The organism is Pseudoalteromonas sp. APAL1, from assembly GCF_021532475.1.
GTDB lineage: Bacteria > Pseudomonadota > Gammaproteobacteria > Enterobacterales > Alteromonadaceae > Pseudoalteromonas > Pseudoalteromonas lipolytica_C.
Genome location: NZ_JAKGAW010000033.1, coordinates 1 through 52,758, shown reverse-complemented (window position 1 = coordinate 52,758; position 52,758 = coordinate 1). Strand labels below are relative to the sequence as shown.

35 protein-coding genes are annotated in these 52,758 nt (G+C 40.6%); 24 read left to right on the top strand and 11 right to left on the bottom strand.

Features of this window, described 5'->3' with window-relative positions; all coding sequences use genetic code 11:
• Positions 1-291: 291 nt before the first annotated feature.
• The 3 genes from L1264_RS15365 to L1264_RS15355 all read left to right on the top strand — a co-directional run bounded on the left by L1264_RS15365 (position 292) and on the right by L1264_RS15355 (position 2,888).
• Positions 292-846 carry an isochorismatase family protein gene (locus L1264_RS15365; protein WP_199527795.1) on the top strand — a complete coding sequence of 185 codons (555 nt, stop codon included), beginning with the start codon at positions 292-294 and terminating at the stop codon, positions 844-846.
• Positions 847-922: 76 nt separating this feature from the next.
• On the top strand, positions 923-2,389 hold the full coding sequence (locus L1264_RS15360; protein ID WP_199527794.1) for a methyl-accepting chemotaxis protein: 1,467 nt from the start codon (positions 923-925) through the stop codon (positions 2,387-2,389).
• Between the two features lie 13 nt (positions 2,390-2,402).
• Positions 2,403-2,888: a DUF6436 domain-containing protein gene (locus L1264_RS15355; RefSeq protein WP_138557767.1), complete on the top strand. Its 486-nt coding sequence runs from the start codon at positions 2,403-2,405 to the stop codon at positions 2,886-2,888.
• A 121-nt stretch (positions 2,889-3,009) separates the two neighbouring features.
• On the opposite strand, the gene L1264_RS15350 is transcribed toward L1264_RS15355, so the two are convergent.
• Positions 3,010-5,283, bottom strand: coding sequence for a CHRD domain-containing protein (locus L1264_RS15350; protein WP_199527793.1), 2,274 nt, complete (start codon positions 5,281-5,283; stop codon positions 3,010-3,012).
• A 301-nt stretch (positions 5,284-5,584) separates the two neighbouring features.
• Between L1264_RS15350 and L1264_RS15345 the strand changes: the two genes are divergently transcribed.
• The 6 genes from L1264_RS15345 to L1264_RS15320 all read left to right on the top strand — a co-directional run bounded on the left by L1264_RS15345 (position 5,585) and on the right by L1264_RS15320 (position 12,850).
• Positions 5,585-5,995 (top strand): hypothetical protein, encoded by a 411-nt coding sequence (locus tag L1264_RS15345; protein WP_199527792.1) that lies wholly within the window; start codon positions 5,585-5,587, stop codon positions 5,993-5,995.
• A gap of 397 nt (positions 5,996-6,392) precedes the next feature.
• Positions 6,393-6,587 carry a (2Fe-2S)-binding protein gene (locus tag L1264_RS15340; protein ID WP_135926929.1) on the top strand — a complete coding sequence of 65 codons (195 nt, stop codon included), beginning with the start codon at positions 6,393-6,395 and terminating at the stop codon, positions 6,585-6,587.
• Positions 6,588-6,742: 155 nt separating this feature from the next.
• Positions 6,743-8,272, top strand: coding sequence for a phospholipase D family protein (locus tag L1264_RS15335; RefSeq protein ID WP_199527791.1), 1,530 nt, complete (start codon positions 6,743-6,745; stop codon positions 8,270-8,272).
• A 253-nt stretch (positions 8,273-8,525) separates the two neighbouring features.
• On the top strand, positions 8,526-10,781 hold the full coding sequence (locus L1264_RS15330; protein WP_135926931.1) for an acyl-CoA dehydrogenase: 2,256 nt from the start codon (positions 8,526-8,528) through the stop codon (positions 10,779-10,781).
• A 144-nt stretch (positions 10,782-10,925) separates the two neighbouring features.
• Positions 10,926-11,876, top strand: a complete 951-nt coding sequence (locus L1264_RS15325) for a phosphotransferase (protein WP_199527790.1) — start codon at positions 10,926-10,928, stop codon at positions 11,874-11,876.
• Positions 11,877-11,878: 2 nt separating this feature from the next.
• The gene (locus tag L1264_RS15320) at positions 11,879-12,850 is read left to right on the top strand and encodes a Gfo/Idh/MocA family protein (protein ID WP_199527789.1); all 972 of its coding nucleotides are present in this window, start codon (positions 11,879-11,881) and stop codon (positions 12,848-12,850) included.
• On the opposite strand, the gene L1264_RS15315 is transcribed toward L1264_RS15320, so the two are convergent.
• Positions 12,847-13,665, bottom strand: a complete 819-nt coding sequence (locus tag L1264_RS15315) for a hypothetical protein (protein ID WP_199527788.1) — start codon at positions 13,663-13,665, stop codon at positions 12,847-12,849. The two genes, L1264_RS15320 and L1264_RS15315, sit on opposite strands and share 4 nt — an antisense overlap.
• A gap of 194 nt (positions 13,666-13,859) precedes the next feature.
• Between L1264_RS15315 and upp the strand changes: the two genes are divergently transcribed.
• The 8 genes from upp (at position 13,860) to L1264_RS15275 (ending at position 25,118) form a co-directional block, all read left to right on the top strand.
• Positions 13,860-14,489: a uracil phosphoribosyltransferase gene (gene upp, locus L1264_RS15310; RefSeq protein ID WP_135926935.1), complete on the top strand. Its 630-nt coding sequence runs from the start codon at positions 13,860-13,862 to the stop codon at positions 14,487-14,489.
• Positions 14,490-14,498: 9 nt separating this feature from the next.
• A complete protein-coding gene (locus L1264_RS15305; RefSeq protein WP_135926936.1) occupies positions 14,499-15,737 on the top strand; it encodes a uracil-xanthine permease family protein in 1,239 nt (412 codons plus the stop codon).
• A 138-nt stretch (positions 15,738-15,875) separates the two neighbouring features.
• Positions 15,876-17,618, top strand: a complete 1,743-nt coding sequence (locus L1264_RS15300) for an HAD-IIB family hydrolase (protein ID WP_199527787.1) — start codon at positions 15,876-15,878, stop codon at positions 17,616-17,618.
• Complete coding sequence (locus tag L1264_RS15295) at positions 17,611-18,831, top strand: glycosyl transferase (protein WP_138557748.1); 1,221 nt, start codon at positions 17,611-17,613, stop codon at positions 18,829-18,831. The genes L1264_RS15300 and L1264_RS15295 overlap by 8 nt, the downstream gene beginning before the upstream one ends.
• Before the next feature lie 12 nt (positions 18,832-18,843).
• Complete coding sequence (locus L1264_RS15290; protein ID WP_235404196.1) at positions 18,844-20,613, top strand: sugar phosphorylase; 1,770 nt, start codon at positions 18,844-18,846, stop codon at positions 20,611-20,613.
• Positions 20,614-20,881: 268 nt separating this feature from the next.
• Complete coding sequence (locus tag L1264_RS15285) at positions 20,882-22,285, top strand: hypothetical protein (protein WP_199527785.1); 1,404 nt, start codon at positions 20,882-20,884, stop codon at positions 22,283-22,285.
• 12 nt (positions 22,286-22,297) lie between these two features.
• The gene (locus tag L1264_RS15280) at positions 22,298-23,449 is read left to right on the top strand and encodes an imelysin family protein (RefSeq protein WP_199527784.1); all 1,152 of its coding nucleotides are present in this window, start codon (positions 22,298-22,300) and stop codon (positions 23,447-23,449) included.
• A 43-nt stretch (positions 23,450-23,492) separates the two neighbouring features.
• A complete protein-coding gene (locus L1264_RS15275; protein ID WP_199527783.1) occupies positions 23,493-25,118 on the top strand; it encodes a di-heme oxidoredictase family protein in 1,626 nt (541 codons plus the stop codon).
• Positions 25,119-25,154: 36 nt separating this feature from the next.
• Here the strand turns inward: L1264_RS15275 and L1264_RS15270 are convergent, their stop codons facing one another.
• Together L1264_RS15270 and L1264_RS15265 are read right to left on the bottom strand one after the other, a co-directional pair.
• Positions 25,155-26,198 carry a substrate-binding domain-containing protein gene (locus L1264_RS15270; RefSeq protein WP_199527782.1) on the bottom strand — a complete coding sequence of 348 codons (1,044 nt, stop codon included), beginning with the start codon at positions 26,196-26,198 and terminating at the stop codon, positions 25,155-25,157.
• A gap of 150 nt (positions 26,199-26,348) precedes the next feature.
• Positions 26,349-29,192 (bottom strand): TonB-dependent receptor plug domain-containing protein, encoded by a 2,844-nt coding sequence (locus L1264_RS15265; RefSeq protein WP_235404194.1) that lies wholly within the window; start codon positions 29,190-29,192, stop codon positions 26,349-26,351.
• A 346-nt stretch (positions 29,193-29,538) separates the two neighbouring features.
• Between L1264_RS15265 and L1264_RS15260 the strand changes: the two genes are divergently transcribed.
• A complete protein-coding gene (locus L1264_RS15260; protein ID WP_199527780.1) occupies positions 29,539-29,925 on the top strand; it encodes a cytochrome b562 in 387 nt (128 codons plus the stop codon).
• A gap of 51 nt (positions 29,926-29,976) precedes the next feature.
• On the opposite strand, the gene ykgO is transcribed toward L1264_RS15260, so the two are convergent.
• Together ykgO and L1264_RS15250 are read right to left on the bottom strand one after the other, a co-directional pair.
• Positions 29,977-30,114, bottom strand: coding sequence for a type B 50S ribosomal protein L36 (ykgO, locus tag L1264_RS15255; RefSeq protein WP_138557741.1), 138 nt, complete (start codon positions 30,112-30,114; stop codon positions 29,977-29,979).
• Between the two features lie 19 nt (positions 30,115-30,133).
• On the bottom strand, positions 30,134-30,385 hold the full coding sequence (locus L1264_RS15250; RefSeq protein ID WP_199527779.1) for a type B 50S ribosomal protein L31: 252 nt from the start codon (positions 30,383-30,385) through the stop codon (positions 30,134-30,136).
• Positions 30,386-30,588: 203 nt separating this feature from the next.
• On the opposite strand from L1264_RS15250, the gene L1264_RS15245 reads away from it, so the two are divergent.
• Positions 30,589-30,861, top strand: coding sequence for a hypothetical protein (locus tag L1264_RS15245; RefSeq protein WP_135926332.1), 273 nt, complete (start codon positions 30,589-30,591; stop codon positions 30,859-30,861).
• A gap of 100 nt (positions 30,862-30,961) precedes the next feature.
• Here L1264_RS15245 and L1264_RS15240 read toward each other — a convergent pair whose 3' ends face one another.
• Together L1264_RS15240 and L1264_RS15235 are read right to left on the bottom strand one after the other, a co-directional pair.
• Positions 30,962-34,741, bottom strand: a complete 3,780-nt coding sequence (locus tag L1264_RS15240) for a S8 family serine peptidase (RefSeq protein ID WP_199527778.1) — start codon at positions 34,739-34,741, stop codon at positions 30,962-30,964.
• Between the two features lie 240 nt (positions 34,742-34,981).
• On the bottom strand, positions 34,982-35,635 hold the full coding sequence (locus L1264_RS15235; protein ID WP_135926334.1) for a DUF6058 family natural product biosynthesis protein: 654 nt from the start codon (positions 35,633-35,635) through the stop codon (positions 34,982-34,984).
• Positions 35,636-35,795: 160 nt separating this feature from the next.
• On the opposite strand from L1264_RS15235, the gene dapA reads away from it, so the two are divergent.
• From dapA to L1264_RS15220, 3 genes are all read left to right on the top strand, one after another.
• Positions 35,796-36,710 carry a 4-hydroxy-tetrahydrodipicolinate synthase gene (dapA, locus tag L1264_RS15230; protein WP_135926939.1) on the top strand — a complete coding sequence of 305 codons (915 nt, stop codon included), beginning with the start codon at positions 35,796-35,798 and terminating at the stop codon, positions 36,708-36,710.
• 109 nt (positions 36,711-36,819) lie between these two features.
• Positions 36,820-38,121 (top strand): DEAD/DEAH box helicase, encoded by a 1,302-nt coding sequence (locus L1264_RS15225; protein ID WP_199527777.1) that lies wholly within the window; start codon positions 36,820-36,822, stop codon positions 38,119-38,121.
• A gap of 199 nt (positions 38,122-38,320) precedes the next feature.
• Positions 38,321-40,567: a DUF5916 domain-containing protein gene (locus L1264_RS15220; RefSeq protein WP_425343210.1), complete on the top strand. Its 2,247-nt coding sequence runs from the start codon at positions 38,321-38,323 to the stop codon at positions 40,565-40,567.
• A gap of 20 nt (positions 40,568-40,587) precedes the next feature.
• On the opposite strand, the gene L1264_RS15215 is transcribed toward L1264_RS15220, so the two are convergent.
• The 3 genes from L1264_RS15215 to L1264_RS15205 all read right to left on the bottom strand — a co-directional run bounded on the left by L1264_RS15215 (position 40,588) and on the right by L1264_RS15205 (position 43,943).
• Positions 40,588-41,109, bottom strand: coding sequence for a fused DSP-PTPase phosphatase/NAD kinase-like protein (locus tag L1264_RS15215; protein ID WP_199527775.1), 522 nt, complete (start codon positions 41,107-41,109; stop codon positions 40,588-40,590).
• A gap of 12 nt (positions 41,110-41,121) precedes the next feature.
• Positions 41,122-42,858, bottom strand: coding sequence for an amidohydrolase (locus L1264_RS15210; protein ID WP_199527774.1), 1,737 nt, complete (start codon positions 42,856-42,858; stop codon positions 41,122-41,124).
• Positions 42,859-42,947: 89 nt separating this feature from the next.
• Positions 42,948-43,943 carry a Solitary outer membrane autotransporter beta-barrel domain gene (locus L1264_RS15205; RefSeq protein WP_168246758.1) on the bottom strand — a complete coding sequence of 332 codons (996 nt, stop codon included), beginning with the start codon at positions 43,941-43,943 and terminating at the stop codon, positions 42,948-42,950.
• A gap of 254 nt (positions 43,944-44,197) precedes the next feature.
• Between L1264_RS15205 and L1264_RS15200 the strand changes: the two genes are divergently transcribed.
• Positions 44,198-44,872 carry an outer membrane beta-barrel protein gene (locus L1264_RS15200; protein WP_199527773.1) on the top strand — a complete coding sequence of 225 codons (675 nt, stop codon included), beginning with the start codon at positions 44,198-44,200 and terminating at the stop codon, positions 44,870-44,872.
• Positions 44,873-44,994: 122 nt separating this feature from the next.
• Complete coding sequence (locus L1264_RS15195; protein ID WP_199527772.1) at positions 44,995-52,605, top strand: Ig-like domain-containing protein; 7,611 nt, start codon at positions 44,995-44,997, stop codon at positions 52,603-52,605.
• Positions 52,606-52,758: the final 153 nt, after the last annotated feature.

Genomic DNA, 52,758 nt, shown 5'->3' with positions numbered 1-52,758 from the left:
ACCTTGTGTTAGGCCTTCATCGGTAGAAATGCGTTGGATTTGCAGTGCATAGTTTTGTGCCAACGCAGTGGGAATGAGCGCGGAAAAGACAAATAAGAAAACAAAAAGAAAACGTTTAGGCACTGACTGATTAACCCTAAATTAGTGTTTGCGCATAATTTTTAACAAAATATAGCACAATTATGAACGTAATTTATGGTTCTGAAAAGATAATTTAGTAACAATGTCTGCTTAGTTCATATTTAGAAAGCTATGCTATAACTTTAGTAATTATCATAGTTTGAGGAAGTAATGCGCCATTCATATATATGCCAACAAAGCCAAGCAATGCTGCTGATCATTGATGAGCAAGCTGGATTAGCCCCTGTTATTGACGATTTTACTAATGTTGTACAACACACAGCTACCTTGTTAAATAGTGCTAAGTTACTGGCGGTCCCCTATTTATTTACAGAACAAAATCCTTCGAAATTAGGCCATACCAGTGAAGAACTCGTGCCGTTTATTACAGCAGAAAATTGTTACCATAAAATTCATTTTAGCGCCTGTTTAGAAAATGATTTTAACCACAAGTTAGCTGACTATAAACGAGCTCAGGTAGTAGTCACAGGAACTGAAGCACATGTGTGTGTGTTGCAAACATGTTTAGACTTGCTGGCTGCAGGTTTTCAAGTATTCGTTGTTGAAGATGCCATTGCTTCTCGAAATCAAAACCACAAAAAGCTAGCTATTAAGCAGCTATCTGCAGCGGGTGCTATTATTACTTGTACAGAGAGTGTGATATTTCAATGGCTAGAAAAAGCAGGGACCGATCAATTTAGAGCATTATTGCAATTAATAAAGTGAACCGTGATGCGCATCAAGCCGTATTGGCTCGATTAATTGTGTTTTTGTAAATTATTTAATAATTAAGGCTTTAACTATGACGAGTGTGCGCCGTCTTTTTACTTATTTGTTCCTGTTGTTGTTTATTGAATCTTTGGTGTTAGGTTTTGTTTATTCGACGCTAATAACGGGTGTGGTCACAGGCCTATTACTGCTGTCTTTACCACTTTGGATGCTCTATCAATATCCAACGAGCAAATTAACAGCTCATGTAGTCGCTGCCGGTTGCATGATGTTTTCGTTTTTACACATCCAACAAAGCTACGGCCTCATTGAAGTTCACTTTGAAATATTTATTTTAATGGCAGTATTGATCATGTTTGTTGAATGGCGCGTGTTTATTACAGCGCTTGTCTTTGTTGCCGTTCACCATTTGAGCTTTTACTTTTTACAGATAAACGAGTCTGGTTTTTATGTTTTCGATCCAGACAGGCTGTATTTTAGCACTGTACTTATTCATGCTGTATATGCCATCGTTGAAGCATTTGTGGCAGGTTATATTGCCAAAACTTTGCATCTGGAGAGAAGCTCAGGTCTTTCTTTAAGCGATACAACAGAACAAATTATGGCTGATGAAAACCGTATAAATATTAGCCTAAGAGCAGATGAGCGCCATAGTAAAGCTGTGGCGGGTTTTAATCGTTTACTTGGCTTTTTATCTCGGGTTGTGGGGGATGTGAAAAGTCAAACTAATGTTCTTAAAAATCAATCTAAACAATTGCTTGAGGTTCATGATGAGCTGCATGAGCAAGCCGTGTTACGTGAGCAGTTGTCTATAGATATTGCACAATCAGGCGAGCGTGTTGCTGAAGGCTTTGCCCATGTTGAACACGAAAGTAATGAATTACAAATGCAATTTGAGCAGTTGCATGTTAGTGCCGCAGACGCATTAAATGAAGTTGCAAATACCGATACCAAAGCAGCAGAGTTGGCAAACAACTTACAAGAAGCTGATCAGAATATTTCTCAGTTAGTGAATGCTTGTAGTCATATTTCTGAACTCCTTAATGAGATTTCATCAATTGCTGAGCAAACTAACTTACTTGCGCTAAATGCAGCTATTGAAGCTGCGCGTGCTGGTGAACAAGGCCGCGGCTTTGCTGTAGTGGCTGATGAAGTCAGAAACCTGGCAACGCGCAGTAAACATACCACCGATAAAATAACCAATACGCTCGAAAGCTTGATGCAAAACAGTGCTTCATCAACTAAATCAATGCAAGGCAGTGTGGCACTCATTGAGCAACTGTCAGCGATTAGCTCACAGATGAAACTACAAATTACTGAAATGACAGAGCAAGTTAACCTTGCTGCAAACAGCTCTCAATCGGTTGCGCATGTAGTACAGAGCCAAGCGGGAAATACACGTGCCATTGCCGAGAATTCACAAGCGTTAATTGCTAACCAAGCCAAAGATAACCTGATGATCGAAAAGCTTACCGAGCGCGTGCAACTCATTGATGAAAGTATTGATGTGATGGAGCAGGGTATTGCCAAATTCAAGTAGCAAGAGAGTGATTGTGGCAATCCTAGTTTGGATTGCCTTGGTTGTAGCTGCTTTATCGATTGCCTACTCTCAACAAATCACACTTTTTGACCCAGATAGAAAACTAGCAAAGCCAAATTGGCTGTCATTATTTCAAACCTCCATGGGGCTTAGCGCAAAGAACAGCAATACCTTATATATTATTGATGATAATAGCTGTGTCTGTTCAGCTCGCTCCCAAGCCCATATTGCTAGCCTTACAGATTATGCTACTGAACAAGATGTTAAAGTTATAAAGCTTAAACCAACCTCAGCAGTGGCGGCACTATTACCCGCTTACCCGGCTGCTGTACTAATTTCAGAAAATCAACAGCTTGTATACGCAGGTCCATTGTCAAAAGGACTAGCGTGTTCAAGCTTAGATGGCTTTGTCGAGTTAGTAATTGCAAACTTACGTGCTGGGTTTAACAGTCGGTTTATTAATTCAGATGCCGAGGGGTGTTATTGTGAGATTAGGTAGTAAGAAAATTACACATTCGCTATTTACAATAAAGTTGAAAGTATAATTTTAATTGTAGGGTCTTATTTTCGCTTAATTAGATAAAGAGGCCAATTAACTATTGGCCTCTGTAACACGGGAATTATTGAATTTGGCCTCTTATCTCTCCATTTGGATTAGCAGGAGTATGTACATTTATATAATGACCTCCTGAAGCGAGAACAGAGAAAATTTCAGCATTAATCATTAAGCCTGTAGTGCTCATCCAGCGATTCATATCATCACTGTCTTGCTCAAGAGGAGCTAGCACTGGGCCATTTTCACCTGCAAAACCGGTATGAATGTGCGCAGCGCTCGCATCGCTTACTCCTGATGTAAGTACTTGCAATTCAACGCTGTAATCATTGGTGTTTACTAATGCATAGCCATCGCCAGAGGCATCTGTTGTTACCGCAGAAACTTGTTGTTCACCACTTAGTGGGAAGGTCACGAATACATAGTTATCGGTAAGGATTTGGCCACGCAGTTCACCACTTGGGTTAGCAGGCGTATGCACATTAACGTAATGGCCACCTGATGCGAGTATTGCGAAAATGTCGGCATTGATCATGGTGTTTTCAGGTGTTTGCCACAGATTTGCATTCTCGCTTGACTGCTCTAGCGCAGCAAGTACATCACCATTCATACCGATACGGCCAGTGTGAATGTGTGCAGCAGTAGCATCACTAACACCTTCAGTTAATGCTCTTAATTCTAGATGGTAATTATCCATGTTCACTAATGCATAACCACTGCCTGATGCCATAGTGTCGACAGCAGGAACTTCTTGCATTCCACTGAGTGGGAAAGTAACAAGCTGATAGTTGTCTGTTAGGATCTGACCTCTAATTTCGCCACCTGGGTTAGCTGGCGTATGAACATTAATATAATGGCCACCTGAAGCAAGTACTGCGAAAATATCAGCATTAATTTGCGTGTTTTCCGGTGTCATCCACATTCCTGTATCAGTACTTGATTGCTCAAGCGCAACTAATACATCGCCATTTGTGCCAATCCGGCCTGTATGAATGTGAGCGCCTGTTGCATCATCAACGCCCATGGTGCTAACACGTAGTTCTAAGCCGTAATTATCCATGTTAATTAATGCATAAGCTTCGCCGCTAGCGTTACTCATAACGGCAGGTACCTCTTGCTTACCGCTAAGTTTAAAGGTTGTGAAGATATAATTGCTGGTAAGAATTTGTCCGCGAAGCTCGCCACCAGGGTTACCCGGGGTATGGACATTTACGTAATGGCCTCCAGAAGCTAGTACTGCAAAAATATCAGCATTGATTTGAGTATTACTTGGCGTCATCCACACGTTGCTGTCGTCCATTGATTGTTCAAGAGCGACTAATACATCGCCATTTGTACCAATACGACCTGTATGAATGTGCGCAGCGCTGGCATCGTCTAAGCCTGAGGTTACAACAGTAAGCTCGACACTGTAGTCGGTAGTATCAACTAATGCATAGCCATCACCACTTGCCATTGTGTTCACCATTGGTACTTCTTGATTGCCACTTAAAGCGAATGTAGCAACAGCGTAGTTATCCGTTAGGATCTGGCCGCGGATTTCACCACCGGCATACTCAGGCGTATGAACGTTGACATAATGACCACCATCTAAAAGGATTGCTAAAGTGTCACTATCGATTGTTGTACCTTCTGGGACTACCCAATCTGTCATTACTTCATCATCTTGCTCTAGAGCAACAAAAACATCACCATTTGAACCTAATTTTCCAGTGTGGATATGAGCCGCCGTTGCGTCATCAACACCCATAGTCACTGCACGAAGGCGCAATTCTGTTGTGGCACTGTCGTAAGACGCATAGCCATAACCCATTGCGTCGCTGTCGTTCATAGGCACTTGTTGATCGCCATTTAAAACAAAGGTGATGATACTGGTTGTATCAGGCACAATTTGCGCACGTAATTCACCATTAGCATACTGCTCAGTGTGTAGATTTATATACCAATCGCCATCCATTAAATCAGCGATTAAGCTCTCATCAAGGTCGGTAATTGCGACTTCATACATACCATCGGTGGTGGCTTCAAATGTGAATGCAACATCGCCATTAGCACCTAAGTCGCCGTCATGTATATGTGCTGCGCTAAAGCCCTCGACTGAGCTTGCGTCAAGTGTTGCGCGAAATTGCATTAAACTTTCGTCAAGCTCTACTGTTGCAGTTGCTGTTTGCATTGAGTTATTCATCGGCACTTCTTGCTTGCCGCTCAATGTAACGGAGTAGGTCATACTTGGGCTGAATTCTTGAACTGGGGGTGGAGTAACCACTTCGGTTTTATCGTCGTCATCATCGCTGCATGCTGTGATAAATAGCAAGCTTGTTGCCAAGAGTAAGTATTTCATCGTTCTTCCTTATATATTTGTATGTTCGGACGTTACGACGTGTCCATCACAACAAAGTGAACGAGGGAGATTTGAAAAGCGATCACAAAAGGTTATTAAAAAGTTATCAAATAGTAATTTATAACTAGTTTTTGCAATTAACTAAATTATGCTTTAGGGAAACAAGTACAAGGTGAGTGCTTGAGTATGCCTTAAGACTTTAAATAGAAAGATTTGGATGCTTAATGGGTACGTTTTGTGCATTAATTTCTTTTTAAACAGCACAGCTTAAAAGTGTCAAAAAAATAACCTTAGGAATATCATGCAAGTTACTCCATTTTCATCTTCTGTATTGTCAGACCCTGTGGGTCAGAAAAATAAAAATGATCTAAATCTAAACACCAATAATGCAACAAACGGCTATGCCAAAAATAATCAGCAAAATAACAATGTAGATTCTGAAACAGAGACAAAACCAGATACCCCACTCACTCAGCAAGAGTTAGTTGCTAAGATTAAAGAACTGCAAAATAAAATTAATATTGTAGAAACAAATGAAGAGTTAACGCCTGAGCAGCGTGAAGTGCAACTAAAAGAATTAAACGAGCAGTTAGACGATGAGGTTAATGCTGTTCAGCGAGCAGTGAAAAGCAATGTTTCTTCGATGATCAATTCACTATTTTCAATGCCTAGCAATAATCACTCCGGTATGCTTTTCAATAACAAAGCATAAAGTGTAATTAGAGGGACTCTTTTGCGATTCAAAGTTTGGGTAAGAAGTGCAAAATTGCCGCAGGCTTTAATAGCTAAATTATTAAGCCTGTTAATTTGGGGTTACTGAAAAATCATTAACTTTAGTTATGCTTTTGGTGCGGTCGTCTTAAGTAGCTACTTGCCCACATTACTGACAAACAACAACTAGCAAATTAGATCTTACAAAAAAATTTAAAAATTTTTCTTTCCCCGACTTTGACTAACCGTCCATAACATAAGGGGAAATTTTTATGCGTGTGCCATTTAGACAGTTCTGGTTCAAAAGTTATGCAAATATTGTCTATAACACTATTGCGAACTATTACCGTTTAGATTAATATGCATTCCATCAACAGAAATGAGAGTGGTTTGCATTCATGTATATTTGCCTTTGCCATGGTGTAACTGACAAAAAAATTGAACAAACAATTGATGATGGCGCGATGACTATGCGTGAATTATCAAAAGAGCTGCAGGTGGGTACCCAGTGCGGCAAGTGTTGTGGTTGTTGTAAAAAAATTCTCAATCGTAAACTAATCGAAATTGCTGATATTACTGAGCAAGTAGCTTAATCTATTTGCTCTTAAAGCCGTTAAAACCTTTTTATTACTACTTTTTACTTCTTTATCCCTCCATATTAGTTTTTATTTGCTTTTAATCCGTTCATTTATTAGGGTAATAGTATAACGATCACGTGTATCTCACGTTAAATCAATGGTAGGAAGCCATGATACTAGACTCTTCAAAACTCCTTTTTTGTGTATTATTTTTGTATATTTCTGGTTGCGCACAATTACCTTCAAGAGAGTCTATTCAACCAAGTTATGCCATTGCAGCAGATACACCCAGTACTATAGGAGATGCGGTGGGTAATAATCATCCTGGATTATCTGGTTTTTATCCTCTAGCAGATGGGGTCGATGCCTTTGTAGCTAGATTGGCACTTATTGATTCTGCAGAGCACACCATTGATGTGCAGTACTATTTATACCACAGACAGCAAACCACTATATTATTTACGGCTTTTTTATTAAAAGCTGCGGAGCGTGGGGTAAGAGTACGTTTACTACTCGATGATTTATCGCAAGCAGATAGTGAATTAGACCTCGCTGCACTGGCTGTTCATCCTAATATTGAAGTTCGTTTATTTAATCCCTTTCCTAACCGTCGTTTTAAAGCGCTTGGCTTTCTAAGTAATTACAGTCAACTGTCAAGACGAATGCATAATAAGAGTTTTATTGTTGATAATCGGATTTTTATCACTGGTGGCCGAAATATTGGCAATGCTTATTTTTCGGCAGAAGATCATTCTGAATTTATTGATTTAGATGTCATGAGTGCTGGAGAGATTGTTCCAGAGGCATCAAAAGCCTTTGATTTGTATTGGAATCACCAACTTTCTTACCCTGTTGAAGAGTTACATGGTTCACGAGATGAGCAATCTTTGGTTGATATTACAAACACACTTTCAAGTTATGTTGAGCAAAATCAGCAAAGTAATTATGTAGAACAATTACGTGAAAGTGAGTTTGTAAAACGGCTTCAAAATGATGATATTAAGTTTGATTGGCAAAAATCTGTGCTGTTTTACGACCATCCCGATAAAGTGATGAATGATGTCAATGAGCGCTCTGCAAACATGTCACCACTATTATTCAAAGAAATGGGTGAGCCCAAGCATAGAGCAATTATAATTTCACCCTATTTTATTCCTCGCGATTCAGGTGTGAAACTGTTAACAAACTGGGCTCAAAAAGGTATTGATGTCACTATTTTAACGAATTCTTTAGCTGCTACGGATGTATCCGCGGTGCATGCTGGTTATAAAAAATACCGAGAAGATCTCATTAAGGCTGGGGTAAAGCTTTGGGAATTAAAACCCAGTGATCTAATGGCTATTAAGCGCAAAGCAGGGCGTAAAGTTACAGGGTCATCGCAAGCAAGCTTACACGCAAAAACCATGACCTTTGATGATGAAAGGATTTTTGTGGGTACCATGAATCTAGACCCTCGCTCACTTGATTTAAATACCGAGATGGGAGTGTTAATCGAAAGCGAAAAGCTTAGTCGCTTTTTAGCCCATTGGGTTGATACGCAAATGCCCGAATATGCCTGGAAAGTTGCACTTAAAGATGATGACTTAGTTTGGCTCGACACAGTAAGTAATGAGCAGTTTGATGAAGAACCACAAACGTCATCTTGGCGGCGTTTTCAGGTTTGGTTTATTTCGCTATTCCCCATAGAAGATGAACTCTAAATCATTCACTCAGTATTTGTATCTAAGCCCAACTTTTTAGTTGGGCTTTTTGTTCTCAGTCTTTAGTTGTTAACTATTTCGGGATAAAAAATTGCAATTGAGCGTACACGTGTAAACCCATTGTATTCAAGTGCTTAGCATACAAAGAAAAAATAAATATAAAAAAATGTTAAAAAAACTGGTTGGACCAATTGATCTATTGCTCATTTTGTGACGTAATGTAGGTATTACTATCTGGTCGGATGAGTTTATTATGAGCTTACGTACAAAATTAAAAAAAGTATTACCTAGTATTTCAATTACAGAACAAGAAGCGTTAGATGCGGGTGATGTTTGGTTAGAAGGTTCAATCTACCAAGGTAAACCTGACTTCGATGCACTTCGTGACGTGCCAGCAGCTAAGCTGAGCGCTGAAGAACAAGCATTCTTAGATGGCCCAGTTAAAGAATTATTATCAATGATTGATGATTCTGAAATTCAAAATGGTGTACATCTTCCTGACTACATTCTTGATTTCTTGAAAAAAGAGCGCTTTTTCTCGCTTATCATCCCTAAATCATTCGGCGGTTTAGAGTTCAGCCCTTATGCAAACTCTACAATTGTTGCGACTATTGCGACTAAGAGTTCTGCGGTTGCGGTAACCGTGATGGTTCCTAACTCTCTAGGCCCAGGTGAGCTATTACTACACTTCGGTACTAAAGAGCAGCAAGATCACTACTTACCACGCCTTGCAAATGGTCGTGATATTCCATGTTTCGCGCTGACTAGCCCAGAAGCGGGTTCAGATGCTGGTGGTATTCCAGATATCGGTGTTGTTAAACGTGGTCAATTCAATGGCGAAGAAGTTTTAGGTTTAGAAATTACTTGGGACAAACGCTACATCACTCTAGCACCTATTGCGACAGTATTAGGTTTAGCATTTAAAGTGGTTGACCCTGATGGTTTACTAGGTGGTAAAGAAAACCTAGGTATTACCTGTGCGCTTATTCCTAAAGATCACCCAGGTGTTCAGCTTGGTAATCGTCATGACCCTATGGGTATCCGTTTTTACAACGGTACGACTCGCGGTGAAAAAGTATTTGTACCAATGGACTTCATCATTGGTGGTCAAAAGAACATCGGTCGTGGCTGGCAAATGCTGGTTAGCTGTTTAGGTGCTGGCCGTGGTATCTCGTTACCGGCACTAGGTGTTAGTTCATCACAAGTGGCATTTAAAGGTGCTTCTGAGTACGCAGCTGTGCGTGAGCAGTTTGGTCTGGCGATTGGTCAATTCGAAGGTATTCAAGAGAAGCTTGCTGATATCGCAGGTAAAACTTACCTTCAAGAAGCAATGCGTGTATTAACAACAGAAGGTTTAGGCATGGGCTTAAAACCATCTGTAGTCACTGCGATTGCTAAATACCACATGACAGAAATTGGCCGTAACGTGCTTGATTCAGCAATGGATATTCAAGCAGGTAAAGCGATTCAAAATGGGCCGCAAAATACATTAGCAAGTGGTTATGTTGCTCAACCTATCGCAATCACGGTTGAAGGTGCAAACATTCTTACTCGTAACCTAATGATTTTTGGTCAAGGTGTAATGCGTTGTCACCCTTACCTGCAATCTATGGTTGAGTCTATCCACAGCGAAGACAAAAATGCAGACAAAGAATTCAACAGCATCTTACGTAAAACAGTAGGCTACAGCGTAGCTAACAGCTTACGTGCTTTCCGTTTAGGTGTATTACCGTTTACTGCGGGTGCTAAATCGTCACTACCAGAAGTACGTGAATACGAAAAAGCAGCACACAAACTATCTGCAAAACTTGCAGTTTACGCTGACTTCTCGTTATTGGTACTGGGCGGCAAACTTAAACAAGCAGAAATGTTATCTGCACGTTTAGGTGACGTAATGAGCTTCTTGTATGCGGCGATGGCATCGATTAAATACTACGAGCAAAAAGTAGCAAGCAGTGAACGTGAGCAAGCTGCGCCTTACTTCCACTATGCGACTCGCTTTGCACTACAAAGCGCTGAAGAAGCACTGCATAAGTTCCTAGATAACTTCCCTGCAAGTGGTACTCGTAAGTTTATGCGTTTCATTACTATGAACTACTCAAAGAAAATGCCTAAGATCAGCGATGATTTAATCCGTGAACTTGCGACTCAAGCGCAAATGGATACGGCATTTAAAGCGCAAATCACTCACTTGGTTAATCCAATTGAAGGTGATGGTCATTACATCAATGAGCAAGCGTACAAAGCGAAAATGGCGTGTCTTGATTTACTTGCAAAAGTTAAAAAAGCACTGCGTGCTAAAACTATCAAGCCGGGCGTTCGTTTTGCAGAAACTCTTGATAATGCACTTGTTGCAAGTGTTATCAACGAAGAAGAGTATGCAAAACTGATTGACTACAACAAGAAACGTGAGAAAGCGATTCGTGTTGATGAGTTCGATTTTGATATGAACTTACTGGATGACAATGCAAAGCCAGTTAACCCACTTAAAAGTGTGGTAAACGAGTAATTCAACAATGCAAGTCCTTAGCAGTATTAGGACTTTATCTTCGAAAACCCGTGTTTAGCACGGGTTTTTTATTGCCTACGGGCCGTTGTGCCAATAGCTAATTTCACCTACCATTGCCATTCGTTTTTTAAATCATAGAGCGTTATGGATCTTAGGCAATTTGTTACTTCTCACTTTTCAAACATTACAAATTTACAGCAAGCCGCGTCAGTCTGGAGCGGGTGCGGTGAGATTATTCGTTGCCAAGTGAACGGTGCAGCGACTGTAATTAAAGCGATTGAAGTGCCTAGCCAGATTAATCATAGCCGTATAACGCAAAGTGATTTTGCTCTTGCCAGAAAGCGCCAATCGTACTTAGTCGAATTTAACTGGTATCGGCATTACGCTGAGCAATTACCCCATGAAGCTGCGGCTATTCACTGTATTGATGCAATACAAGAGGGCACTAAGCAAGCGTTATTATTTAGTGATTTCGTAGCACATGGCTACCAGCAAGCATATGCTACACACAGCCACATTCAAGCAATTATAAACTGGCTTGCACATTTTCATGCTTTTCATTTAGCAAGCTCATCCGAGGGGCTTTGGCCTCGAGGTAGTTATTGGCATTTAGCAACACGGCCAGATGAGTTACAGCGTATGAGCGATTTAAGCTTAAAAGCGCAAGCGCAACCTATTGATACTGCGCTGAGTGAGTCACCTTACCAAACGTTAATTCATGGTGATGCTAAGCTTGCCAACTTTGCTATTGCGCCACAAAACCAGCACGTTCTTGGTTATGACTTTCAATATGTTGGCAAGGGTGTAGGGGTGATTGATGTAATGTATTTTTTAGGCAGTTGTTTAGATGATACAGCATTAAAATCAGTTGCAGATGATTATTTAAATCGTTATTTTGACACTCTTACCCTAGCACTAAAACGCTATCAACCGAGTATAAATCCTGTGCATGTTGTTAGTAGTTGGCGAGCGCTATGGTGTTACGCATGGAGTGATTTTTATCGCTTTTTAGCAGGTTGGAGCCCAACTCATGCAAAAATAAATGGCTACATGCAGCAGCAATTTGCAACGTACTTAACAAATACAAAGGAATAACAATGAATAAGCCAATGCGATTTGCCATTATTGGCTGTGGTGCTGTAACCGAAGTGAAAAGCGGCCCAGCTTATCAACAAGCAGAAGGTATTGCGCTTATTGGGGTGACACGCCGCGACCTAGAAAAAGCCCATGATTATGCTAAACGCCATAATGTAGCAAAGGTGTACACATCGCCAAGTGAACTAATAAACGATAACAGTGTTGATGCAGTGTATATTGCCACGCCGCCAGATAGCCATAAAGCGTTTGCTCTTGAGGTGGCAGCGGCAGGTAAACCTTGTTGTATAGAAAAGCCACTTGCGCCAAGTTATCAAGATAGCCTTGACATTGTCGCAGCGTTTAAAGAAGCTAAACAGCCGCTGTTTGTGGCTTATTATCGTCGTTCGTTACCGCGCTTTAATCACGTTAAACAGTTACTTGAACAAGGTGCCATTGGTAAGCTGCGTCATGTAAGTTGGCATTTAAGTAAGTCGCCGAATCCCCTAGATTTATCGGGAGAGTATAATTGGCGTACCGATCAAACAGTAGCACGAGGCGGTTACTTTGACGATTTAGCCAGCCATGGCCTTGATTTACTTGCCTACCTTTTAGGTGATTTTAATAAGGTGCATGGTTTATGTGCCAATCAACAAGGCTTATATTCTGCATTCGATGCCATAACCGCGCACTGGCAGCATGAATCCGGCGTCACTGGCACCGGAAGCTGGAACTTTGCCTCAGCAAATCGTTTTGATGATGTAATGATTTATGGCAGTGAAGGCGAGCTTAGCTTTAGTGTATTTGATGAAAAGCCCATTGTGCTTAACAACGCAAAGGGAACAAAACAGTTTGTAATTGATAACCCAGCACACATTCAACAATATCATGTTGAAAACATGGCGAATTATTTTCATGCCCAGCAACCACACCCATCAACTGGTGAAACCGCACTACATACAAGCTGGGTTATGGAGCAGATTTTATCGGCTTAGTGCTCAAACGCTGCATTGAAGGCATTTACAATTTGTGTGTTTTCACCTTCGTGAAATAGCGCCATTAAACGCTGACTAATTAATGTGCGTACCTTTTCTGTTTTAAGTGCTTTGTCGAACAGTGCTACGGCTTGTTTGCCGACCTCTGTCGGTGAGCAGGCAATATAACCAAACAACGCGGCTTTTTCTGGCTTAAGGCTGATATAGCGAATGTGACTTAGACCCGGTGCTCGCTTATAGCGATTGTTAAATATAGTTTGGTATTCTAAAACTGCATCAATTTTATTTTGAAATAGCATCTGACCAAGCCGAGGTGCATTGGTTGCCCCTTCTAACATAAAAAAGTGCTCATCATCTAAGCGTATAAAGTTATCAATTTCTTCTGAATATGAGCGGTCCTTGATGATGCCTATTGTTAAATTGAAGTCATTAATAGCTTGTAGCAGGGTAATGGAATCAGGGATCTTTGGCTTGTTGAATACCACCAATTTGTTAGCAGGAAAAGCCATCAGAGGGTATTGACTAAATACGGCTTGGGCCTCACGGTCAGGGGTTTTTAATTTATTGTATAAGCAAACATTATTCATTTTACTTAACTGCTGCCATTCTCTTAGCCGACTTGCCGGTATAAAGTGCAGGCTGATTTCATCACCTAACTCAGCGGCAGCAGCAAGTAAAAACGTAGTGGCTTCATTTTCTGGATTGCCGCCATCTTGGGGGATAAAGTCAGCCATCATCTGAATATTGAGTGTTTCACTGTGGGTTGGTAAGGAAATGCAACAAAATAGTATTAAGGTAAATGTGAGTGTTTTCATTACAGCTTAACCCAAAAAATAATTAAATCTTAAATATTGACCGTACGTGTTGTTGCAAAAAAATTAAAATTTGCACACAGCTGTTTAATTTTAGACCAGTTGATCGAATTAATGCAGTAAGTATGCAATTTTTGCAGTCGAGTAGACTATTTTGCGCTAAAATAGGCGTAATTTATTTCATTTAGGTTCTACTTATGTCTATCCATGTTATTACTCATCCGTTAGTTCAACACAAACTTGGCCTTATGCGCGCACAAGGTATTAGCACAAAAAGTTTCCGTGAGCTGGCGTCTGAAGTAGGTACTTTGCTTACATACGAAGCAACAAAAAACCTACCATTAGAAAGCGTGCAGATCACTGGATGGGATGGTTCAAACCTCAATGTAGAGCACATTAAAGGTAAAAAAATTACTGTTGTGCCGATTCTACGTGCCGGCCTTGGTATGATGGATGGCGTTATGCAATTATTACCTGCTGCAAAAGTTAGTGTTGTAGGTTTGCAGCGTAACGAAGAAACATTGGAGCCTGTGCCATACTTTGAAAAACTGGTTGGTAAAATTGATGAGCGTTTAAGCCTTGTTATTGACCCAATGCTGGCAACGGGTGGTTCAATGATCGCCACAATCGATATGCTGAAAAAAGCAGGCTGTAAAGATATTAAAGTGATTGTACTAGTGGCAGCACCTGAAGGTGTAGAAAAAACCCTTGAGGCGCACCCAGATGTTGAAATCTTCACTGCATCACTAGATAGTCACTTAAACGAAAAAGGCTATATCATCCCAGGCTTAGGAGATGCCGGTGACAAGATCTTTGGTACAGTGTAAGGCGTGCACGTGGAAAATCATCAAACATTTTCGTTAAAAACAATTCTAACCGGCGCGCAAATGCTGTTTGTTGCATTTGGCGCACTGGTACTTGTGCCGTTACTGACAGGCCTTGATCCCAATGTGGCTTTATTTACCGCAGGCCTAGGAACCTTGCTGTTTCATGTGGTTACCAAAGGCCAAGTTCCTATCTTTTTAGCATCGTCTTTTGCTTTTATTGCACCTATTATCGCCTCAGTACAAATGTGGGGTATTCCTGCAACTATGGGCGGTTTAATGGTGGCAGGCTTTTGCTATTTTGCACTTAGCTTGATTGTAAAATTTAAAGGCGTGAATGCACTGCATAAAGTGTTACCTCCTGTGGTTGTTGGCCCAGTTATTATGGTGATTGGTTTAGCCTTAGCGCCCGTTGCTGTGAATATGGCAATGGGTAAAGCAGGGGATGGCAGCGCGCAACTAGTTCCTTATGAACAAGCTATTTGGGTGTCTGGTTTATCATTATTGGTTACGCTGATTTTTGCGGTATGGGGTAAAGGTGTATTTAAACTTATTCCTATTCTTGCTGGTGTTATCGCAGGTTATCTTGCTTCGTTATTTATAGGTATTGTGGAATTTAATGCGGTTACTGAAGCTCGCTGGTTTGCTGTACCTGCATTTACTTACCCTGAGTTTAAGTGGCAAGCTATTTTATTTATGGTGCCTGTGGCCATTGCGCCAGCTATAGAACATATTGGCGACATGATGGCAATTAGCCAAGTCACGGGTAAAGACTATTTAAAGAAACCGGGCTTACATCGCACTTTACTCGGTGATGGCTTAGCAACCTCTGCGGCATCGGTTTTTGGTGGTCCACCTAATACAACCTACTCTGAAGTAACGGGGGCGGTCATGCTTACGCGTAACTTCAACCCTCGAGTGATGCTTTGGACTGCTATCATCGCGATTGTGCTCGCATTTGTGGCAAAAATGGGGGCGGGTTTACAAACTATTCCGGTTCCTGTGATGGGCGGCATCATGATTTTACTATTTGGCTCAATTGCCGTTGTAGGTTTAAATACTTTAGTAAAATCAGGTGAAGACCTTACCGCGCCTCGAAACTTGACTATCATCGCACTGATTTTAGTGTTTGGTATTGGTGGCATGCACCTCGGCGGTGACGAGTTTAGTTTGCAAGGTGTGAGCTTATGCGCAATTTTAGGAATTATCTTAAATGCTGTCCTCCCCAAAGCAGTGCAACAAGTTGATTAGAACTTAAAAACTGCTTAAATATTGCACCAAAAAAGCGCGTTAAATACGCGCTTTTTTTGTAACTATATAAAAAATAACGAGTTATAAAACTGGTCTACTAACTGCATTTATCTCTATGTCATACTGGTAGGAGCGATTATGCAAGAGGCAAATGTTGTGGATATTACCCCGTTTTTAGCGAAGCATCAGTTACCACTCAAGTATCAATACTTAAGTGAGCAGTTTTTTATACCCCTCGCGCAAGATATCTTGAGCGCAAAAATGACCGGCCAATCTATGCTGGTGGCTATCAACGGCTGCCAAGGCTCAGGAAAAACAACCCTCGCTGATTTTTTAGTGACTTGGGTTAATAGCAATACTGAATTTAACAGTGTGTCATTATCAATCGATGACTTTTATTTAAGTCGTGATGCACGCACTGAGCTTGCTAAAGATGTTCATCCCTTGTTTGCCAGTCGTGGTGTACCAGGTACGCATGATACGCAATTAATGGAGCAAACCTTATCGGCCTTGTTGGCAGGTAAAGTGAATGTGCCATTACCTCAATTTGATAAGCTAACCGATGATCCAGTGCCACAAGCCCAGTGGCCGAGCAACCAAAAGCCCGTAGATATCGTGTTTTTTGAAGGTTGGTGTGTAGCCAGTACACCTCAGCAACCTTATCAACTGCAAACTCCAGTTAATGAATTAGAACGACTAGAAGATGCCGACGGCATTTGGCGTCGCTGCGTAAATAGCTGCTTAGCAAATGAATATCAAAATGTATTCGCAATGGCCGATTACACCATTATGTTAAAAGCGCCATCATTTGAGGATGTGTATGCTTGGCGCTTAGAGCAAGAGCACAAGTTAATTGCCAAAAAAGGCCAAGGGCAGGGCACGTTTGATGAAGTGAGTTTAAAGCGTTTCATCTCTCATTTTGAACGTATTACGCGTGAAAACTTAGCCACTCTTGCGCACAGTGTTGATGCGTTATTGTTGCTTGATACTGAGCGTGATATTACCAAAATGGAACTACTCGCTGACCAAATTGCTCAACCACTTATTTTTACTGATTTAGACGGCACATTGCTTGATCACGATAGTTACGAATGTGAGGTGATCAAACCATTTTTGGCTAAGTTGAATGATACCGGTGTCAATGTCATTTTTAATACCAGCAAAACATTTGCAGAAGTCACTGATATTCAAAAAGCTTTAAATCATCACCAACCCTTTATTGTGGAAAATGGTGCGGCCGTTTATATCCCGAAAGATTATTTTAAAGTAAAGCCGATTGGCTGTGATGAGTATCAAGGTTATTGGCGTTTTGCGATGACACAAAGCACCGATAAATTGCATGAAGATCTTAAACAATATGCCAGTCAATTTAGCCATTGTGTGCGCTTATTTAGTCAATTTAGTGCACAAGAAATAGCCGAACTAACAGGGCTACCCGTTGATAAAAGCGAACTGGCTTTAAAGCGTCAATATTCAGACCCAATTTGCTTTTCTGGCAGTGATGAAGAGAAACAAGGTCTGATAGAGGCAATGAGTCAAGCAGGATACGAAGTGCTTGTTGGTGGTCGCTTTATTCACCTTACTAAAGGTAACAACAAAGGTCTTGCACAAAAATGGTTGTTGAATCAGTTCAAAAAAGCTTATCGCAATCCATTCACTGTAATAGCGCTTGGCGACAGTCAAAACGATGTCGCCATGCTAAAAGCGGCCGACACCGCCATTTTAATCAATAACCCTGGCAGCCAAGTACAATCGCAAATATTACAAAAAGCTTGGCAGCTAAGCGAAAAACCAGCCCCAGCAGGTTGGGTTCAAGAAGTTTCTGCGTTAACTATCATCAAAGCGCATTTTGCAGCAAAACAGGAGCAATCTCATGGCTGATTTCTATCAAAATGGCATTATCACGACCTTACACAATATTGCTGACCGTCCAGTCGAAGAACTAGAAAAAGAGTTATTGGATTTTTCAAAACAGCGTCCTATGGGTTTGATTTTACCCTCACTTTACAGTGAGTTAGAAGGACCCGCTTTGCAAAATATTATAGCTGAGCTCAAACATGTGCCTTACTTATCACAAATTACCATTGGCCTAGATCGCGCCGACGAAAGCCAATATCGCCATGCGTTACAGTTTTTTGCTGAGCTTGACCAGCATCATAAGGTACTTTGGAATGATGGCCCGCGTTTACAAGCGCTTGATAAAGAACTACAAAAACTTGGCGTTGCGCCACGAGAGCTAGGTAAAGGTCGCAATGTTTGGTATTGCATGGGTTATAAGTTGGCAACCTCAAAAGTAGAGTCAATTGCACTACATGATTGCGATATTTTGACTTACGATAGAGCACTTTTAGCACGCTTAATTTATCCTGTTGCTCACCCTCGTTTTAACTATGAATTTTGTAAAGGCTTTTACCCGCGCACCGCTGAGGGCAAAATTAATGGCCGTGTGTCACGTTTGCTGGTAACGCCGTTATTGCGTTCATTTAAAACAATTTTAGGTAGCAACGATTATTTAGAATACATGGACTCGTTTCGTTATCCGCTAGCGGGTGAGTTCTCATTCCGTCGCGATGTACTTAATGATATTCGTATTCCAAGTGACTGGGGTCTCGAAATTGGCGTGTTATCAGAGATGTATCGTAACTACTCGCATAACCGGTTATGTCAGGTTGATATTGCTGATAACTATGATCATAAACACCAAGACCTATCGCTTGAAAACCAAGCAGCGGGCTTGTCGAAAATGTCGATTGATATTACCAAAGCTTTATTTAGAAAGCTGGCTACCCAAGGGGTGACCTTTACCAGCGAAACAATTCGTTCATTAAAAGCAACTTACTACCGTATTGCACTCGATTTTATCGAAACTTATCACAACGATGCGCTGATGAATGGTTTAACACTTGATATTCACCATGAAGAAAAAGCCGTTGAAATGTTTGCGCAAAACATTATGAATGCGGGTCAGCACTTCTTAGAAAACCCAATGGAGGCACCATTTGTGCCGAGTTGGAACCGAGTCGCTTCGGCAATGCCAGATGTATTTGCTCGCTTAGAAGAAGCCGTAGAGCTTGATAACAAAGAATTTATTTAACGGAGAAGACACGTGACTTTAGAGCTACTCCAACAACGGGTTATACAGCATTTAACCTGTATCTACGCCGAGGTTGAGCTATCAACCTCGCTTGAACAACTTGCAGACAGGCTTATCAATACCATGTTAGGTGATGATCCTGTACGTGACCCAACGCCGCATAAAAACCGTTGGGATGAGCAAGACATGATTTTAATTGCTTATGGTGATTCAATCATTCGCCATGCGAATACGGATGAAGCCGTGGCAAAGCCTGAAGAGCCACCTTTGCATACTTTACATCGGTTTGTAAAAAGCCAATGCTTGCCTGAGCTTAATGCACTGCACATTTTGCCATTTTACCCATATAGCTCAGATGAAGGCTTTGCGGTAATGAATTATGTGCAAGTGAATGAAGCGTTAGGCAGTTGGCAGCATATTCGTGATATTTCAGCAGATGTTAGGTTGATGGCTGATTTGGTGATCAACCATTGTTCAAGCCGAAGTGTCTGGTTTGAAAACTTTATTCAAGGCAAAGAGCCGGGTAAAGGGTATTTTAAAACGGCAAGCCCGAGTGACGACCTGGTGCAGGTTGTTCGTCCGCGTACATCGCCTCTTTTACAAGCGGTCGAAACAAAAGATGGTTTGCAACATGTGTGGTGTACGTTTAGTCATGACCAAGTCGATTTTGATTTTGCCAACCCAGATGTACTTAACGAGTTTGTGGGTATTATTCGTCATTATTTAGATAATGGTGTGCGTATATTCCGCCTTGATGCGGTGGCTTTTTTATGGAAAAAGCTCAATACCCGTTGCATTAATTTACCTGAAACTCACGAAGTGATCAGGCTACTTCGCACCCTTATTGAGCACTTTGAGCCTAATGTGATTATTATCACTGAAACCAATATTCCAAATCGCGAAAACCTATCGTACTTTGGTAATGCCAACGAAGCGCACTGTATTTACAACTTCTCATTGCCACCGTTGCTGTTACACACTTTACTCAGTGGTGACAGCACTGCATTAAAGCATTGGATGATGAGTATGCCACCTCCTCAAGAAGGGACCGCATACTTTAACTTTATAGCTTCACATGATGGTATTGGTTTAAGGCCTGTCGAAGGGTTATTGGAGCAAAGTGAAATTGCTGAAATGGTCAGTACGACTGCAAAGTATGGCGGTAAAGTCTCACTGCGTACCGCACCTGATGGAACTAACACCCCTTATGAGTTAAACATTGCTTTATTTGATGCATTGCAAGGTACTTATAAAGGCCCTGATAAGTGGGGACTTGCTCGCTTTTTATGTGCACATGCCATTATGTTTGCGCTTGAAGGCATTCCTGGTTTGTATATTCATAGCTTACTCGGTACTACCAACGATTATGAGCGCTTTGAAAATAGTCAACATAATCGGGCTATTAACCGTCACCGTTGGCAAGAATCAGATTTACTAGCAAAACTGAGTAATGAAAATGCCCATCACCGTACTGTGTTTAAAGCGATGAAAAACTTGATGTCTATTCGTAAGGCGCAAAGCGCATTTCACCCTAATGCGACGCAATATACGTTACATTTAAGTGAGGGGTTATTTGGTTTTTGGCGACAAAGTATTAACCGTTCACAAAGCATGTTTTGTGTTTATAACATTAGTGATGAGACGCAAACTCTCACTCTTGCAGACTTAAATTTGATTGGTACCGAGCAGTGGCGAGATTTAATAAGCGGGGAGCAAATTACTGAGCAAACACAAACATTGTCGCTGACTCCATATCAAGCAGTTTGGCTCAGCAATAAATAATCCTATCATCAAGATAATACAAGTCTTATCGTTAACAAGTATGCCCATCAGGTGGGTTTGCTTGTTAACAAGTAACTTACAGTTATCGTAAATTGCTTCCTTATTGCACACCAAATTATCATTCCAGCTTAATTTTCAATGAAATAGTCTTAGAAATTAAATCTTATTTAATCTAATTTACCGTTTTTAGTAAAAAGTAAAGTTAACAACATTTACAATATAAAAGATAACTATTATCATTTGGTTTTATTTTTAGGTGCACTTTACGATGAACAAAGCAGTACTCTCTCTCGCGGTGTCATTGGCTTTGACTCCACTATACAGTGTTGCAAATGATGACATGCAAGCTCAACTCGAAAAACTTCAACAACAACTCCTTGAACAACAAAAAGCGATTGATTACTTAAAAAGTCAATTAGAAGCAAAAAACACCCAGCAAGTTGCAGTGCAACAAAAAGCCCCAGTTGTTACTGAGCAGGCAGCACCCGTTGCTACAGTCGCAAGCAAAAAAGAATCAAAACTTACTTTTAAGAGCTACGGTACTTTGCTTTATAAAAGTGACGAAGTGTTTGCCAACGTTCAAGATACTTCTCCAGAGCGCCGCGCCACTACAGACTTAGAGCGAGTTGTCACTGAGTTTGAATATGAAATTGATGATAAGTGGAAAGTCGAATTTGAACTTGAGTATGAACACGGCGGTACAGGTACCACGCTTGAATATGACGGCTTTGAAGAATTTGGCGAATTTGAATCAGAAGTTGAAGCGGGTGGTGAAGTTATTGTCGAAAAGCTACAGCTAGAATATGAATATAACCCTAACTTTACAGTCAAGTTTGGTCATATATATGTTCCGGTAGGCTTAGGCACAGACTTAAACAAGCCAGATCAATACTTTACCACGACTCGCCATTGGGGTGAGGCAACTATGATCCCGCAAGTTTGGCATGAAACTGGGGTTAACTTAATTTCTCGTTGGTCTGACTTTACACTGCAAACATTGGTGACGACGGGTCTTAACTCTGAATACTTCCGTTCGACTAATTGGGTCGCGGGTGGTGCACAGCAACGCTTTGAAGAAAATACCGCAGATGATTTAGCGCTCACATTACGCCTTGATTATGGCAATGTTAAAGCCGGTAAAGGGTTTGGTGTTAGTTACTATACGGCAAATACATCTGATAACCGTCGCAATCAGGGCAAACTTGATGTGGATGGAAACGTGTCTATTCTCGGGTTACATGGTGCATGGACGTTAGATGATCTTGTGTTCCGTGGTCAGTACTTATTTGGCGAGTTAGAAGACTCAGTTGCTATCACTGCTGCTAATAAAACTACGCCGGGTCTTCGTCCGGGAAGCTTTGCACAGCTTGGTAGTAAAGCTGAATCTGCATTTGTAGAAGCCGCTTATAATATGCAGGGGCTGTTTGATTTATCTTCGCCGCTGTATGTATTTACCTCGTTTGATTATGCCAACCCAATGCTTGAAGTGGCCAGTGGTGCGGCTATCCATCGTTACGACATTCGTGAGCTTAACTTTGGTTTAAATTACCTTCCAAACAAAAACTTAATTCTAAAACTTCAGGGCGGTCAACGTTATTACGCACAAGACGATATCGATGACACGACTCACTTTAGCGCCTCTCTTGGCTATAAATTTTCAACAGAACTATAAAGGAACCTTGGGATGAAAACTGTATTAAACAGCATCACAGCTGTCATTTTAGCGTCAACACTTGTTGCATGTGGTTCGTCTTCTTCGGATGATTCTTCAGATACAAGCACACCCGTTACTGAAGTAACAGGCTTTAGCTACGATGCAACTGATTTAATTGAAAACGTAACTGAGCAAGTAATTGTTGATGGTTACGAAATGCTAAACAGCAAGGCAACGGTTCTACATAACGCGACACTCACATTATTAGAAAACAAAAACGCAGCTGCGCTGGCTGCTGCTCAACAAGCTTGGAAAGATGCACGTGTATTCTGGGAGCAAGGAGAGTCACATATCTTTGGTCCTGTTGATAGTTTATCAATTGATCCACATCTTGATACTTGGCCACTGAATACCGCTGATTTAGAAGCACTACTTGCAAGTAACACAACGTTCTCAGCTGATAATGTGAAGAACTTTGACGATGGTGTACAAGGTTTCCACACCATGGAGTTCTTATTATTCGGTAATGGCGTTGAAGATAACGATAAGTCAATTGACGAAATGACTGTGCGTGAAATGGAATACTTAATTGCATGTGCTGAAGTATTTAATATTCATACACAAAGCCTTGTTGATGCATGGGTTATCTCTGCAAATGCGGATGATGAACCTGCTTATAAAGATTATTTATTAACACCGGGCAATGATAAATACTCATCTGAGTTAGGTGTTATTGAAGAGTTAGTCAATGGTGTGATCGGTATTGTTGATGAGGTAGGTAACGGTAAAATTGCAGAACCATTCGGTACTAGCAAAGACACAGCTGATACATCATTGGTTGAATCACAATATAGCTGGAACTCATTAACTGACTTTAGCAACAACATTGTTGGTGTACAAAATGTGTTTTTAGGCACATTCAGCGATGAAAACGACAGCCCAGGTCTTAAAGCATTTATCAATGCCGGTGACGCTGAACTAGCAGCGAAAGTTGAAACTCAAATTTCAGCAGCGATTGCAGCGATTGATGCCATTGCAGGTGCAGATGATATGCCATTTAGACAAGCGATTAAGGATGATGCTGGTCGCGTTCGAATTCAAACAGCGATTGATGCGCTAGGTGAATTACAAGCGACCCTTGAAGAAGAAGTTGTGCCACTTATCAAAGAGTGGAATTTATAATCGCTGGGGAAGCATCTGCTTCCCCTCTTTACAAGATACCGTCATGAATGTAAAAGCAATTAAACCAATTCTATTTGCTTTCACAGCCATATCTTTAGTGGCATGTGGAAGTAAAACCAGCGATAAAAGCGCGACTGAAACGACAACACCACCACCAACAAGCAGCGAAACTGATCCAAATTATATTGATGTCGTTGCCTTGGCAGGTGATGCGACAGCCCTCGATACCAATAATTCAGGCCATGGTTTCTCTACACCTATGCCTAATTTAAGTGATTCAGAACTCGATATTCACTTAACTGGCGATGCTAATTTTGAAACATCCTTTACGACAGCCCCGAATGATGCACACCCGGAACTCGATGGTTTAGGGCCTGTTTTTAATAACAATAACTGTAATGCTTGTCACCAACGAGATGGTCGCCCAAGTACCATTGTTCCAACCGCTGAACAGCAAACTGTGAAGTTAGCGAATGATGCAGGGATCTTTTTACGCGTTAGCTTAGCTGATGGCGTGTGTGAAATGCCAAGTAGTGTCAATGATTTTTGTCAGGTTAAAGGCGTTGAAGGGTTTGGGGATCAACTCTTTCATCGGGGGATTTTACAAGCCCGTGAAGACTGGCAAACGCATAATTTTGGTGGCCAAGCTGATGTATATCTAAGCTATGATTACACAGAGTTTAGCTACCCGGATGGAAGTACTGTCACGTTGAAAAAGCCGGTATTTACTATCGACAATGCATGGGACTCACCTGAAAACTTCAGTTTAAGCGCCCTTGCCAATGAAGATGTACGTTTTAGTGCCCGTAATGGCATGCCTGTCTTTGGTCTTGGATTGCTTGAAGCGATTGAAGAGCAAGATATTCTAGCGCTTGAAGATGTTGATGATGCCGACAACGATGGAATTTCTGGTAAAGCAAACTGGGTATTTGATGCTGTTAAGGCTCAAGCGGGTGATGAAAACCCTGTGTCACTTGGACGATTTGGTTGGAAAGCCAGTACACCATCAGTCAGACAGCAATCACTAGGTGCACTACGTGGTGACATGGGGGTAACCAACTCATTGTTCCCTGAAGAAAGCATTGCCAATACAATAATGCACGAAAGTTATTTATCTCGTACTAACTATCAAGATACCGGTTCTGATGAGCAAGGATTGCCAGAAGCCAGTGATGAGTTTGCTGATACGGTCGTGTTTTACGCAGAAACGCTTGCTGTGCCAGCACGTCGTAATGTAGCAGACGAAGGTGTTAAAGCCGGTGCACGTTTATTCGATGATTTAAACTGTACTGGTTGCCATACGCCTCGTTTTGTAACCGCAAATGGTGCCGCTTTATTACTGGGCGGTGTTGCAGCGCCTGCGGCAGTAAAAGGGCAAGAAATTTGGCCATTTACCGACATGTTGTTGCATGACATGGGTGAAGAGCTCGCAGATAACCGCCGTGATTTTATGGCAACAGGCCGTGAGTGGAAAACGCGTCCGCTTTGGGGGATTGGTTTAACGAAAACAGTTAACCCAGCCGCAGGTTTCTTACATGATGGGCGCGCAGCCACACTTGAAGAAGCGATTTTATGGCATGGTGGTGAAGCTGAAAAAAGTAAGCGTGAATTTACAGAGCTTAGCAGTGAAAAAAGAGCTCAGTTAATTAGCTTTTTACAATCACTATAGCTGTAATCCCCTTTAAAAGCGCACTGTCAACGCCCTTTACAGTGCGCTTTTTGTTGCCTCTAAGATAAGAGATTCAACACTAAAGGGAAGAGGGTTTATATGTGCTTTACTGAAAACGCGAAAGTTAATTGCCACGTTATTACTGTGAATTTGTTCAACGAGCTTTAGCGTTTGTTCGTTATGTTGACTGAAAATAGCCACTTCTTGATGCATTGCTCCAGTTGAGTAATTATTGAGTAGATCATGAACATTTACTATAGCTAAAGCTCCGAGCGTAACATGACCACCGATTGTGACATCTATTTTTTCGGCCACCGCCCTAAGCGGCCAATTAATTGCTCCAACCACTACGTTTTTGCGTTTGTTTAACTCATCAAGCGCAGCAATTGCCCCTAACGCTATCGCATCATTTGCCGCCCAAACAATATTAATAGTTGGTTGATGCCTAAAAAAACCAAGGCTTTGACGGTAGGCTTGTTTGGTTGACCAATTGGCAACTGTATTAGCAGTAATGTTTGCACTAGTATTAGATGCCACACTTTGCTTTAAACCTTGCTCCCGATCAAGGGCTGCATGGGTTGTGTAGTCTCCATTAATTGCGAAAATGTTGGCAGCTTGCTGGCTCTTTTCAATTAGTTTGTTGGCTAATAATTGGCCTGCTTGCTTGTTATCGGGTACTACGCTACCAGCGACATTAATACCATGATCACTCATAAGTTTTAGCTCTTGCTTAGATGGGCTGTTGAGTAAAAAATAGATGGGTGTAGGTACAGGAGACAAGCTTAAAAGCTGTTGCGTAAGCACACTTTTCTCATCAACTAAAATGAGCATATCTGGCTTAGCTTTGATTGCTTTAGTCACTAAAGATTTCATTTCAATATGATTTCGATTGGCATAATGAATAGTTAAATCGAGATCAAAGTCTTTTGCAGCGTTTTGCATCAACTGTGACACTTCAAACCAAAACGGGCCTGTTACATTGGTATCTGCATGACCTGGATTAATAAAAATAATACTTTGCTTGGCAAAAACACCAGGCAGGTAAAATAGACAGATAGTGATAAATACTGTTTTAAGCATGGCTTTATTAGGTTAAAAGACCGGTAGGGTAGAGTATAGCGCGAATTGGTAGATTTTAAGTAAATGATTGGAATAGGGTATTTTTTTAATCTCTGATAGAAAAAGGGCTGCACAAATGTGCAGCCCTAAGAGAATCAAAGTTTTTAACGATTAGAAATCGTAAGATAGTCTTAAGTAGCCGAAACGACCGATGTTATCGTAACTTGCACTACCAGAACCTGTACCTCGAGTACCGAATGGAAGCTCTCGGTTAAAGATGTTATCAACACCTACTTTAACGCCAAAGCCGCTTTCGAAGTTATAACCAACTGTTGCGTCAGAAATAACATAGCTACCAAACTTCATTAAGCTATTTGGATTCGGGTTATCTTCTAACTCTTGGTCTGTGTAAAGGCTTACTTCATCTAGGTAACGTGTATCAAACGTTGCAAAGAAACCATCACGCTTATAAGAGATAGTTAAGTTAGCTTGCCATTTCGCTTCACCAGTTGTACCAGCATACTCGATGTAATCTTCAGGTTGATCTTGGAACGGGAAGTCTTTACGTTCAATTAGGTATGTACCAATTAAACGTGTAGAGAAGTTGCCTTCTAGTGCGTCAAAATCATAACCTAACTCAAAGTCAACACCCGATGCTTCTTGACCAGAAACGTTTAATACTGAGTTTTGAATCAGTGTAATTTCATGTGATGTGCTATCACGTGTAATTAGATTACAATATTGGTTATTGATACCGCCTTCAGCGTCAACACAGCGGTCAAGAATTTCTTGAGAGGCAATTGTTGAGATTGCGTCTTCTAATTCAATTTTCCAATAGTCGATTGTAATAACAGAGTTTTCTAGGAATGACGGTTGGTAAACTAAACCAATAGTTGTACTAGTTGACTCTTCACCTTTAACGTCTCTGTTACCACTTACTAAACCTTCAAGGGTTTGTGAGTCGTAATCTGATTCAAAGCCTGCAGGAACACCTAAAGCAGCACAGTTTGCACGACGAACCTCTGAATTTTGTAAATCATCTAGGTTATCAGCTAAACAAGGGTCATCAACGTTGTAGAATGTTTGGCTCGGTGCACCGAAGATCTCACCAATGTTAGGTGCGCGAAGTGCTTCAGATTGTGTTGCACGAACACGTAGTTGATCGTTTACTGTCCAATCTAAACCAACTTTCCAGCTTGTTGCATCGCCAATTGTGCTGTAGTCAGCGTAACGTACTGCTGTATCAAGTACTAGGTCTTGAACAAGTGGTAAGTCAGCTAGTAATGGGATAGATGCTTCGAAGTAAATCTCGTTTACATCAAAATCACCTTTATCTTCACCCAGTGCGTTGAAGAATGTACCTACTGCATTATCAGGCTCTTTAGTTTCACTTTCTTCTTTACGGTATTCTACACCAGCAGCAAAGCCAACATAACCCGCTGGTAATTCATAGATTGCTGAGTTTGCAAGTGATGCAGTTACTACTGTCTGAGTAATCTCAGAAGTACCTGTTGATACCGTATTAATGTAATTAATTGCTTCTTGGCTTGGTGCGCCAAAGCCCATGATGTTTACCGGTACACAGCCTTCAGCGCGTGCTTCTTCACTACGACAAACAATATTACCTTCGCCATCATCAATAGCGTCAAGAGCATTGTAGTAGTTTGCCATAATCATGTTAGCGCCATTAATACGCTCTAAGTCTGTTTGGCCATGAACAACTGATGCATCTAATTCCCAATCAGTGAATACTGTGCCTCTCAAACCAGCAACAAAACGGGTTGTTTCACGAGTGTTGTTTTCGATACGACGACCTAAATCTGTCATCATACGGTTAACCATGATTGAGCTAACACCTTCTTGTTCCATTAGATCTTTAACACTCGAGTCAAGATATGGGTTGTCAATCTTGATGCTGTTATTTGGGTTAAAGAAGAAAAATGCTGGCTGGCCAATGCTTTCGCCTTCGCTGTTTACATATTTTGCTTCGAAATAAGCATTCATGTCTTCAGCAACGTCATAGTTAACTTTAAAGTTTACGTTGTAGCGTTCAAATTCAGGCTGAATTTCATTGAATTGTGCAAGGTTGAATGAATCACAGTCAGCACATGCAAGACCATCTACTCGGTCACCTATATAAATGTCACGAAGGCTGCCATCTGGGTTGAATGAGTTAACATAGCCATTGCTTGATGCAAAAACACCTGCATTATTAATCGCATAATAGCCAGCGTTTGGTGTGTAAATTCTATCAGGGAAATTTGGATCGTCTTTGTTTTCTTCGTTTTGAGCTGGGTTACGCAAGCTAAAGAAAGAGCCATCAGTCCATTGGTGATCAAGCGCATTTAATGTATTTTGGCCAGAATATTCAACAGCAAAGGCTACGTTACCACGGTCATTATCGAAATTCGTGCCGTATGAAAACGTTGCTTTTTCGTTTTTGTAGTCACTTAGTTCAGAGGCGCCTTTAGTAACACTAACACTTAAGCCTTCGATGTTCTTTTTAAGAATGAAGTTAACTACACCTGTTACAGCGTCGGCACCGTATACAGCTGATGCACCACCTGTGATGATCTCAACACGCTCTACCCATGTGCTTGGAATTGTATTGGTATCAACAGATTGAGAACCTGCAGAGCTAGAAACATGGCGTTTACCATTAACAAGTACAAGTGTGCGGTCTGTACCCATATTGCGTAAATCAAGAATGTTTAGACCAGCAGTACCGATAAAACGACCTGAGTTTGCTAGTGAATAAGTGTTACCAAGGGCTGGTAATTTATTTAGTGCTTCACCAATATTTACAGCACCTGTGTTAACTAAGTCTTCACCACTGATAACAGTTACTGGAGCAGGGGCAATAGCACCTTCACGTAAAATACGTGAACCAGTTACTTCTATACGGTCGATTGATTTTACTTCTTCTTCAGCAGCTATAGATTGGCTAGAAATGGCAAGCGCCGATGAGCATAGAGCAAGCTTGATGCTAGCACCTAAAAGATTATTTTTTATCATTATTTCACCTGTTACTTTATTGTTCTATCCCTGGGTGGGGTGTTAACTATGTTTTCCAAATGTTAACGAGAACACTCTAGCATTGTCCCTATTGTTCCCAAATCAAAAGTTCGTAGCAAAATGTAGCCACTTAAAACTTTTTATAACAATGGTTTATTGTTGAGTTGGTTTTTTAGATTGATAATGTGGCTATTGATAGTTGGCTTTTATGCAATGAAAATGATTATCAATAGATGTGATTTTTGGTATCGTAATAATGCTTTATAAACTGATGCTAACTTTTTGAATTAGGCTGATGATGTGTTTCGACATATAATGCGGCCAAGTTTTTCCACATGAGTACTTTATGAAATTTATTCTAGTTACCTTATTGGTATTTTTCTCTGCAGTCTGTGTAGCAGAAGAGCTCGATCTTGAAGCAAATATGAAGAACATGGGGCTGGCTTATAAAAACTCGGTTCGTGCAACGAGTCTTGAAGTGTTTAATACATCAATTGATGAGTTTATTCACTTGTTAGAAAAAGCACGGACAGCCGACTTTAAACAGCATAAAACAGCATCTCTTGAAGGACTTGATAAAGTAATAAAACAGGCAAATCTGGCTAAAGAACTAGCCAGCAAGCAGGGACTTGATGCAGCGAAAGTACCTCTTAAATCAATAGATGATTTACGAAAAAAATACCATGAACTCCATGAGCCGCCAGGTTTTTGGCAGCTGTTATTTGGAAAATAATATTATTTAATTTTCGAAATTAGACTTAAAAAAGGTGCTGAAGCACCTTTTTTAACGCTTTTTCTTTTTACCTTGAACTGCTTTAAAGCGCGGATTGTCTTTATTAATTACATAAACGCGGCCTTTGCGCTTGACAATTTGGCAACCCGGACGGGATTTTGCACTTTTAAGAGAGCTTAATACTTTCATTTTAACTCCTAAACGCGGTTTACTTGCTCGCTAAGTTTTTAAAACGACGATTAAATGCAGCTACACGACCATCGCTTGCTACTGCTTTTTGCTTGCCGGTATAAAATGGGTGTGAATCACTCGATATATCAATTGGTACGTAAGGGTATGTTTTACTATCAAGCTCTATAGTACGCGATGTTTTAATCGTCGAACCGATAATAAAGTAGCTGTCGGCAGCAGTATCGTGAAACGCTACTTGATGGTATTCAGGGTGTATATTAGGCTTCATTATTTACCTTTTGTGTTATGTGATAATATATCAAATATAAAGCAAAAAGAGACAGGCTTCAAGATAAAAATAATTCTTATTTGTAGGTTGGCTGGCTTAAAATTAGTCATTATGAACAATCAGTGAGCAGTTGAATTTAAAAAACTGGCTATTGTTAATAAGGCTGTTATAACTAGGTATGCGTGCTTATTTAAGAGAGGGATATGGAAGTGAATGATATAGCTGGCCGCGAAGAACTAGATCAAAATGTAATGAACACGCTTCGCGATAAAGATCACTCTACATTAGCAAACCAAGTTGATACTTTGCTGTGTTCACATAACGACATAATAGAGCTTTTGGCTCAGTATCTAGCACTTAGTGAGCAGGATGATGATGAGCGTTTTGATCATTGGTTTGATAATCTGAGTAAAGAACAACATACCGTGGTTAAAACCTTTGAAGTCTATCGTGGACACTATGAGCATTTAGATTAGCTTATAGCTGAATTACCTAAACAAATTAACTGTTTTGTTGTTTTTTTTGAACTAAAAAAAAGCCACCCAAAGGCGGCTTTTAGTTTATAGCATTAACTTATTAGTCAAGCATGTATGCTCGCATAGTAATTTGTTCGGCAGAACTTGAACCATAGTCAGAAACGATAGTACGAATATGTACAAAGTCTCCTTTAACGCCGGTATTTGGAATAGTAGCAACCCATTCACCGTCTATTTGTTCTACTTTAGCATCAAGCCAATTTTCGGTTGAAAACTGAGTCGATACTGGACAATAAATATAAGCAGGGACTGTTTCGATACCGCATTCTTGACCGTAAGCGTATTGGAACTCTACGTTTGCAAGCGGTACTTCACCAACTCCATCGAGTAAACCTGTTAGTTTAATATGCGCCGCTTCACCCACTTGCATGCTGTTATTAATATCAACAGGTAAGTCGATCATAGGCACCAAGATAGGTTGTGCACCCTGCTGTTGTTCGTTAGCAGTAAAGGTGTAGAAGCCTTGATAGAGTGACCCTAAATGATCTTTAACAGGTGAACGCTCACCAACACCACGAGCATAAGAGCGCATTTCAAGGGTTACTTGGTGGTCGCCTGGCTCGAGTGTTAAGGTTCCTTGATATGGAAATACTGGCTCGCCATCTAAACGTAAGCCAAATGCAGAGCTGCCCATATAACCAAAAATACCGTCATGGTTTGACGCATCGCCAAACGAGGCAAGATTAAAGTAAAGTACATTAGTATCTCGACGAATAATCGGTGAACCACCGCTGCCCAAGCTACCTGCTCGAGGGCCTTTAAACCATGTTGTTGTTTCTTCGGCCCCTTCGGTCATAGCACGAGGACCGTCAAAATAAGCGCCCGCACTTTGAATTTGGTAATTAGGCATAACAACGTTAGTCCAGGCATTTTTAGCTGTCGCGGTGTAATACTCGTCTCGTACCTGAGGCAACATGATAAGTTGTGAGCTACCCGTCGAATAAAATTCACCGGTACTATTGGTCATTGCCATTACATCAGTCCAAGCTGGACGTTCATCATTTTGTGAATGGTACGAGGCAGTGATCTTATGCATTCTATGGTCAGCGATATTGATTTGCCCTGACTCAATCCTGCCATCAGTAATGTGATTAATTGAGTAAGCGTATGGCGAGCGTTCAGCGGCTATACCTGACCAACTAACAAGATTGTTGCCGGCTTCAATCTCGGCCATTAATCTTTCACCTTGTTCAGTGCTGATACCGATAACTGGTACCTTTGGTGTGCCTGTAATTGCACCTTTATAGCGACCACCACGGTCTGGACGATAGAAAATCACGCCTATGGCGCCATGTTTCATAGCATTACCAACCATGTAAGAGGTGAGATAATTTGGATTTGCAATAAGTGCAATTTTACCATCCAGATCAAACTGGCTCCAATCCGTGCTATAACCAGCATCACCGACAGGGAGAACTTCAGCAGACCCTTCACCATGGAATGATAATGCTAAACCTTGCTTGATGTAATCAAGCTTTTCGCCATTTTGCATCATGACCGTTGTCTCAGGCGCAACGGCACGAGTGGTAATGAATGAGCGAAAACGATCATCATGGCCCTGTGACCAAGCATACATCTCATTGACGTAATCTGGTGCCATCTCAATCGCTGCGAGTTTAGCTACTTTTTCATCGTCAATTGCATAGGTAAAACCAAAAGAATAGCCTTGTGGATCGAGTGGCTGATCGGCTTTAAAGGTAACTTTTTGAGCGCTGCGGGCATCAAAATCGATATGCGTTTGGCCATCAATTTTACGGTTTAAAACAGCCATCTGTGCTGCTGATTCAACTAAACCTGAGCTTGTTTGCGGGTTGTCGAATGTCATGATGTTTGCAATCAGTGTGTAGTAACCTGCAGGAACATCAATACTCGCTTTGCCGCCAGATAATCTGACCAAGCTACCCCAATCATCTTCTTCGTTGATTAGATAAAGCTTTGATGGTGAAGTGGCTGGATTGCCCCAGCGGTCGGTTAAGTTAACAGATAATTGCACGGTAGGTTGAGCAACCCAAAAAGAGACAGGAACTGTAACTTGATGATCGCTTGTTCCAACAGTCGTGCCTGTAACTCGACCTGTGATAGCACCATATGCACCGTTATTAAGTGCAACGCGTGGGTCAATCCACATAGGTACATTTGCTTCACCTTGAGCCGGTATGGTGATTGTTTTGGTATCTAAACCTGCCAGCGTAGCAGGTAATTGCGTTTTGCCATCCTCACCAATTAAATCTAGCTTCAGTTTAAGGGTAATATCTGAATCAGACGTATTAGTCAGTGTGATGTGAGTTTGTGTAAATTCATCGCTATTACTGTTTTCAAAAAAGCCTAGTTCACGGTTGGCAGGGGCAACTATAGCTTGGTTAATGGCACGGTCGATATTCATCGCACCAGCTCCTTGCTCAAGAACGTGAGAATCACCGCTAAATACTGACGAAGTTAGAACGTCTTTAATTTCTTGTGGACTAAGCTCTGCACGAGCCTGCATAACAAGCGCAGCACCACCAGCAACATGAGGCGCAGCCATTGAGGTACCCGAATAGACGCGGTATGCAGTATCGCCTAGACCACCTGAAGCAGCAGCTACAACAGACACACCTTGTGAGGCAATATCAGGCTTTGCTGAATGACCATCTGGCGATGGGCCTCGTGATGAAAATGAAGCTGTATTACCTTCTCTATCAATTGCACCAACAGTCAGTGCGCTTGGCGCGCAGCCTGGTAGACCAATTGTCTCGCGGGTAAAGCTATTACCTGCAGAAATAACAAACAGGGCTTTGTCGCTCAGCGCTTCCACCATCTCTACAAGTGGGCCACCACAGCTAGTGCCCGAGCCACCTAATGACATATTTACGATATCAGCTTGCTCGGAAAGCACAGCCCATTGCATACCATTTAATATACCGAAGGTTGAACCAGAGCCAGTATTACTCAGTACTTTACCAATGATGAGATCAGCTGCTGGGGCAACACCTACCCATTTCCCATCTGACTCATGACCATTACCTGCAACAGTTGAAGCTGTGTGCGTACCGTGTCCGTTTAAGTCATCTACACCATTGCTTGAATAGGTAAAGTCACGAGATGCAATAACACGACCTTGTAAGTCTGGGTGTTCAGTATCATAACCTGTATCAAGTACGGCTACTTTAATGCCTGCACCATTGAAGTTAATTGCAGATTCACCATAAGCACCTGTTAATGGCACAGTAGGTGTTAGGGCTGCTGATTGAGTTACTTTGTGTGCATGCACTACAGCATCCAGCCAAATACCTTCTACATCAGCTTGTGAAGCCAAAGTTTGCCAGGTTTGTGCCGCTTTTTCTTTGCTAATAGCAAACGCTGCACTATCGATTAGCTCGATTTCGCCAGTCAGAGACATGCCTGCTAAGGCTGATGGAACGGCCGCACCAGCTAGAGTTCCGTCTTTGTACTCAACAATAACAGGTAAAGCATCTGTTGACGCATCATCATAGCCAGATTCATACAGCTTATTAATGTTAAATAGTTCTAAATCGATTGCTTGAGAGTCAACAAGCGCTTGTGCATGATTAGGTACAACGTATGTGCTCTTACCGCGTTTAAAAATACTGGTGATTGCATCGGAGCCATCAGCATTGAGCAAACGAATGCCGCTAAGTTCGCCATCTTTGTTTACGACAGCAGAGACTTTATCACCGGTGATCAGGGTAAATGTAAGCGCATCTGCTTTAGTTTGATTAGTTACTACATTAGTTTGCGCTAAAGTTGGCTGAGCAAAGGTTAAACCGAGCATAGCCAAGTAGGTCGCTTTGACGCGACCAAGCCTTGGGAAAGGTTTCATCTATTCATCCTTCGTTTTAATATAATTTATTGGGAAGAAAGGAGTTATCGAGAGGCTGTCATGTTTTTAATGACCCAAAGATAACTCTTCGAGATGAATTTAACGGCTATCTAGCTGAAAACCTACAAAACAAAAGTAGCAAAATGTACTAACCAAAAGTTAACATGTGATACATTGTTGTAACTTTGTGCATGGTTTCATGGTATGTTCACTTTCAAGAAAAAACGGATTTTATAGCCGTTATTTTACTGATAAATCATATTTTGCCACCACATCATCAATGTAACGATGGCGAAGGGTATTTTTACCTTCGTGCCCGGTACCGTGACTCAATGCGCGATTCATGAGTTTGAGTGCTTTATGCAGGGTTTGGCGCTCTTCCACGCTCAAACCAGTCTTTGTCCGAAGCTCAGTAATATCATCAATAAGCAGTTTAGCAACATCAAGTTGCACAGCTTCTTCAACGAGACCATTTTGTGTTAGCACGCCATACTTGCTGCATAGAAATTGCTGCCATACTTGTTGTAAATGCTCATCTATGTCGCTACCAAACAATTCTTCGTCAATGGCAAACCCTTGTTCAGCAAGTTTAGCAAGTTGTGTTGAGTAATGTTGAGCAAAATAATTAAAGGCTTGGCATGATGAGCTTATGTCATGTTTTATGATTAATTGCCCCCAACTTGCTGCACCACGCGGGTAATAGTCTTGATACTCTTCACACTGATAAATACCTGAATATGAACTGCACTCTAATTGACTCTGCAAACAATAACTAGGTTTGGGAAATAAGCTACTTTGTTGCCAGTTTGCAAGCGTATCCTCATCAATTGAGAGGGTTTGACATAGCTCTTCAGTAGTATAAAAGTAGGTTGCCAAAAATTTGGAAAGTTGCATTATCAATTACTCACAATAAATACTGTTAATTTATACAGTATTTGATTTTGGCTTAAGTTTGATTTTTTCTCAAGTTTTTTTATTTATTGCATCAGACTACTCGGAAAATGGCTGGGTTTATGATACAACTAGCGCAAATTTTCCAAACATTAAAAAAGTTATGCGCAGCCTAGAAACAATTAAACAAGCAAGCTTGATCACTGCTATTAAAACACCTTATTTAACCAATGGTGAAATTGATCTTGCTTGTTATGACGACCTTGTTGAACAACAAATTGCAGCTGGAGTTGATGGCATTATTGTCGGTGGGACGACCGGTGAAGGTCAACTAATGAATTGGGAAGAGCACTTAATGCTAATCGCACACAGTGTGAGCAAATTCTCTGACCGCTTATTAATTGTTGGTAACACAGGAAGTAATAATACGCGTGAAGCTATAAAAGCAACTGAATATGGTTTTGCAACAGGTATGGATGCGGCGCTGCAAATTAATCCATACTATGGCCGTACGTCAATGGCTGGTGTAAAAGAGCACTTTAATCGTTTACTCGATATTGGCCCGGCGTTTATCTACAATGTTGCGGGTCGCACAGGTCAAGACTTAACACCTGATATCATTGAACCTTTGGCAAAACACAAGCATTTTATCGGTGTAAAAGAGTGCGGTGGTAATGAGCGTATCGCACATTATGAACAGCAAGGCATAGCTTGTTGGTCAGGTAATGACGATGAAGCGCATGATGCAAGGCATATTCATAATGCCCATGGCGTGATCTCAGTTACATCTAACTTAATTCCCGGCCTTTTCCGTCAATTGATGGATGAAAAAAATGAGGCACTAAATACAAAACTACAGCCACTTATGAACTGGTTATTCTGCGAGCCTAATCCGATTGCGATCAATACGGCGCTGATGATGACTGGTGCTGTGAACCCTGTGTTCCGTTTACCTTATGTGCCACTAACAAATGCGCAGCAAGAAATTGGCTTAGGTTATATTAACGAACTTAATGTTGCTGATATTGTGGGTAGTGAGGCAAATATTTTAGCTGAGCAAGACGTTATTTTGCTTTAAGTGCAGATTAAGTCATTTAGCGCATATTTAGTTAAGTTATAACTAACTAAAATCATTTTTTTTCTGTATAATTTGCGACCCTTGATATAATGGCCGCAGGTTATACAGCATGAATTTTAAATCATTTAGTTTTTCTTCTGAGCTTTTACAGGCATTAGATGAGCTTAATTTCGAAACGCTTACTCCCGTTCAACGTAGTGCAATTCCTGCGGTAAGAAAAGGCAAAGACGTACTTGTTAGTGCGCAAACTGGTACGGGTAAAACCGCGGCATTTGCATTACCAATAATCCAAAAGTTATCAGAATCAGCAGTTAGTGATAATAATGCCCCGAGTGCATTAGTGCTTGCGCCGACTCGTGAACTTGCTGAACAAATTGCTAATAATTTCAAATCGTTTGCTAAGTATACCGAACTTAAAACAGTGTGCTTATTTGGTGGTATAAATTTAGCTGGCCAAGCAAATGATCTTAAAGCGGGTGTCGATATTGTTGTAGCAACACCTGGGCGCTTACTTGATCATATTCGTTTAGGTAATATCAGCTTAGCAAGTGTAAAACATTTAGTGCTTGATGAAGCTGACCGCATGCTAGATATGGGCTTTATCAATGATATGCAAACAGTCATCAACGGCTGTAATGAAGCGCGTCAGATTTTATTATTCTCTGCCACTTTTCCTGCGGCAATTAAACAGTTTGCAAGTAAAGTTCTAAAACAACCAGAAATCATTCATGTAGACCAAACAAACAGTACCGCAGAAACAGTGCAACACGTTGTTTATCCAGTCGAAGAGCGCCGTAAACAAGAGCTTTTATCTGAATTAATTGGTAAGAAAAACTGGCAGCAAGTACTGGTTTTTGTGAACATGAAAGAAACAGCTGATGAGCTTGTTAAAGAGCTTAATCTTGATGGTATCCCTGCTGTTGTTTGTCATGGTGATAAGACGCAAGGTAACCGTCGCCGCGCATTACGTGAATTTAAAGAAGGCAAAGTTCGCGTACTAGTAGCAACCGAAGTGGCTGCGCGTGGTATTGATATTGAAGGCTTGCCGCGTGTTATTAATATCGATTTACCATGGCTTGCAGAAGACTATGTTCACCGTATTGGCCGCACTGGTCGTGCAGGAAAACCAGGTGAGGCTATCTCATTTGTTAGTCGTGAAGAAGAAAATACTTTATTCGATATTGAAAAGCTGATTGGCCAACGCATTAAACGAATCGTATTGCCTGGTTACGAAGTAAGTAACCGTGATGTATTAATTGAGAAAATAGTTAAAAAGCCATCGCATTTACGCCGTAGTCGTACAAACAAGCCATCAGGCCAAGCTACAGGTGAGGCCCGCGCAAAGAACCGTTCGCGTATTGCAAATGTGCGTAAATCATTAAAAGGCAATAAGTTAAGTCTTAAAAAATAATTTAGTTATAAAAAAGCCCCATCACTTTGAAAGGTGATGGGGCTTTTTTTTACTCTGAAATTAATACAAAAGGCGTGTTTTGTTAATTTTTGGCTGTCGAAATGTAGAATTAGGTTAACAAATGTACCTCACTGAATTACAATCGCTTTGAAATCAGTTAAATAGCGTTTTTAACGCATCAGTCTCTAAATGGATGTTTATGCAGTACTTAAAAAGAATAATAAATCAAATCATCGCCCCTACCTGTTTATTTAGTGTTATCAGCATGCCTTTTTACACACATGCATTTGATAAAGCAGAATTTTCGCTTGCCCATATTAAAGAGTCTATTAGTGTTGATGGTGTGATGGATGAGCCTCACTGGAAATATGCGACAAAAGTGCCTTTGAAATATCAAAATGAACCGACCGAAAAAGGCACACCACTTGTTCAAACTGATGCGTTTATATACGAAGATGGTAAATACTTATATGTTGGGTTTATTGCAAAAGACAATGACCCTTCACAAATTCGCGCCGCTCTTCGTGATCGCGATACTCTTTGGCAAGACGATAATGTTGCCTTGATGATAGATACTTTCAATGATGAACGTACCGGCTATGAGTTTTACGTAAACCCCCTTGGTGCGCAAGGCGATATGCGCATGACTGATATTGATGATTGGGTGGAAGACCCATCATGGGATGCTATTTGGGATAGTGCAGGGCAAATAACTGACGATGGGTATGTGGTTGAAATGCGTATTCCATTCACAGCACTTCGGTTTCCAAAAGACCAAACGGAGTTAACGTGGAGCTTTGCAGTTTGGCGAAACTACCCGCGTGATGTGTATTATCAGATGTCGAATGTTGGCTTTGACCGAGATGTAAAATGTAGTTTTTGTCAGTTTGATAAACTTACTGGTTTTGCCAACATGACTGAAAGCCAAAACATTCAGCTTACACCAACTTTAACGGCGCTTCGTCATGATACCAAAGACACAGTGCCAGGTGATTGGCAAAATGGTGATATTGATACTGAAGCAGGGTTAGATTTACGTTGGGGGGTGACTCAAGATGCGGTAATTAACGCCACTATTAACCCTGATTTTTCTCAAGTAGAAGCAGACTCTTTAGAGCTTGATGTAAATACAACTTACTCGATTTATTATGCTGAAAAGCGTCCATTCTTTTTAGATGGTGCGTCTTATTTTAATACAAGCCAACTAGAGCTTTTATATACGCGAATGATTGCTGAACCTGATGTCGGTTTGAAGTTAACAGGCAAAACCGGCGCACACAGTTATGGCTTTATGTACGCTGACGATCAGAATACCAGTGTATTGTTACCGACTAATCAAGGTTCAGGTTTTGCGAATTTGGCGGATAAAACGCAAGCTGTGGCAGGGCGTTATCAATTTGATATAGGCCAAAAAGGGACGATTGGCGTAATGAGCACCCACCGCGAAAATGATGATTACCATAATACGGTATTATCGATAGATGGGAGTTATTGGTTTAACCAGTCAGATAGTTTGCAGTATCAAGTAGCAACGACAGACACTACGAATGCAGACTTTTTAGTAGACTATTACGGGGTTGATAAAAATCAATCGGATCAAGCTTATGCCATTGAGTTTACAAGAACTAAACGTGATTATGAGCTGTATGCGAGCTACGAAAATATCGGCGAGGAGTATCGTTCAGATCTCGGTTATCAGGCGAAAGTCGATTATGAAAAAATTGAACTAGGCGGTGGGCAAACTTGGTATCGCAATGCTGATGATGCTATTACTGAGTATAGCTATAACGCCGAGTGGGATAAAACGTGGGCACAAAATGGTGACCTACTTGAAGAAGAGTATGATGGCTATTTTACTTTTAAAGGTAAGATGCAGTCGCAAACCGAAATTGGTTTTATTCATCGTAATGAGTTTTATGCCGGTGAGTTCTTTAATCAGAACATAGGTTATATCTACGGCGGTTTTAGGCCCATTCGGGATGTTCGTTTCTTATTGTATGCTCAATATGGCAGCAAAATTGACTACAGTAATGCAGCTCTAGGTACTATGGTGCGAATTGAACCTGAAATGACATGGGATATTAACGATCATTGGCAAGTGCAACTTGAGCATAGTTATAGCTACCTAGATAACGAACAAAATGAACGTGTTTATACGGCGAACTTAACCGATTTACGCGTTTATTATAAATTTAATATGCGCTCAATGTTAAAGCTTGTTTTGCAGTTTGAAGATGTTGATCGAAATAATGAAGCTTATCGGTTTGATGTAAGCCAAACTAACCGTGATTATGGCAGTCAGTTAGTGTATTCATACAAAATTAACTCACAGACGCTGTTTTACTTAGGTTATTCAGACAAAGGTTATCAAGACGATTCGTTGCAAGGTGTTGAGCGCGATCAACGTACATTTTTTACCAAGCTAAGCTATGCATGGCAGCTTTGATAAATTTAAAATTGGTCAGCTTAGTGCTGACCAATTTCTTCTTTTATTTTGTTTCTTACCACAGGCTCTAAACTCTTTAGTCCCCATTGTTTTCCAATTTCAACAGCATCATCTATTGGCTTTTTCAAAGTGACACCATGATAGAGCGCAACTAGCGCGCCTACACGATTACTACTGGCGCAATGAACTAAGGTAGTATGCTGAGATTGATGATCCAACAAGTTGTGTAATTTGGTCGCATTTTCTAGGGTGATGTCGGCTTTTGATTGCACTGGAATAGGGTAGTAGTTTAACCCTAATCCTTTAACTACCTCTTGCTCTGACCAACTCGTTTCATTGTCGCCGCGTAAATTGATAATGGTATCAACCCCCAGCGCTTTTAATTTTGCAAAGTCTGATTGGCTCGGTTGACCTGATGTATAAACGTGTTCAGATTGGGCATGTAAATTTAAAATATCGAGTTGTATGCTGGTTGCTTGCTCAGCTAGTGCTGTAAATGATAATAAGACTATGAACATTGTTTTTATGAGTTTATTGATCATCTTTCTATTCCATTATTGTTTTGTGTAAACGGTTTTACCGCGACTGATAGTGTATAAAATTTGCAGTTTATGTAGGTTTTCTGGCTCAATTTTAAGTGGGTTTTTATCCAAAATGATTAAATCAGCTTGCATCCCCTGTTTTAATTGCCCTTTTGATGCTTCTTCAAAATGTTGATACGCAGGCCAAGTGGTCATTGCTTGTAGTGCAGTATAAACAGAGACGCGTTGGTCTGGGCCAAGTACTTGGTTAGTGCGTGTTGTGCGATTAACTGTCGCATCGAGAACGCGCATCGCATTTGGCAATGCTACTGGTGCATCGTGATGGGTACTAAACATCAACCCTTGCTCTTTGACCGCATTGGTTGGTGAAATATAATCAGCACGCGGATGGCCAAGTACCGAATCTACATGCCAATCGCCCCAATAAAAGGTATGCATTGGGAAGAGCGACGGAAAAATACCTAATTCTTTAAGGCGATTTACCTGCTCTTGACGAATTGTTTGACCATGAATCAGCACCGGGCGGCGGTCTTTTTTCCCTAATTTATTGTTGGCATTTTCAACAGCATCTAAAAATTGTTCAATTGCGGCATCTCCATTGGCATGGGTCATAACCTGCCAGCCATTAGCAAAGGCAGTCTCAACATATTCAAATGCTTGTTCATCATTAAAGGTAGGATAACCTAAATAGCCAGCTTCTTGACCTTCAGGTGCTTTAAGGTAGGGGGCTGATAACCAGGCTGTTTTACCCTGTGGAGAGCCATCAAAATTAAGTTTTACACCACCAATCCGAAACTGATTCGTGTAGCTTTTACTATTATAGGCTGAGTCCATAAAGCTGCTGCTGGTGGCCATATCGGCATATGCAACCACATCAATCACAAATTTATTCGCTTTTGAAGCTCTTACCATTGAATCATAGGCTTCTTGAGTTGCTCGGCCCTCTTGTGCTGTGGTGTAGCCGTATTTTGTATAGAGTTTTTGTCCTTCTTGTAGCATTAAATCTTGTAACTCAGGACCAAAAGACTTCATGAGTTTAAACAGTAAACCAAAGTGCGCATTTTCTTCGAGCACCCCATTGGGTTCTTGTGAGTTCGCCATACGACGAATTAGCCCGCCTTTAGGGTTTTCTGAGTTTTCGTCGATGCCCGCCATGGCTAAGGCTTTACTGTTTGCGACACTTAAGTGACCCGAGGTATGAATGATAATGACTGGCTTTTCGGTGCTAACGCGGTCTAAGTCCATTTTAGTCGGGTATCTATCAAGCTCAGCATCATCGTAACCAAACCCTAATATAGCACCGGTTTTTTCGATAAATGTTGTGTAATCAGGGTTAAGCTGTGCGGCTGTAAGAATATTAACGATTTGCTCAACACTGTTGGCATCACCATCAGGGCTCGGTAATAAATTGGCTACCATAGCCTGTAACCCAACACCATAGACATGGCTATGGCCATCAACAAAGCCCGGCATTAAGGTTTTACCTTGTAGATCAACTAGCTTTGTTTTGCCAAACTTATGCTCAAGTGCTTTACTTTTATCACCAACAAAGATGATTTTGTCGCCTTGCGTTGCAATTGCTTGTGCGTACTTTGGTTCATCACTTGTCATGGTGAGAATATCGCCACCGTAATAAATAGCATCTGCTACGCTAACTTGGAGTGGTAGTGTTTTAGCTGTTTGTTCTGGGGCTTTATCACAGGCCGTTAAAGCGAGTAATGAACAGGCAAGTGCGAGGTGATGTTTCATATATCTTCCATGTATATTAGCTAATAATTATGTCGTTGAGTAATATAAGAATATAGTCTGTTTAAAAATTTTTTCTTTTAAAAATGGACTTAAATTTCATTAAAGTATAAGACAATTGCAGCACCATCTAGGCTGCTACCGTTATGGATGTTGATGCCAATACCAAAATTGTTGAACCAAGACGTCCAGCGCTGTGCATCCCATAAAAAGCCTATACCATACTCATAAAAATGATCAGTTCCGAATGCAACTCGACTATCACCACCTAAGTCGATACGTTGTCCTTTGATATAAAATGCTTGCTCAAATGGTCCAATCTTAAACATGTTAAACGTTGCTTTAATACCATTTAGTGTTCGCCAAGTTTCAGGGGCTGCATTATGTATACCGTCAGGGTGAGATAGTGCCCAGCCATAGTAATAATTAAAGTTAAGCTTATATTCGTAATAGCCCCAATATCTAGGCAGGCGATAAATCATGGTTGCATTAGGGTTTAACACCAGTGCATTGCTATTAAGATTGGTGTAAAGGTTATCAGTTAAAGGCTTTAAATTACGCCTAGACTCGGGAGAGTTGTAGTCGTAATCATTGTTGTAATGTAAGTAGTGAGTATTCAAACCAAATTGATATGACCACTTAGAGCCAAGAGCTTTTTCTGCGTTAAAGCCGAGCATCCCGTTATACACAGTTTCAGAAATATAGTCGTCAGCTACATTATCAAACAGCGAAATGAAATCTGATTGATTTAGGTAGCTGATCCGACTTACTACATTAATGTTGTGTTGGTAGATAGGGTTATTTACCTGCCATTTAAGCGGAATGCTGTAGAGTTTTAACTTCTTTCTCAGTGCTATGCTGTCTTCTTCATTGACAGTATTTTGTGGGTTAAATATGGTTTGAGGATCAAAATCACCAAATCCTAAAGTAATGCTGTCACCATCAGTTAAAACCAATGAGGTGGCAAATGCTGATTCAAGTTGTTTCGTTGGATTTGCATCACTGTATGAGCAGTAGATCAAAGCCCACACTGTGCACAGAGTAAAAACCTTTTTAATACGGTTATTCATCAAAACTTTAAATCTCATATAAAAGCATTGTAAATTCAGTGGCATGAATCTTGTTGTGTTGGTACCTAATTGGTATCCATATCATATAAAACCCCTCCCTCGGAACTAGTAACAAAGGGTGTCGGAATTTTCACAAACTCACCTTGAATCAGAATTTTCTCATTCGAACTCGTAATATTTTAATCTAATGTAAATGGTATGTACAAAGTGGATGTTCGTAATTAACAGTGGATACGTTGCAATTAGATTCAATCTGTTCAAGAGGTCCCACTTTGAATGCTTCATATTTTAATGCTAGTTCAAATGGCTTTGTTTTTAAGCTTGCTACATTCATCCTATTTGCTGGTTCTTTATTTTGCAGTCAACAGGGCAAAGCTGAGCAAACAGGCTGGTTTTTATCAGGACAAATAGGTTCAGCTTCAACAGACCTCAGCAAAAAAAAACTAACGTCATCATTAATTGAACAAGGAGCCATAATTAACTCTGTGTCGATTAAGGACTCAGATACAGGTTATCAAGCTGCAATTGGTTATAAATTCAATTCGTTCTACTCACTGCAAGTTGGTTATGTAGATTTTGGCGAAAGACATTTCAGCTTTACTGGTGAAGTCACCAACATAGACAGCTTACACAGTACCATGGAACAAATTTACCCAGAATCAGCAAAGGGGCCGCAAATATCACTTTTAGCATCGTGGCCTGTTACCAAAGAGATATCACTGACTGGTAAGTTGGGGTATTTAGATTGGCAACAAGATTACCAATACCAAATAGACTCTTCACAGCTATTTAATGCAAAACGAAGTGGCAACAGTGTCACCTTTGGCATTGAAGCAAGTATTGCTGTTTTTAAAAGTACTCAAGTTTTTATTAGTTACGACCACGCAGCGCTGGATGCAACTGATGCTTCGATGCTCTCTATTGGCGCAAGATATTACTTCGACTAACTCATTATCGATGTGCGCAAGGGGCGTACATTTTAAATTATCTCAAGGAATAGCTGAGAATCTGAGTAAATCATTTTGATGATATTACTCACAGCTTGAAGTTTCTACAGGAACACTACGTCATGCTATCAACAATTATTAAATACCTATACCTAATAGCGCTTATTGCGCCTATGTCTATATTGGCTATGCCAATAACAATCATTGCACCGAACGAGACTTTCACACTCGATGTTGAGCCAAGTGACAGCATTGATACGGTAAAAGGCCTTGTTGAGCAGCAGACGAGTATCGAGCAAGCTCGGCAAATTATCACCTTTAATGGTCAAACATTAGAAAATGGTCGGTCATTGTCTGATTATAATGTGCAAAAAAATTCAACATTAAATGTAACTAAATCGAATGTAGCGCCTAGCTTGAGTGTTAGCGCCTGGGAATCATTAGGCAGTACTAGGTTTGCTGGGTCATCTAACAGTGGGAACCATTCAAGAATTAGACTGGATGCTAACGATGTGCCATGGGTAATTTTCGCTGATACATCAGAGCATAATGGTAGCGTCATGAAGTTCAATGGCACAGATTGGGAATATGTTGGAAATAAAAATATTGCAAATGGTGACATTTATTACACAGATATCATTTTTGATAGTAATAATACCCCATACATTTCTTTTGCAGATGAAGGTAACTCAGGCAGGTTAAGAGTGTTGAGTTTTAATGGGAGTAATTGGAATGATGTAGGCTCACTTATATCGAGCGGCTTAGGTTTTTACTCTAATTTAGCATTTGATAATAATGGTGTTTTACATGTTGTTTATAATGATAGTAACTTCAGCAATAAAGCTGTTTTAAAAAAGTATAATGGTGCTAATTGGGTAAGGGTGGGTGTTGAAGGGTTTTCACTAGCAAAAGCAGCCTACACTGATCTTGCTTTTGATAGTACAAATACGCCTTACGTTTCATTTAGAGACTTTTCTTTAGATTCCACTAGTGCTTCAGTTATGTCGTTTGATGGCTCATCTTGGGGATATGTCGGCAAAGCCGGTGTTTCAAATGTCGAAGGAAATTACACGAATATAGCAATTGACAGCAAGGACAATATATTATTGAGCACTAAAACCGAAATTAGCCGACTTACAAAGAGACTTTCACTTTATAAATTTGATGGTACAAGCTGGACTATACTCCACGAAGATATCACTGGTGACGCAGTATTTTCTCCCGACTTTGTATTGGGAAAGAACGATATACCCTTTATATTTGTTACAGACTATGGAGTTGATCCAAACAGAGGGAGTGTCGTAACTTATCAAAATAACTCTTGGCAGTTTGTTGGAGCTAGGGGATTTAGCGAAGCTTTCACTGACTTTAATCGTATAGCTCTTGATAGCCAAAACACACCTTATGTTTTTTATGCCGATGGTAATTCATTGGCACAAGGCACGGTAAAAAAATATACTTCAACATCTTTCTCTGATTCTTCTCAATCTATTAATCAAGGGATATCAATAGGAAACCCGTTTCAAGATGTAAAAGTTTCTGATAATGATGATGATAATGTTCTACTTACAATTTCACTTTCGGATACTGTCGCAGGTGACTTTTCAGGTAGTGCTAGTGGAAATGCAGTGTATAGCTATGATGCAAATTCAGGTGTATTAACAATATCTGGAAGTGCCAGTGATGTAAATGCCACTATTGATAACTTAACCTTTTCTCTGGACAGTAACTACATTGGTGAATTTACATTCACCACCGAACTTACTGATGGCACTGAAAGTGTAACGCCTGTCCTTTTAACTTATTCAGTAAATGCAATAAACCAAGCTCCTTCTATTGCGATTAATACAGGACTTCCAATTAATGAAGGCGATTCAAAAGTTATTACTAATAGTATGTTATCTGCAAAAGATAGTGATGACTCTGGGACAGGGTTAACATATACGCTTAAATCAGTACCTACGAATGGTAGTTTGTTTGTCGATGCTAATGATAATGGTAGTTTAGACTCAGGTGAGGGACTTGCTGTGAATGGCACGTTTACCCAGCAAACACTTGATGATTCAAAGCTTTATTATAAGCATGATGGTAGTGAAACTACGTCAGATAGTTTTAATTTTGACTTAGCTGATGGAGGAGAAGACTCTGTCGAACCAATTACAAATCAAGTCTTTAGTATCACAGTCATCCCAGTTAATGATCTACCCGTCATTGAATCTGAACCTGTTAAAGTTGTGCAAGTTGGTCAGTTATATACATATAAAATTATAGCCACTGATGCAGACAATGATGCGATAACGATTATCGTTTCTTTCGGCGATACATTTCCTAGTTGGCTCTCTTATAGTGCCGTAACGAGAACTATAACAGGTCTCCCAGAACAAACGGATATTGGCACTTACCCTATCACGATTCATGTACTTGAAAATGGAGTTGAAAAACTTAAACAAGAATATTCTTTAAGTGTAACTCGCAAGAACGAGGCGCCTGTTATTACTTCCTCTGCACAGGTATGGGCAACTGAAGACACTGAATATTTATATTCAGTTAAGGCAAGTGATGCGGATATAGGTGATACCCTTACATTTAGTGCAATTGGTTTACCTAGTTGGCTAACAATTGATTCAAAAACTGGCGTTTTATCAGGCACACCAACAAATGATGATGTTGGCACGCATTATGTTGCCGTTGTTGTAGCAGATTCTTTAAATGCATCGGACAGACAGGATTTTGTTATTAATGTTGCTAATGTTAATGATAAACCAACTATCACATCTACTCCTGTCGCAACAGCAACAGAGGGCGAGCTCTATAGTTATAAGTTTACTGCAGTAGATGTTGATCCTGGTGATTCGATCACATACTCAGGTTTAAATCTGCCTTCTTGGTTAACCTTTAATAGTGTCAGCCAAGTCTTAAGTGGTACTCCCACAAACGAAAATGTTGGGAAACATGCGATTACCTTGCTTGCTGTTGATTCAAAGAATGAAGCAAGTACTCAGAAATTTACGCTGACAGTTTTGAATGTTAATGATGCGCCTGTCAGCCAAAATGATACAGCTAGTGTTGATGAAGATAACATTGTTGCGATAAATGTCTTAGAGAATGACACTGATGTCGATAGTCAACTGAACCCTGCTAGTGTGATGGTTGTGACACCCCCAGAGCATGGTAAAACGAGTCTAAATACAGCAACGGGGGTAATTACCTATACCCCGAATAAGGACTACAACGGCAAAGATAGTTTTACTTATACTGTAGAGGATATGGAAGCCAGTCGTTCGAATACTTCAATTGTCTCGATAACTATCAATGCAGTGAATGATGCTCCGATTGCTCTAGGTGATGAGATCACAACAGACGAAGACATGGCGGTCGAAATCGATGTGGTGGCAAACGATAAAGATATTGATAGTAATGATGCAATTGATCTATCAACTCTCGAAGTCGTTACATTGCCTGAAAATGGGGATGCCAAAGTAAGTAATGAACTGATTATATATACACCAAAAGCCAACTTTAGTGGCAGCGATTCGTTTACATATCGTATTGCTGATAAAGCAGGGGCATTTTCTAAAAGTGCCACTGTGCTGATCACTATTGGTGAGATTAATGACGCACCTGTTGCAAGCGCTGATACGTTTGAGTTAAACGAAGATATCCCTACGATACTTTCTATTTTAGATAATGACGTCGATGTTGACAGTGAGTTATTGGTAAAAAATGTAACAGTTACAAAAGATCCAAGTCATGGTGTTTTAAATATTGATAGTGAATCAGGACAAATCACCTACACGCCACAAAGTAACTATTTTGGTAGTGATGGCTTTAGCTATGCGGTTAAAGATGAACAATCTCTTATGTCAAATATTGCACCTGTTAACTTAACTATTAAAAGCATAAACGATGCTCCAATAGCTAACAATGATACAGCCGTGATTTTGGAAGACACACTTCATAATATCAATGTGTTAGGAAACGATTCTGATGTTGATGGTAGTCTAGATGAAAGCAGTATTGAAATTGTGAACGCCCCACTTCAAGGTATTGCTATCGCGTCTCAGGGAGTTATAAGTTACACACCTAATGCCAATAGCAATGGCGAGGATACGTTTACCTATCGGGTAAAAGATGATCTAGGTGAATGGTCAAACGCAGCGCGCGTGTCATTAACAGTCACACCTGTAAATGATGCACCGTTAGCTAACAATGATACTGTGCAAATAAATGAAGATGAATCAATAGTGATAAATGTGATTATCAATGATGATGACGTAGATGGCAGCATTGATGTTTCTTCACTGCAAATCGTGGATTCTCCTTCTTTCGGGCAGGTTGTGAACAATGCAGATGGTACGTTTGCATATACACCTACTAGTAACTATGTAGGAATCGATTCATTCAGTTATACCCTTTTTGATAACGAAGGTGCTAAATCCAATATTGCTTCAGTGACTATTACCATCTTGTCTGTAAATGATGCGCCTGTTATTGAATCGGCAGCGTTAACTTCTGCGACACAAGATGAGTTTTATAGTTATACATTAGTTATCAATGATGTAGACAGTGCTGATAGCTATAAGTTGAGCGCCCCAGAACTGCCAGGTTGGCTTAATTTTAATCTTGCAACAGGTGAGCTAAGTGGTACACCCACTAATGATGATGTGGGCACTCATGCTGTTACTTTATTAGTAACTGATGCTGAAGGGTTAACTGATACACAAACCTTTGTTATCACAGTTGCCGATGTTAACGATGAAGCAACCGGTGGTATTAGTATCAGTGGCGAGGCTAAACAAGGCCAAACCCTGCGTGTTGAGTCAACCATTGAAGACCCTGATGGCGTAGGTGAATTTACCTATCAATGGATGCGCAATGGGGTATTAATTTCAGGTGCAACACTATCGGAGTACATGCTAACCGATGCTGATATCGGCGCGACGATAACGGTTGTAGTAACCTATGTTGATGGCAACGGTAATACTGAGACCTTTACATCGGGTGCAACCAGCCCTGTTATTATTGCAAACACTGCGCCTGTGGCTAACGGTGAACAACTTAGCACAAATGAAGACGAGAGCATCACCTTTACACTCAGCTATTTTGATGACAATGGCGATGATCTGACATTCAACCTAGTGACACCGGTTAGTAATGGTACGTTAACGATGGATGCTAATAGTTTCACGTACCAGCCTAATGCTGACTTTTACGGTACTGACAGTTTTAGTTATCAAGTATCAGATGGAAAAGTAAGTTCAGAGCTTGCCACCGTTACTATCATAGTAAATCCAGTAAGTGATGCACCTATCTCTGTGCCGGATAGCTTTACGATTAATACTGACTTAAATGAGTTTGTGATTTTAGACGTGCTGGCAAATGATCGTGATGCAGATGGCGATGAGTTAACTATTCTAAATGCTACAGCCAGTGCAGGTGTTGTCCGGATTGTTGATAATAAGCTTGAGTATCTCGCACCTGTTGGAATGACTGGTGAAGTTGTAATCACTTATCAAATTAGAGATAGCAGTGGTGAAATAACCGAAGTGACTTTAGTTGTTTCGTTAGTCTCAACATCACAGAACATTACAATTACAGCGCCAGATGACAGAACAATTGCATCTGAGGGCTTATTCACAAAAGTAAACATGGGAACGGCGATTGCACTTGATTCTTTAGGTAACCCAGTGCGAGTAACAGCTAGCTCTAAAGGATTTTTTGCATCAGGTACCCATACCGTTGTGTGGACTGCTGGTGAAGGCAGTGACCAAGTCTCGGCAACACAGCTGATCCATGTTGTACCCCAAGTCAACTTTAGTAAAGACCAAACAGCTACAGAAGGGACAACAGTGACGATTAAAGCCATTCTCAATGGTGATGCAGTAAGTTACCCTGTTATTGTTCCATACTCAGTGTCAGGCGATGCAACACAAGGGCTTGACCATGATTTAGTGGATGGAGAGTTTGTCTTTAACAAAGGACAGCGAGAGGCGCAACTTGTTGTAAATTTAGCACAAGATGAGTATGAAGAAGGCAGCGAAACAGTCGTAGTTAGCCTGTCTGATCCACAAAGTGCTGTAATTGGTCCTTTAGGTACACATACATTGACAATTGCAGAGGGTAATGTCGCACCAAGCGTACAATTATTTGCAAGTCAAAACGGCCTTACTAGTCGAATAATAGATAAGCATGCCGGTGAAGTGACGATTAGTGCATTAGTGATCGATGCAAACTTAGCTGATACCCATAGTTATGATTGGAGTGTGTCGAGCGACAGTATTATAGATATCGATCAGATTGACGATCAATTTAGCTTTGACCCTAGCAATGTGGAAAATGGTACTTATCAATTTACCATTGTTGCCAGTGATGGTGATAAAACAGGCTCAATGAAATTAGAATTAACAATTTTAGAGTCTGCACCGTTACTCACTTCAGAAGATACCGATTTTGACGGTATTAGTGATCTACAAGAAGGTTATGGTGACAGTGATAATGACGGTATTCCTGATTATATCGATTCAGTCTCTTTGGCGAAAAATGTGTTGCAAGAGAAGTTCAACGAAAGTGAGTTTTTCTTAATGGAAACAGAGCCAGGCTTGCAGCTTAGCCTAGGACATGTTGCCTTTGTTGCACATGGTACGCAAACGGGAATTACTGGGGAAGAAGTTGAGCAATTCGCAAGTAACAGTCAAAACAACGTTGTTGATGCAAGCTTTAACTATGAAAATGGTGTATTTGACTTCAATGTGACTGATATACCAGTGCCAGGGCAATCTGTGAGTATTGTTATGGCGCAATTTTCTCCGGTTCCGAGCAATGCGGTTTATCGCAAGTTGATGCCTACAGGTTGGACTGAGTTTGTCGTAGATAGTAAGAATAGTATCGCTTCAGCACCGGGTGTTGAAGGGTTCTGCCCACCACCTCGTGATGCACAATATGAAGAAGGCTTAAAAGAAGGCTACTGGTGTGTGCAATTGACTATCGAAGATGGTGGTCCTAATGATGCGGATGGACTAGTCAATCGTGCAATCGAAGACCCAAGTGGTTTAGCAACGTTAGCCGGCACAAATACTAAACCTGATGCGCAAAACGATACTGTTGTGGTTAAACGTAATACAGCTGCTTATCTTGATGTGTTATCAAATGATAGTGATGCTGATGGTGACTCATTGACATTAACATCTGCCTCAGTTGATATTGGCCAAGTTAGTATTGCTAATAATCAATTGTATTTCACTCCACAAGCAGAGCATCTAGGAACGGCAAGCATTACCTATGCAATCTCTGATGGTCAAGGTGGTTCAAGCTACGCTAAGGTAAATGTTGATGTTGTTGAAAATAAAGCACCAAGTATTTCTCTCATCGTGGATGTAAGCACTGAGGATCAAAACCCAGTAACTGTAGACGTTTTAGCAAATGTGTCAGATGAAGATAATAATTCATTCATTATTATTTTCGCATCGGCAAATAATGGTACGGTCATTATCAATACTGATAACACCTTAACCTATACACCAAACGTTGGTTTTGAAGGGATCGATACGGTGACATTTACAGTATCAGACGGTGATGGTGGTACTGTTGAGGGGCAATTTAATGTTTTAGTGAACTCTAAAAAACGGGTAACTGTTGAGAGTAAAACACGTGGAGGTTCATTGCCTCTAGGTTTAATTGTTTACCTCTTCTTCTATACGCTTTATAGACGTTACTCGCAAAAAGTACGCCGTTAAAAAATAAAAAAGCCAAGCATTAGCTTCAATGCCGATCAGTTAAGCAATTGACATTTGGCATAATAGGATCAAAATCCGATGATCACAGGTCATCGGATTTTTTTATGCCCCTTAATCATAGCTTCGCCAATATTTCATCATTTATCGATTCTA

What these genes read in the sequence shown, in the direction of transcription:
- L1264_RS15205 (WP_168246758.1), bottom strand. Translation starts at nt 43,943, where the DNA reads ATGAGATTTAAAGTTTTGATGAATAACCGTATTAAAAAGGTTTTTACT.
- L1264_RS15275 (WP_199527783.1), top strand. Translation starts at nt 23,493, where the DNA reads ATGAATGTAAAAGCAATTAAACCAATTCTATTTGCTTTCACAGCCATA.
- L1264_RS15240 (WP_199527778.1), bottom strand. Translation starts at nt 34,741, where the DNA reads ATGAAACCTTTCCCAAGGCTTGGTCGCGTCAAAGCGACCTACTTGGCT.
- L1264_RS15270 (WP_199527782.1), bottom strand. Translation starts at nt 26,198, where the DNA reads ATGCTTAAAACAGTATTTATCACTATCTGTCTATTTTACCTGCCTGGT.
- dapA (WP_135926939.1), top strand. Translation starts at nt 35,796, where the DNA reads ATGCGCAGCCTAGAAACAATTAAACAAGCAAGCTTGATCACTGCTATT.
- L1264_RS15320 (WP_199527789.1), top strand. Translation starts at nt 11,879, where the DNA reads ATGAATAAGCCAATGCGATTTGCCATTATTGGCTGTGGTGCTGTAACC.
- L1264_RS15300 (WP_199527787.1), top strand. Translation starts at nt 15,876, where the DNA reads ATGCAAGAGGCAAATGTTGTGGATATTACCCCGTTTTTAGCGAAGCAT.
- L1264_RS15295 (WP_138557748.1), top strand. Translation starts at nt 17,611, where the DNA reads ATGGCTGATTTCTATCAAAATGGCATTATCACGACCTTACACAATATT.
- upp (WP_135926935.1), top strand. Translation starts at nt 13,860, where the DNA reads ATGTCTATCCATGTTATTACTCATCCGTTAGTTCAACACAAACTTGGC.
- L1264_RS15225 (WP_199527777.1), top strand. Translation starts at nt 36,820, where the DNA reads ATGAATTTTAAATCATTTAGTTTTTCTTCTGAGCTTTTACAGGCATTA.
- ykgO (WP_138557741.1), bottom strand. Translation starts at nt 30,114, where the DNA reads ATGAAAGTATTAAGCTCTCTTAAAAGTGCAAAATCCCGTCCGGGTTGC.
- L1264_RS15220 (WP_425343210.1), top strand. Translation starts at nt 38,321, where the DNA reads ATGCAGTACTTAAAAAGAATAATAAATCAAATCATCGCCCCTACCTGT.
- L1264_RS15250 (WP_199527779.1), bottom strand. Translation starts at nt 30,385, where the DNA reads ATGAAGCCTAATATACACCCTGAATACCATCAAGTAGCGTTTCACGAT.
- L1264_RS15315 (WP_199527788.1), bottom strand. Translation starts at nt 13,665, where the DNA reads ATGAAAACACTCACATTTACCTTAATACTATTTTGTTGCATTTCCTTA.
- L1264_RS15360 (WP_199527794.1), top strand. Translation starts at nt 923, where the DNA reads ATGACGAGTGTGCGCCGTCTTTTTACTTATTTGTTCCTGTTGTTGTTT.
- L1264_RS15345 (WP_199527792.1), top strand. Translation starts at nt 5,585, where the DNA reads ATGCAAGTTACTCCATTTTCATCTTCTGTATTGTCAGACCCTGTGGGT.
- L1264_RS15285 (WP_199527785.1), top strand. Translation starts at nt 20,882, where the DNA reads ATGAACAAAGCAGTACTCTCTCTCGCGGTGTCATTGGCTTTGACTCCA.
- L1264_RS15325 (WP_199527790.1), top strand. Translation starts at nt 10,926, where the DNA reads ATGGATCTTAGGCAATTTGTTACTTCTCACTTTTCAAACATTACAAAT.
- L1264_RS15350 (WP_199527793.1), bottom strand. Translation starts at nt 5,283, where the DNA reads ATGAAATACTTACTCTTGGCAACAAGCTTGCTATTTATCACAGCATGC.
- L1264_RS15365 (WP_199527795.1), top strand. Translation starts at nt 292, where the DNA reads ATGCGCCATTCATATATATGCCAACAAAGCCAAGCAATGCTGCTGATC.
- L1264_RS15280 (WP_199527784.1), top strand. Translation starts at nt 22,298, where the DNA reads ATGAAAACTGTATTAAACAGCATCACAGCTGTCATTTTAGCGTCAACA.
- L1264_RS15210 (WP_199527774.1), bottom strand. Translation starts at nt 42,858, where the DNA reads ATGAAACATCACCTCGCACTTGCCTGTTCATTACTCGCTTTAACGGCC.
- L1264_RS15215 (WP_199527775.1), bottom strand. Translation starts at nt 41,109, where the DNA reads ATGATCAATAAACTCATAAAAACAATGTTCATAGTCTTATTATCATTT.
- L1264_RS15335 (WP_199527791.1), top strand. Translation starts at nt 6,743, where the DNA reads ATGATACTAGACTCTTCAAAACTCCTTTTTTGTGTATTATTTTTGTAT.
- L1264_RS15245 (WP_135926332.1), top strand. Translation starts at nt 30,589, where the DNA reads ATGGAAGTGAATGATATAGCTGGCCGCGAAGAACTAGATCAAAATGTA.
- L1264_RS15340 (WP_135926929.1), top strand. Translation starts at nt 6,393, where the DNA reads ATGTATATTTGCCTTTGCCATGGTGTAACTGACAAAAAAATTGAACAA.
- L1264_RS15260 (WP_199527780.1), top strand. Translation starts at nt 29,539, where the DNA reads ATGAAATTTATTCTAGTTACCTTATTGGTATTTTTCTCTGCAGTCTGT.
- L1264_RS15330 (WP_135926931.1), top strand. Translation starts at nt 8,526, where the DNA reads ATGAGCTTACGTACAAAATTAAAAAAAGTATTACCTAGTATTTCAATT.
- L1264_RS15195 (WP_199527772.1), top strand. Translation starts at nt 44,995, where the DNA reads ATGCTATCAACAATTATTAAATACCTATACCTAATAGCGCTTATTGCG.
- L1264_RS15235 (WP_135926334.1), bottom strand. Translation starts at nt 35,635, where the DNA reads ATGCAACTTTCCAAATTTTTGGCAACCTACTTTTATACTACTGAAGAG.
- L1264_RS15265 (WP_235404194.1), bottom strand. Translation starts at nt 29,192, where the DNA reads ATGATAAAAAATAATCTTTTAGGTGCTAGCATCAAGCTTGCTCTATGC.